At 46.1% G+C, this 57,671-nt stretch carries 53 protein-coding genes (1 of these 53 cut by a window edge); 45 read left to right on the plus strand and 8 right to left on the minus strand.

Going from position 1 to position 57,671, the window contains the following annotated elements; translation table 11 throughout:
- The 20 genes from ABZR88_RS03625 to ABZR88_RS03720 all read left to right on the plus strand — a co-directional run.
- Positions 1-309, plus strand: partial view of a c-type cytochrome gene (locus ABZR88_RS03625; RefSeq protein ID WP_107829773.1) — the end only. 963 nt of this gene lie to the left of the window's left edge; the window shows 309 of its 1,272 coding nt (coding positions 964-1,272); its start codon lies off the left edge, out of view; its stop codon occupies positions 307-309.
- Positions 310-347: 38 nt separating this feature from the next.
- Positions 348-3,398, plus strand: coding sequence for a TAT-variant-translocated molybdopterin oxidoreductase (locus ABZR88_RS03630; RefSeq protein WP_107829775.1), 3,051 nt, complete (start codon positions 348-350; stop codon positions 3,396-3,398).
- A gap of 27 nt (positions 3,399-3,425) precedes the next feature.
- On the plus strand, positions 3,426-4,898 hold the full coding sequence (gene nrfD, locus ABZR88_RS03635) for an NrfD/PsrC family molybdoenzyme membrane anchor subunit (protein ID WP_107829777.1): 1,473 nt from the start codon (positions 3,426-3,428) through the stop codon (positions 4,896-4,898).
- Between the two features lie 6 nt (positions 4,899-4,904).
- A complete protein-coding gene (locus tag ABZR88_RS03640) occupies positions 4,905-5,441 on the plus strand; it encodes a DUF3341 domain-containing protein (protein ID WP_107829779.1) in 537 nt (178 codons plus the stop codon).
- Positions 5,425-6,012: a cytochrome c gene (locus tag ABZR88_RS03645; protein ID WP_107829780.1), complete on the plus strand. Its 588-nt coding sequence runs from the start codon at positions 5,425-5,427 to the stop codon at positions 6,010-6,012. The genes ABZR88_RS03640 and ABZR88_RS03645 overlap by 17 nt, the downstream gene beginning before the upstream one ends.
- A 12-nt stretch (positions 6,013-6,024) precedes the next feature.
- On the plus strand, positions 6,025-7,308 hold the full coding sequence (locus ABZR88_RS03650) for a quinol:cytochrome C oxidoreductase (protein WP_107829782.1): 1,284 nt from the start codon (positions 6,025-6,027) through the stop codon (positions 7,306-7,308).
- A 46-nt stretch (positions 7,309-7,354) separates the two neighbouring features.
- Complete coding sequence (locus ABZR88_RS03655; protein WP_107829784.1) at positions 7,355-8,539, plus strand: cytochrome c oxidase subunit II; 1,185 nt, start codon at positions 7,355-7,357, stop codon at positions 8,537-8,539.
- Positions 8,540-8,556: 17 nt separating this feature from the next.
- Positions 8,557-10,449: a cbb3-type cytochrome c oxidase subunit I gene (locus tag ABZR88_RS03660; RefSeq protein ID WP_211309843.1), complete on the plus strand. Its 1,893-nt coding sequence runs from the start codon at positions 8,557-8,559 to the stop codon at positions 10,447-10,449.
- Positions 10,450-10,540: 91 nt separating this feature from the next.
- Positions 10,541-11,599 (plus strand): heme A synthase, encoded by a 1,059-nt coding sequence (locus ABZR88_RS03665; protein WP_107829788.1) that lies wholly within the window; start codon positions 10,541-10,543, stop codon positions 11,597-11,599.
- A complete protein-coding gene (gene cyoE / locus ABZR88_RS03670) occupies positions 11,596-12,465 on the plus strand; it encodes a heme o synthase (RefSeq protein ID WP_107829790.1) in 870 nt (289 codons plus the stop codon). Before ABZR88_RS03665 ends, cyoE begins: the two co-directional genes overlap by 4 nt.
- Entirely contained in the window at positions 12,462-13,046 is a 585-nt protein-coding gene (locus ABZR88_RS03675; protein ID WP_245917082.1) for a cytochrome c oxidase subunit 3, read from the plus strand. Before cyoE ends, ABZR88_RS03675 begins: the two co-directional genes overlap by 4 nt.
- A 24-nt stretch (positions 13,047-13,070) precedes the next feature.
- On the plus strand, positions 13,071-13,781 hold the full coding sequence (locus ABZR88_RS03680) for a cytochrome c oxidase subunit 3 (RefSeq protein WP_107829792.1): 711 nt from the start codon (positions 13,071-13,073) through the stop codon (positions 13,779-13,781).
- Between the two features lie 22 nt (positions 13,782-13,803).
- A complete protein-coding gene (locus ABZR88_RS03685) occupies positions 13,804-14,172 on the plus strand; it encodes a cytochrome C oxidase subunit IV family protein (RefSeq protein ID WP_107829794.1) in 369 nt (122 codons plus the stop codon).
- An 11-nt stretch (positions 14,173-14,183) separates the two neighbouring features.
- Positions 14,184-14,867, plus strand: a complete 684-nt coding sequence (locus tag ABZR88_RS03690; protein WP_245917083.1) for an SCO family protein — start codon at positions 14,184-14,186, stop codon at positions 14,865-14,867.
- 59 nt (positions 14,868-14,926) lie between these two features.
- Entirely contained in the window at positions 14,927-15,499 is a 573-nt protein-coding gene (locus ABZR88_RS03695) for a DUF420 domain-containing protein (protein ID WP_107829798.1), read from the plus strand.
- 73 nt (positions 15,500-15,572) lie between these two features.
- Positions 15,573-15,848: a hypothetical protein gene (locus tag ABZR88_RS03700; protein ID WP_107829800.1), complete on the plus strand. Its 276-nt coding sequence runs from the start codon at positions 15,573-15,575 to the stop codon at positions 15,846-15,848.
- A gap of 49 nt (positions 15,849-15,897) precedes the next feature.
- On the plus strand, positions 15,898-16,296 hold the full coding sequence (locus ABZR88_RS03705) for a DUF983 domain-containing protein (protein WP_107829802.1): 399 nt from the start codon (positions 15,898-15,900) through the stop codon (positions 16,294-16,296).
- Complete coding sequence (locus tag ABZR88_RS03710) at positions 16,283-16,951, plus strand: DUF2461 domain-containing protein (protein ID WP_107829804.1); 669 nt, start codon at positions 16,283-16,285, stop codon at positions 16,949-16,951. The genes ABZR88_RS03705 and ABZR88_RS03710 overlap by 14 nt, the downstream gene beginning before the upstream one ends.
- Positions 16,952-16,965: 14 nt before the next feature.
- Positions 16,966-17,805 (plus strand): OmpA family protein, encoded by an 840-nt coding sequence (locus ABZR88_RS03715; RefSeq protein ID WP_107829807.1) that lies wholly within the window; start codon positions 16,966-16,968, stop codon positions 17,803-17,805.
- Between the two features lie 267 nt (positions 17,806-18,072).
- Positions 18,073-18,885, plus strand: coding sequence for a metallophosphoesterase (locus ABZR88_RS03720; RefSeq protein ID WP_107829809.1), 813 nt, complete (start codon positions 18,073-18,075; stop codon positions 18,883-18,885).
- 88 nt (positions 18,886-18,973) lie between these two features.
- On the opposite strand, the gene ABZR88_RS03725 is transcribed toward ABZR88_RS03720, so the two are convergent.
- Together ABZR88_RS03725 and ABZR88_RS03730 are read right to left on the minus strand one after the other, a co-directional pair.
- Positions 18,974-19,288 (minus strand): DUF4286 family protein, encoded by a 315-nt coding sequence (locus ABZR88_RS03725; protein WP_107829811.1) that lies wholly within the window; start codon positions 19,286-19,288, stop codon positions 18,974-18,976.
- A gap of 60 nt (positions 19,289-19,348) precedes the next feature.
- The gene (locus ABZR88_RS03730; RefSeq protein WP_107829813.1) at positions 19,349-21,148 is read right to left on the minus strand and encodes a tetratricopeptide repeat protein; all 1,800 of its coding nucleotides are present in this window, start codon (positions 21,146-21,148) and stop codon (positions 19,349-19,351) included.
- 344 nt (positions 21,149-21,492) lie between these two features.
- Here ABZR88_RS03730 and ABZR88_RS03735 point away from each other — a divergent pair, with 344 nt between their 5' ends.
- The 3 genes from ABZR88_RS03735 to ABZR88_RS03745 all read left to right on the plus strand — a co-directional run bounded on the left by ABZR88_RS03735 (position 21,493) and on the right by ABZR88_RS03745 (position 25,813).
- Positions 21,493-23,367 carry a prolyl oligopeptidase family serine peptidase gene (locus ABZR88_RS03735; protein ID WP_107829815.1) on the plus strand — a complete coding sequence of 625 codons (1,875 nt, stop codon included), beginning with the start codon at positions 21,493-21,495 and terminating at the stop codon, positions 23,365-23,367.
- Between the two features lie 11 nt (positions 23,368-23,378).
- The gene (locus ABZR88_RS03740) at positions 23,379-25,019 is read left to right on the plus strand and encodes a sensor histidine kinase KdpD (RefSeq protein WP_107829817.1); all 1,641 of its coding nucleotides are present in this window, start codon (positions 23,379-23,381) and stop codon (positions 25,017-25,019) included.
- A gap of 107 nt (positions 25,020-25,126) precedes the next feature.
- Positions 25,127-25,813 carry a response regulator transcription factor gene (locus ABZR88_RS03745; RefSeq protein WP_107829820.1) on the plus strand — a complete coding sequence of 229 codons (687 nt, stop codon included), beginning with the start codon at positions 25,127-25,129 and terminating at the stop codon, positions 25,811-25,813.
- A gap of 179 nt (positions 25,814-25,992) precedes the next feature.
- Here ABZR88_RS03745 and ABZR88_RS03750 read toward each other — a convergent pair whose 3' ends face one another.
- On the minus strand, positions 25,993-28,398 hold the full coding sequence (locus ABZR88_RS03750; RefSeq protein ID WP_146166574.1) for a hypothetical protein: 2,406 nt from the start codon (positions 28,396-28,398) through the stop codon (positions 25,993-25,995).
- Between the two features lie 236 nt (positions 28,399-28,634).
- Here ABZR88_RS03750 and ABZR88_RS03755 point away from each other — a divergent pair, with 236 nt between their 5' ends.
- From ABZR88_RS03755 to ABZR88_RS03775, 5 genes are all read left to right on the plus strand, one after another.
- The gene (locus ABZR88_RS03755; RefSeq protein WP_107829823.1) at positions 28,635-29,498 is read left to right on the plus strand and encodes a carbohydrate kinase; all 864 of its coding nucleotides are present in this window, start codon (positions 28,635-28,637) and stop codon (positions 29,496-29,498) included.
- 479 nt (positions 29,499-29,977) lie between these two features.
- On the plus strand, positions 29,978-32,602 hold the full coding sequence (locus tag ABZR88_RS03760) for a DNA translocase FtsK (protein WP_107829825.1): 2,625 nt from the start codon (positions 29,978-29,980) through the stop codon (positions 32,600-32,602).
- Between the two features lie 196 nt (positions 32,603-32,798).
- Positions 32,799-33,473: an outer membrane lipoprotein carrier protein LolA gene (locus ABZR88_RS03765; RefSeq protein WP_107829827.1), complete on the plus strand. Its 675-nt coding sequence runs from the start codon at positions 32,799-32,801 to the stop codon at positions 33,471-33,473.
- A 143-nt stretch (positions 33,474-33,616) separates the two neighbouring features.
- Positions 33,617-33,889: a hypothetical protein gene (locus ABZR88_RS03770; RefSeq protein WP_107829829.1), complete on the plus strand. Its 273-nt coding sequence runs from the start codon at positions 33,617-33,619 to the stop codon at positions 33,887-33,889.
- On the plus strand, positions 33,886-34,647 hold the full coding sequence (locus ABZR88_RS03775; protein ID WP_107829831.1) for an MBL fold metallo-hydrolase: 762 nt from the start codon (positions 33,886-33,888) through the stop codon (positions 34,645-34,647). Before ABZR88_RS03770 ends, ABZR88_RS03775 begins: the two co-directional genes overlap by 4 nt.
- Before the next feature lies 1 nt (position 34,648).
- On the opposite strand, the gene ABZR88_RS03780 is transcribed toward ABZR88_RS03775, so the two are convergent.
- On the minus strand, positions 34,649-35,800 hold the full coding sequence (locus ABZR88_RS03780; RefSeq protein WP_170113643.1) for an aminotransferase class V-fold PLP-dependent enzyme: 1,152 nt from the start codon (positions 35,798-35,800) through the stop codon (positions 34,649-34,651).
- Between the two features lie 69 nt (positions 35,801-35,869).
- Here ABZR88_RS03780 and ABZR88_RS03785 point away from each other — a divergent pair, with 69 nt between their 5' ends.
- The 3 genes from ABZR88_RS03785 (at position 35,870) to ABZR88_RS03795 (ending at position 37,716) form a co-directional block, all read left to right on the plus strand.
- Entirely contained in the window at positions 35,870-37,156 is a 1,287-nt protein-coding gene (locus ABZR88_RS03785; RefSeq protein WP_107829835.1) for a DUF2851 family protein, read from the plus strand.
- Between the two features lies 1 nt (position 37,157).
- On the plus strand, positions 37,158-37,379 hold the full coding sequence (locus ABZR88_RS03790) for a PspC domain-containing protein (protein ID WP_107829836.1): 222 nt from the start codon (positions 37,158-37,160) through the stop codon (positions 37,377-37,379).
- Between the two features lie 127 nt (positions 37,380-37,506).
- Positions 37,507-37,716 (plus strand): hypothetical protein, encoded by a 210-nt coding sequence (locus ABZR88_RS03795; protein ID WP_107829839.1) that lies wholly within the window; start codon positions 37,507-37,509, stop codon positions 37,714-37,716.
- Positions 37,717-37,719: 3 nt separating this feature from the next.
- On the opposite strand, the gene ABZR88_RS03800 is transcribed toward ABZR88_RS03795, so the two are convergent.
- A complete protein-coding gene (locus tag ABZR88_RS03800) occupies positions 37,720-38,178 on the minus strand; it encodes an RES family NAD+ phosphorylase (protein WP_107829841.1) in 459 nt (152 codons plus the stop codon).
- 4 nt (positions 38,179-38,182) lie between these two features.
- The gene (locus ABZR88_RS03805) at positions 38,183-38,677 is read right to left on the minus strand and encodes an antitoxin Xre/MbcA/ParS toxin-binding domain-containing protein (protein ID WP_245917084.1); all 495 of its coding nucleotides are present in this window, start codon (positions 38,675-38,677) and stop codon (positions 38,183-38,185) included.
- Between the two features lie 75 nt (positions 38,678-38,752).
- Between ABZR88_RS03805 and ABZR88_RS03810 the strand changes: the two genes are divergently transcribed.
- Together ABZR88_RS03810 and ABZR88_RS03815 are read left to right on the plus strand one after the other, a co-directional pair.
- The gene (locus tag ABZR88_RS03810) at positions 38,753-41,401 is read left to right on the plus strand and encodes a valine--tRNA ligase (protein ID WP_107829843.1); all 2,649 of its coding nucleotides are present in this window, start codon (positions 38,753-38,755) and stop codon (positions 41,399-41,401) included.
- Between the two features lie 68 nt (positions 41,402-41,469).
- Entirely contained in the window at positions 41,470-43,275 is a 1,806-nt protein-coding gene (locus tag ABZR88_RS03815) for an ATP-binding protein (RefSeq protein WP_170113644.1), read from the plus strand.
- Positions 43,276-43,537: 262 nt separating this feature from the next.
- On the opposite strand, the gene ABZR88_RS03820 is transcribed toward ABZR88_RS03815, so the two are convergent.
- Complete coding sequence (locus ABZR88_RS03820; RefSeq protein ID WP_107829847.1) at positions 43,538-44,155, minus strand: DUF4142 domain-containing protein; 618 nt, start codon at positions 44,153-44,155, stop codon at positions 43,538-43,540.
- 196 nt (positions 44,156-44,351) lie between these two features.
- The gene (locus ABZR88_RS03825) at positions 44,352-45,350 is read right to left on the minus strand and encodes a chitinase (protein ID WP_107829849.1); all 999 of its coding nucleotides are present in this window, start codon (positions 45,348-45,350) and stop codon (positions 44,352-44,354) included.
- A 96-nt stretch (positions 45,351-45,446) separates the two neighbouring features.
- On the opposite strand from ABZR88_RS03825, the gene ABZR88_RS03830 reads away from it, so the two are divergent.
- The 12 genes from ABZR88_RS03830 to mraY all read left to right on the plus strand — a co-directional run bounded on the left by ABZR88_RS03830 (position 45,447) and on the right by mraY (position 57,663).
- On the plus strand, positions 45,447-45,995 hold the full coding sequence (locus tag ABZR88_RS03830) for a cob(I)yrinic acid a,c-diamide adenosyltransferase (protein ID WP_107829851.1): 549 nt from the start codon (positions 45,447-45,449) through the stop codon (positions 45,993-45,995).
- Between the two features lie 81 nt (positions 45,996-46,076).
- Positions 46,077-46,298: a DUF2795 domain-containing protein gene (locus ABZR88_RS03835; RefSeq protein ID WP_002996718.1), complete on the plus strand. Its 222-nt coding sequence runs from the start codon at positions 46,077-46,079 to the stop codon at positions 46,296-46,298.
- Positions 46,299-46,428: 130 nt separating this feature from the next.
- On the plus strand, positions 46,429-46,575 hold the full coding sequence (locus ABZR88_RS03840) for a lmo0937 family membrane protein (protein WP_107829853.1): 147 nt from the start codon (positions 46,429-46,431) through the stop codon (positions 46,573-46,575).
- Positions 46,576-46,661: 86 nt separating this feature from the next.
- Positions 46,662-47,654, plus strand: coding sequence for a hypothetical protein (locus ABZR88_RS03845; protein WP_107829855.1), 993 nt, complete (start codon positions 46,662-46,664; stop codon positions 47,652-47,654).
- A 115-nt stretch (positions 47,655-47,769) separates the two neighbouring features.
- The gene (locus ABZR88_RS03850) at positions 47,770-48,531 is read left to right on the plus strand and encodes a hypothetical protein (protein ID WP_107829857.1); all 762 of its coding nucleotides are present in this window, start codon (positions 47,770-47,772) and stop codon (positions 48,529-48,531) included.
- Positions 48,528-50,420: an ATP-dependent DNA helicase RecQ gene (locus tag ABZR88_RS03855; protein WP_107829859.1), complete on the plus strand. Its 1,893-nt coding sequence runs from the start codon at positions 48,528-48,530 to the stop codon at positions 50,418-50,420. The genes ABZR88_RS03850 and ABZR88_RS03855 overlap by 4 nt, the downstream gene beginning before the upstream one ends.
- A gap of 588 nt (positions 50,421-51,008) precedes the next feature.
- Positions 51,009-51,485, plus strand: coding sequence for a division/cell wall cluster transcriptional repressor MraZ (locus tag ABZR88_RS03860; protein ID WP_107829863.1), 477 nt, complete (start codon positions 51,009-51,011; stop codon positions 51,483-51,485).
- On the plus strand, positions 51,478-52,380 hold the full coding sequence (gene rsmH / locus ABZR88_RS03865; RefSeq protein WP_107829865.1) for a 16S rRNA (cytosine(1402)-N(4))-methyltransferase RsmH: 903 nt from the start codon (positions 51,478-51,480) through the stop codon (positions 52,378-52,380). Before ABZR88_RS03860 ends, rsmH begins: the two co-directional genes overlap by 8 nt.
- A complete protein-coding gene (locus ABZR88_RS03870) occupies positions 52,377-52,802 on the plus strand; it encodes an FtsL-like putative cell division protein (protein WP_107829867.1) in 426 nt (141 codons plus the stop codon). The genes rsmH and ABZR88_RS03870 overlap by 4 nt, the downstream gene beginning before the upstream one ends.
- Positions 52,799-54,955, plus strand: coding sequence for a penicillin-binding protein (locus tag ABZR88_RS03875; RefSeq protein WP_107829869.1), 2,157 nt, complete (start codon positions 52,799-52,801; stop codon positions 54,953-54,955). The genes ABZR88_RS03870 and ABZR88_RS03875 overlap by 4 nt, the downstream gene beginning before the upstream one ends.
- Positions 54,952-56,412, plus strand: a complete 1,461-nt coding sequence (locus tag ABZR88_RS03880) for a UDP-N-acetylmuramoyl-L-alanyl-D-glutamate--2,6-diaminopimelate ligase (RefSeq protein ID WP_107829871.1) — start codon at positions 54,952-54,954, stop codon at positions 56,410-56,412. Before ABZR88_RS03875 ends, ABZR88_RS03880 begins: the two co-directional genes overlap by 4 nt.
- Before the next feature lie 12 nt (positions 56,413-56,424).
- Positions 56,425-57,663: a phospho-N-acetylmuramoyl-pentapeptide-transferase gene (gene mraY, locus ABZR88_RS03885; protein WP_107829873.1), complete on the plus strand. Its 1,239-nt coding sequence runs from the start codon at positions 56,425-56,427 to the stop codon at positions 57,661-57,663.
- Positions 57,664-57,671: the final 8 nt, after the last annotated feature.

The following is a 57,671-nucleotide window of genomic DNA, read 5'->3' on the forward strand; positions in this document are numbered from 1 at the left end:
CATCCAATGCAGTGGGTAAGGGTACACAACCTGCCAGACCTGGCTTACTTCAATCACTCTCAGCACGTAAAAGTTGGCAAAATCAAATGTCAGCAGTGTCACGGTCCGATTGAAACCATGAAAGAGGTTTACCAATACTCACCATTGACCATGAAATGGTGTATCCAGTGCCACAAACGCACCGAGGTTGACTACAAAGGCAACGCTTACTACGCTCACCTGGAAGAAGTTCACGACAAAATTAAACGTGGCGAGAAAGTGACCGAGAAAGAAATGGGCGGTACCGAGTGCGGTAAATGTCACTATTAATTAAAAGAAACTTAGCAATTACAGTTTATATAGCTTAAATGGACAGCAATAAAAAATACTGGAAAGGTTTAGAAGAACTAAACAACACGCCAGAATTTGTTGAGAAAAATAAAAACGAATTCGCAGAGCCTATTCCTATCGAGGATTTGCTGAGCGGAGACGGCTTATCGGGCCGTACCCCTCGCCGCGATTTCTTAAAAGCACTGGGCTTTGGTGTAGGTGCGGTTGCCCTGGCTGCTTGTCAGCCGGTGCCTGTGCACAAATCAATCCCTTACTTGATCAAGCCAGAAGAGGTTACTCCTGGTATTCCTAACTACTATGTGTCAAGTTTTGAAGGTCAGCCTATCCTGGTTAAAACCCGTGAAGGTCGCCCTATCAAAATTGAAGGTAACCCTGAAGATATCCTGGCAAAAGGTGGCTTAAGCTCACAAGGTCAGGCATCAGTTTTAGACCTGTATAACGCAGGCCGCCTGCAGGCTCCGCAAAAAAACGGTGCTGATGCTGGTTGGGATGCCGTAGATGCATTTGTTAAAACCGAGCTGACTGCCATTAAAGCTGCCGGTAAAAAGATCCGTATCGTTTCTTCAACCGTTTACAGCCCTTCAACTCAGGCTGTAATTGCACAGTTCACTGCTCAGTACCCAACTACAAAACACATTAATTATGATGCGGTATCATACACCGGTATCATCAAAGCTAACGAGAACAGCTTTGGTAAAGCCGTTATCCCGCATTATAACTTTGATAAAGCCGATGTAATTGTAAGCTTCAGCGCCGATTTCTTAGGTAGCTGGATGGCTAACGAAGAGTATACCCGTCAGTACGTTTCTAACCGCGGTCAAAAAGCACTGGAAGCTAAAAAGATGTCACGCCACGTTCAGTTTGAAACTGGCATGAGCTTAACCGGTTCTAATGCTGATACCCGCGTGCCTTTAAAACCATCTGAAGAAGGTTTGGCTATCATCGCGCTGTACAATGCTATTGCTGGTACTACACTGCCAGGCACTAAAGCTTTAGACAACAAAGCATTAGACGCTGCTGTTAAAGTTGCTGCTAAAGAGCTGGTTGCTGCTAAAGGTAAAGCCTTAGTTGTTGCAGGTGCTAATGATGTAGCTACTCAGGTACTGGTAAACGCCATCAACTCACTGTTGGGCAGCTACGGTACTACTATCGACTTAGATAACACTGTAAATAAATTTGCTGGTAACGATCAGGATTTCATCGACCTGTTAAGCGAGATGAACCGCGGCGAAGTTGATGCCGTATTCTTCCTGAATACTAACCCTGCTTATAACTACTACAAACCTGCTGAGTTTGCATCGGCCCTGAAAAAAGTTCGCCTGAAAGTGAGCTTGACCGAGCAACTGGACGAAACCGCAAAACTGTGTGACGTTGTTGCTGCCAACAACCACTTCCTTGAATCATGGGGTGATGCACAGGTATTGACTGGTTACCATTCAGTAATTCAGCCAACTATTAACCCGGTATACAACACCCGTCAGGCTGAGCAAAGCTTGATGAACTGGAGCGATAGCCCTGTTAAAGATTACTACACTTTTGTACGTAACAACTGGGATGCCACTGTGTTCCCTAAAACAGGTGCAACCGGCCAGCCAGCATGGGAAAAATTACTGCAAACCGGCTTTGTTAAATTTGCCGATGTTACTGCAGGTTCTTATACCTTCTCTAAAGATCTTAACGCGGTAGCTACTACCATTGCACAACAAAGTGCAAAACAAGCTACCAGCGGTGCTGATAAAGTAGAGCTGAGCCTTTACGAAAACGTATCTGTAGGTAGCGGTGCCCGCGCCAATAACCCTTGGTTGCAGGAGTTGCCTGATCCGGTTTCAAAAGTAACCTGGGACAACTTTGCTGCTGTTTCTCCACTGTACGGCAGAGACGTACTGAAAGCAGAGCAGGGCGATGTTGTTGAGATTACTGTTGACGGTTACAGCGTTAAATTACCATTGTTGTTCCAACCAGGCCAGGCATCTGGTACCGTATCTATAGCTTTAGGTTACGGTCGTACGGCTGCCGGCAAAGTAGGTGATGGCGTAGGTCAGAATGCTTATCCGTTCTACAGCCTGTTGAATGGTACTTTCCAAACTTCATCTGTTGCTTCTATCAAAGTAACCGGTGTTAAATCTCCACTTGCACAAACACAAACTCACCACTCATACGAAGGTCGTAACGTTATCCGCGAAACTACCCTGTCTAAATACCTGAAAGATCCGGGTGCTGCCAGCGGTAAATCAGAGAAACGTAAAGAGTACGCTTCTATGTGGGATGAGTATGAACGCCCTACCTATGATTGGGTTATGGCGATCGACCTGAATGCTTGTACTGGTTGTGGCGCCTGTGTGGTTGCTTGTAACGCAGAAAACAACGTTCCGGTAGTTGGTAAAGACGAGGTAATGCGTCGTCGCGAGATGCACTGGATCCGTATTGACCGTTACTATAGCTTTAACGAAGGTGCAGGCGAGCCTGTAACAGAGGAAGCTGAAATTGCTAAACTGAAAAACCTGGATAACGTATCTGTAGTGCACCAGCCAATGCTGTGCCAGCACTGTGATCACGCTCCGTGCGAGACTGTATGTCCGGTACTGGCTACCGTACACTCAAGCGAAGGTTTGAACCACATGGCTTACAACCGTTGCGTTGGTACCCGTTACTGCGCTAACAACTGTCCATACAAAGTACGTCGCTTCAACTGGTTTAACTACTGGAACGATGCCCGCTTTGAAAACTACATGCAAGAGCAATATACTCAGCTGGTGTTAAACCCAGACGTTGTTACCCGTTTCCGCGGTGTAATGGAGAAATGTTCTATGTGTATCCAGCGTATCCAGGCTGGTAAACTGAAAGCCAAAATGGAGAACCGTCCGTACAAAGATGGCGACGTTAAAATGGCTTGTCAGCAAACCTGTTCTGCAAACGCTATCATCTTCGGTAACAGAAACGATCCTAACTCTGAAGTTGCTAAAGCACTGGCCAGCGAACGTACTTACTACGTACTGGAAGAGCTTAACGTGAAACCAGGCATTGGTTACCAGGTGAAAGTTAGAAATGTAAACGAGTTAGAAGCTTAATTTATCATCAAAGAGATATAAACATATATGGCATCTCATAATGAATCAATACTCAGGGAACCGTTAGTTACCGGCAAGGATATTACCTATGCCAAGGTTACCAATGATATTCTGATCCCTGTAGAAAATAAACCTAACAAAGCCTGGTGGATAGGCTTTGTGGTTGCCTCTCTAGGCGCGTGCCTTTGGGTATTCGCTGTAAGCTGGACCTTCTGGTTCGGTATCGGCTCTTGGGGCTTGAACAAAACAGTAGGTTGGGCATGGGACATCACCGGCTTCGTATGGTGGGTAGGTATCGGTCACGCCGGTACGCTTATCTCGGCGGTATTGTTATTGTTCCGTCAAAACTGGCGTAACTCTATCAACCGTTCTGCAGAAGCGATGACGATCTTTGCGGTTATCTGTGCCGCTACTTACGTAGTATCACACATGGGCCGTCCTTGGTTAGCTTTCTATCCACTGCCTTTGCCAAACCAGTACGGTACGTTACCGGTTAACTTTAACTCACCACTGGTATGGGACGTATTTGCGATCTCTACTTACTTCTCAGTATCATTGGTATTCTGGTACACTGGTTTATTACCAGATATCGCTGCCATCCGTGACCGCGCTACTGGCATCAAACAAAAAATCTATTCAGTTTGCTCTTTCGGCTGGACAGGTTCAGTTAAAACCTGGCAACGTTTTGAGACCGTGTCATTAATTCTGGCAGGTATCTCAACTCCACTGGTACTTTCGGTACACACCATCGTATCTATGGACTTTGCAACTTCACTGGAACCAGGCTGGCACACTACCATCTTCCCTCCGTACTTCGTTGCGGGCGCGATCTTCTCAGGTTTCGCGATGGTACAAACCCTGTTGCTGGTTGCACGTAAAGTATTAGGCCTAGAAAACTATATCACGATGTTCCACATCGAGTCGATGAACAAGATCATCTTAACTACCGGCTCTATCGTAGGTATCGCTTATATCACTGAGTTCTTCATCGCTTACTACTCTGGTAGCGAGTACGAGCAGTACACCTTCTTAAACCGCTTTATCGGTCCGTACTGGTGGGCAGGTTGTATGATGTATGGCTGTAACGTACTGATGACGCAGCTGATGTGGTTCAAGAGTATCCGTACCAACATTCCACTGTCATGGTGTTTATCTATCATCGTAAACATTGGTATGTGGTTCGAACGTTTTGTGATCATCGTTGTATCACTGCACCGTGACTTTATCCCTTCAAGCTGGGCAATGTTCTATCCAACCTGGGTTGACGTGAGCATATTCGTAGGTTCAATCGGCTTGTTCTTCACCATGTTCCTGTTGTTCATCCGCGTGCTGCCAGCTGTGGCTATCGCCGAGGTGAAACTGCTGCTGAAATCATCAAGCGAGCAGGCTAAGAAGAAATTGATTGCGGACGGTCACCTGGATCACTCGCATGTTGAATTCTACAAAGATTCATTAACCAAATTTGACAGTGTTGAACTGGCTGAATACGAAAAAGCATAAACGAAGATGAGCAGTACTAAATTTATATTGGGCCTTTTTGACGATCCTGATGAACTGATGCACGGGATTGACAAGCTGCAGAAAAACAGCGTGCCTATCTATGATGTATATTCACCAATGCCTATTCACGGTATTGAGGCTAAACTGGGCATTAAAGATTCTCGCCTGGGCTATGCAGCCTTTATGTTTGGTTGTATAGGTGGTACCGTGGTATTTACCATTATGTACTACATGCTGGTGCATGACTGGCCAATGAACATTGGTGGTAAGCCGCACTTTGCTGTTCCGGATTTTATTCCAATCACTTTTGAGTGGACCGTACTGTTTACTGCTTTCGGTATGGCATTCACTTTCTTCTATGCAACGCACCTTTTCCCGGGCCGTACACCACGCGTGATGGACCTGCGCGCAACCGATGACCGATTTGTAATCGCCATCGATGCTAAAGGAAATGTACCGCACGCAGATATCGACAATATATTAAAAGAAGCAGGAGCCGTAGAAATTAAGCATAACGACAGAAAATATGTTAGCTATGAATAAAAACAGAATATTGGGCGCAACGGCCATCGTTATCGCTGCCACGGTAGTACTGTCATCGTGCAAAGATAAAAGGAGCACCGGTTGGGAATACGCTCCCAATATGTACGAACACATTGCCTATGACCCGGATCAGGCAAACCCTAACTTTAAAGACGGCAAAACCGCACAGGTGCCGCCTGCAGGTACTATTCCGGTTGGCTTTGTAAAATTTGATTACCCGAACACTAAAGAAGGATACGAACTGGCAGGTGCGCAAGTAAAGAGCCCGTTATTCCTTACCAGCAAAAATATTGAGGAAGGCAAAGTATTGTTTACCAGCTTCTGCTCACCATGCCACGGCCAACACGGTCAGGGTGACGGCGAGGTAGTAGCACACGGTTTCCCTGCGCCGCCTTCATACTCAAAAGGCCAGTCGTCTCGCGGCGGTAACATGAGCGACCTGACCGATGGCAAAATTTACCACACCATTACTTATGGTGTAAACGCCATGGGTTCATACGCTTCGCAGCTGTCGCCAGAGGAGCGCTGGAAAGTAGTAATGTATGTTCACCAGTTACAAAAAACCTTATAAGATTTAAATTTAATGAGTACTCACGATCACAATCATCATATAGAGGAGCGTTTTGAGTTTGGTGGCAAGCTCAAAACCTATAGCCTTGCTGCTATCGGAGTTGGTGCGTTACTGGTAATACTTGGCTTTGCTTTTGGTCAAGGTTCATATGCCATGTCAAACCTGTTGCTGATGGCTTATTATTTCGCCTGTGTTTGTATCTGCGGCGCTTTCTTCTGCGGCGTGCAATACGTAGCTCAAGCAGGTTGGTCGGCATCTATTCTGCGTATCCCGCAGGCTTTCGCTCAAACATTACTGTGGGCCGGCGTTATCCTGATACTGGTAGTTATAGCTGGTTTATATGTTCAGTTCCCTTTCAAAAATATTGAAGGCGAAACACACGTATTACCGGCATTATACCACTGGGCCGCTAAAGATGCTACTGTTAAAGGCAGTGAAATTTACGATCCTGTTTTAATTAAAAAAGCAGGTTACCTGAATATTCCTTTCTTCATCATCCGTATTGCAGCGATGGTATTTGCTTACGCCCTGTTTGGCCGTATGCTGGTAAGATACTCACTGAACGAAGATGAAGTAGGAGGTATGCTGAACTACAAGAAATCATTCAAAATTTCTGCTACGTTCCTGGCTATCCTGGGCTTTACCTTCCCGCTGTTTGCATTTGACAACATCATGTCTGTAGAATCACACTGGTTCTCTACCATGTTCGGCTGGTATAACTTTGCCGCCATGTGGGTGAGCGGTCTGTCAGTAATGACATTAGTAATCATCTACCTGCGCAAACAAGGTTACATGCAATGGGTAACAGAAAGTCATTTGCATAACATGGGTCTGTTCATGTTTGCGTTCTCGATCTTCTGGACTTACACCTGGTTTGCTCAGTTCCTGTTACAGTATTATGCCAACATCCCTGAGGAGGTTGAATATTTCTACCGTCGTTGGGAGCCTGATTATATGTTCCTGTTCTGGACTAACCTGGTAATCAACTTCTGTGCACCATTATTGGTTATCATGATGCGCGATTCAAAACGTAACTACAATGTGTTACAGTGGATTGCTTCTATCCTGGTGATTGGTCACTGGTTAGATTATTACGTAATGATTATGCCTGGTACCCAGGGAACAACTGAGCACTGGTGGCAACATTTCTCTATGTTTGGTTTCATTGAGATAGGCGCGTTTTTAACATTTGCAGGTTTATTCTGTTTCATGATGTTCTCTGCGCTGGCCAAGTTCTCATCACTGATTCCAAAGAAACATCCGTTCCTGGAAGAGAGCCTGCACCACCATATTTAATTGTTAACTTTGTCAAATAACTGAGAATACCAAACGAACAACAATAATGGGATTCAAAAATTTCATAAATTCTAAAAAGCTTGCTGCACTTACAGCGGTAATGATGCTTGGCGGTACCAACCTGCTGATGGCACAAACCGCTGCATCGTCTGAGATTACCGATGAACAAAAGTCGCAGGCATTAACTAACGCCGGTTATTACGTATTGCTTTTTCTGCTGATATGTCTGGTGGTAGCTATTGTTGGCCGTATATTAAAAGTATATGAGCTGACTAATAATCTGCAAGGTAAAAAGGCAGGTACGAACTATAACAAAGTTATGGGTACGCTGTTCCTTATCTTCCTGGCTTTTGGTCTGGTTGGTGCTTACTGGTCATTTACCGTACAAGGTAGCATGACACTGCCAGAAGCAGCTTCTAAACACGGCGTACAAATTGACCACATGTTCACCACAACAACGGTGTTCACCATGTTTGTGTTTTTTGTTACCCAGATATTACTGTTCGGTTTTGCATTCCTTTACAAAAGCACTGCTAAACGTAAAGCACACTTCTTACCGCACAACAACACCATTGAGAAAGTTTGGACTATCGTTCCGGCTGTAGTATTGACAGTGTTAGTGGTGTTCGGTTTCACTACCTGGCGTTCAGTAATGAACTCTGCAGAGGTAAAAGGCGATATCAACATCGATATCACCGGTCACCAGTTTGCATGGGAGTTACGTTACCCTGGTAAAGACGGCAAACTGGGTACTAAAAACTATACCCTGGTAACCGGCCTGAATAATTTAGGTATCGATTACAAAGACAAAAATAGCTTTGATGACCTGAAAGCCGATACGCTGGTAATTCCGGTTAACAAATCTATCCGTCTGAATATCCTGGCTCAGGACGTAATCCATAGTGTTTACATGCCTTACTTCCGTGTACAGTTGAACGCGGTACCGGGCTTGCCAACCTTCTTTAAATTTGTACCGACTGTAACTACTGCACAAATGCGCGAAAAACTGAATGATCAGACTTTCGAGTACAAAGTGTATTGTGCTAAGATTTGTGGTGGTGGTCACTATAACATGCAAAAAATTATCCGTGTTGTGAGCGATGCTGAATATCAGCAATGGTTGACTACACTGAAACCATACCTGAGCGACCCGCTGAAAAAAGAGCTGAAATTAGCCGATGCCGGTCAGCAGAATAGTGAAGTTAAAAACAGGTTAGCATTAAATAATTAATATTTCATATAGCAATTATGTCAACATTAGCAGTTCAAGGTCACGGAACACATCATGATGAGCACGGCCACGGCCACGAGCATCACCATGAGACATTCGTGTCCAAATATATCTTCAGCATGGATCACAAGATGATCGGCAAGCAATTCCTGATCACAGGGATTACTATGGCGGTTATCGCGATGATTTTATCGATCCTGTTCCGTATTCAGCTGGCCTATCCTGACCAATCTTTCCCTCTGCTGGAAACCCTGCTGGGCCGTTTTGCCCCAGGTGGTCGTCTGGATCCTGAGTTTTACCTGTCGCTGGTTACCATCCACGGTACCATCATGGTCTTCTTTGTATTGACAGCTGGTTTGAGCGGTACTTTCAGTAACCTGTTGATTCCTCTTCAGGTAGGTGCTCGTGATATGGCTTCTCCATTCATGAACATGCTGTCATACTGGTTCTTCTTTATCGCCAGCGTGATTATGCTGAGCTCTTTCTTTATTGAGAAAGGTCCTGCTGGTCCGGGTTGGACTATCTATCCGCCGCTTTCTGCATTGCCAAAAGCAATGAAAGGTTCTGGCGAAGGTATGACCCTGTGGCTGATTAGTATGGTGTTCTTCATCGCATCTTCACTGTTAGGTGGTATCAATTACGTATCAACCGTATTGAACATGCGTACCAAAGGTATGGACCTTTGGAAAATGCCGTTGACCGTTTGGGCTTTCTTCCTGACTGCTATCCTGGGCGTTCTGGCGTTCCCTGTACTGGTTGCAGGTGTGGTTCTGTTGATTTTTGACCGCAGCTTTGGTACCAGCTTCTATTTATCTGATATTGTTATCGGCGGCGCTCCGCAGCCGTTCTCTGGTGGTAGCCCAATCCTGTTCCAGCACTTGTTCTGGTTCCTGGGTCACCCTGAGGTATACATCGTAATTATGCCGGCCATGGGTATCTCTTCAGAGATCATGTCGGTAAATGCACGTAAACCAATCTTCGGTTACCATGCGATGGTTTACTCACTGATTGGTATTACTGTACTGTCATTCATCGTATGGGGTCACCACATGTTCGTTACGGGTATGAATCCGTTCCTGGGCGGTGTGTTCATGATCACCACGCTGATCATTGCGGTACCTTCAGCAGTAAAAACCTTTAACTGGTTAGCTACCCTGTGGCGCGGTAACCTGCGTTTCACTCCGGCTATGATGTTTGCTATTGGTCTGGTATCATTCTTCATCTCTGGTGGTTTGACCGGTATCTTCCTTGGTAACGCTGCTTTGGATATCAACCTGCACGATACTTATTTCGTAGTAGCTCACTTCCACCTGGTAATGGGTTCAGCCGCGATCTTTGGTATGTTGGCCGGTGTTTACCACTGGTTCCCTAAAATGTTCGGTCGTATGATGGACGAGCGTTTGGGTTACCTGCACTTCTGGTTAACTTTCATTGGTGCTTACCTGGTATTCTTCCCAATGCACTTTATGGGTCTGGATGGTGTGCCACGTCGTTACTACGCTTTCACCGAGTTCCCAAGCATGGCTCGTTGGCTGTCTGTAAACGTGTTCATTACCTGGTCTGCTATTATGGCTGCTTTGGCTCAGGTTGCGTTCCTGGTTAACTTTATCTACTCTATTTTCTGGGGTAAGAAAGCTACTCAGAACCCATGGGAGTCTAACACCCTGGAGTGGACTACACCTGTTGAGCACCTGCACGGTAACTGGCCTGGCGAAATTCCAACTGTTTACCGTTGGCCGTATGACTACAGCAAACCTGGTGCTGAAACGGATTTCATTCCGCAAACTGTGCCACTGTCTGAGACCATGTCATCTAACCTGCCGCACGATTTTGAAGACAATCCGGCTGGCTTAGAATTGCACAACACCTGGACAAATACTCAAAAAGCTAATAATCAAGAAGTAAAATAACAGTTCAGCTTTAACACTGATCTGCATTTTTAGGGTATCTGTTTCAGGGATGTTTTCCCCTAACAGGTACCCTAAATTTTTAAGAGTTTAAATGAGCGTTACCAATTCCCGGAAAAGATTTTTATCCTTCAATCTTGGAGGTGTAATCACGTTGTTTCTAGTGATTTTGGCGGGCGGAGTGGTACGCAGTTCTGGTTCTGGTATGGGCTGCCCTGATTGGCCCAAATGTTTTGGCTGCGTGGTGCCGCCAACAAACATCTCTCAATTACCGGCCGATTACAAACAGAAATATGTAGCCGGTCGCGTTAAAAAGAACCAACGCTTTGCTAAAACTCTGGATGCACTGGGCTATCATGATTTGGCTAACCGCATCCGCGAAGACAAATCCATTTTAATTCCCGAAGATTTTAATCCGGCTAAAACCTGGATAGAGTACGCTAACAGACTGGTGGGCGTGGTGTCAGGCATATTTTTATTGTTGACCGCCATTTACTCATTCAATTACTGGAGCTTAAACAAAGGTATTGTGCTAGCTTCTGTTGGTAACCTGATTTTGGTAGGTTTTCAGGGTTGGTTGGGTTCTGTAGTGGTATCTTTAAATTTGGTGCCCTGGGTAGTTACTGTACATATGCTGTTGGCCCTGGGACTAGTGGCTTTAAGTATTTATACCTACCATGCCGCTAAGGTTAACGGAAAACCCAAATTGCAATTCAAGGGTATTGTTTGGACGATGACTATTTTGGCGCTGATCTTGACCGTGACGCAGATTTGCTTTGGTACCGATGTGCGAGAGCGTATTGACGAAGTAGCGGCTCATTTGCAAGGTTACCGTCAGGACTGGGTGAGCAGGGCAGGGGGGATCTTTACCCGTCACCGTGATTCGGCTATACTGGTGCTGATCATTAACGTAGCACTTTACGCCCTGATCAGAAAAGGATATAGCCGTCATTCCGTTCATCAGCAACTGATGAGTTTTACATTTTTAATGATCATGCTGCAAATTTTAAGCGGTATTGCATTATCATATTTTGCGTTGCCGCCATATGCGCAGGCTACACATATTTTAATATCAACGCTGATTTTCGGTGCACAGTTCTATCTGCTGCTTAACCTGTATCGTACAGCAAACATGAAGGAGGTGAAAGCATGAAAGGCAGCGATTTTTCAAAACTGATTAAAACCAGGCTCACGTTCCTGGTTACATTCTCGGCCTCTATAGCCTTCTTGATCGGTTCTAAGATGACCGGAAACGGCGACATTAACTGGTATAACTGGGGAAAGCTGATCGTCGGTGGTTTCCTGGTAACATCAGCAGCAAATTGCTTTAATGAAGTAATTGAGAAAGATCTGGACAAGCTGATGAAGCGCACCATGGACAGACCAATGCCAGCCGGACGTATGACCACCGGTCAGGGTTTGGTGCTAGGCTTGTTTATGGGTATTATGGGTACCTATCTGTTAGGTAGCTTAAATATCTTAACAGGTCTGTTATCGGTGTTTTCTGTATTACTTTATGCATTTGCTTATACGCCATTAAAACAGAAATCGCCTATCGCAGTATTTGTAGGTGCATTTCCTGGCGCATTGCCACCGCTGATTGGCTATGTAGCAGCGCACGGAAAAATTGATGAGGTAGCTGTCATTCTGTTCCTGATTCAATTTGTATGGCAATTCCCACACTTCTGGGCCATTGCCTGGGTGCTGGATGATGATTATAAATTGGCCGGCTTCCGTTTACTGCCTACAGGCAAGCGCGATGTGGGTAGTGCAGTTATTACCTTTGTGTTGTTAATTGTTTTACTACCAGTTAGTTTGCTGCCAACTATTTACAATTTTGGTGGTTACTGGGTGGGTGGCGTATCATTATTGTGCAGCCTGATATTTTTATACCAAGGTTTTGTACTTTTGCGCACCCGTGAGATTAAGGCGGCCCGTCAACTGATGTTCGGCTCGTTCTTTTATCTGCCAGTGGTACAATTAATGTTTTTGTTTGATTTTATCGGAAAAGTGAAATGATGGCTCAGTTACAGCAAGAAAATGATAGAATAAACTACGGCGCCAAGAAATTCAACATGTGGATCTTCGTGTTCTGCTCTTTTATGCTATTTATGGCATTTAGCAGCGGTATGATTGTTTACATGGGAGGGAGTGGACACGGCCTGAACGTGACGCTGCCGGCGGCCTTTAGATACAGCACTTTAATATTGATTTTGAGCAGCGTTTCGCTGTTTATATCGTCAAAAGCGGCCAAGGCATCAGACCTGGGCAAGCAACAACGATTTTTATGGATAACCATTGTTTTAGGACTCGGATTTCTGGTGATGCAGGTTTACGGCTGGTATGTACTGGCTTACAACATGCGCATCTTTTTGACAGACCCTAACGCCTCGCGCTCTTTTGTGTATGTAATTACTTTAATGCACTTACTGCACATTATTGGCGGCCTGATCTTCCTGTTTTATGCCGTGAGCGGCAGCATCAGAAAGATACCGCAAGTGAGGAACCTGTATCGCATGGAAATGTCATCGATTTTTTGGCATTTTCTCGATATTGTATGGATTTATCTCTATGTTTTTTTACTTTTGAACCAACATTAAAACAACCCTTTTAATTAAGTACAGATGAGTACAAGTACAACAGTATCACCAATTGATGAAGTAAAGACCACACCGTGGGCCGGTGGCAGAGCGCCATTTTCGGTAGAGTACGGGAAAATGATGATGTGGTTCTTCCTGCTTTCAGATGCTTTTACCTTTTCTTCTTTATTGATCGCTTACGGCGCCCTGCGCTTCAGCTCTAATGTATGGCCTGCACCAGATCTGGTTTTCCAGTCGGTACCGGGCATGTATGAAAACGGCGCTCCGCTGGTTTTCGTAGGTATCATGACGTTCATACTCATCGTAAGCTCTGTTACCATGGTATTGGCGGTTGAGGCCGGTCATCGCAATTCACGTAAAGAAGCTGCGGGCTGGATGGTAGCCACTATTATATTTGGTTTAATGTTCCTGGGTTGTCAGGCTTTAGAGTGGAGCCACTTACATCACGATGGTTTCTGGTGGGGCAGCACTCCAAAAGATCTGCAGGAGTATTTCCACGGTGCAACATCAAGAACCTACGCACAACAGTTTGCCAACCTGTTCTTTACCATTACCGGTTTCCACGGTTTCCACGTATTTAGCGGTGTAGTGATTAACTTCATCATCCTGATTAACGTACTGAAAGGTACTTACGAGAAACGAGGCAGCTACCTGATGGTTGAAAAAGTTGGTCTGTACTGGCACTTTGTAGACTTAGTTTGGGTATTCGTATTTACCTTCTTCTATTTAGTTTAATTACTTTAAAATACACGACACAATGTCTGAACATACACACGACGCTCACCTTGAGCACGGACACGATGACCACGAAGGAATGACCAAAGGCCGCATCTTGAAAGTGGCTGGTATACTAACTGCTATCACTGCAGTTGAGTTTGTCATCGCCCTTGTGCTGGTACCTAGAGGTGTTATTGCTTTGCACCTGGCTAACCCAATTTATATTACTTTAACGCTGTTGAAAGCTTTCTACATCATCGCTTTCTTTATGCACTTGAAGTTTGAGAAAAAAGGTCTGATTTACTCAATCGGTATTCCTATTATTTTCATTATTGGCCTGATCCTGGTATTAACAAACGAAAGCCACCACTGGATTGACCTTCGCGAAGTTTTGCACCTGGCCAAATAAATAGCATTCTATTGAAAAAGATATTAATCCTGGTAGCCATTTTAGCGGTGCCAGGATTTTTGTATTATTTACTGACCGTTGGCGGTAAAAATCGCTATAAGCCACTGCCTTTTTACGGTCCCAAACAGCTCTCGGGTACGTTCCATAAATTTCATGGCAAGGAGATTCCGGATACGCTGTATCATACCATTCCCGATTTTAATCTGACCGATCAGGACGGTAAACCTGCATCCTTCAAAACCATCGGGAACAAGATCACTGTTTTCAGTTTCTTTTATACCCATTGTACCGATGGCTGCGATGTGAGCAATGGATACCTGGATAGCCTGGCTAAGTTTTATGCTAAAAACAAGCTGATCACTTTTGCCAGTATAACGGTAGACCCGCAGCGCGATAAGCCTGAGGCTTTGAAGCAGTATGCGGCTAAGTTTAATCTGCCGTCATCAAAATGGTTGTTCCTGACGGGGGATACTTCGGCCATCAGCGCACTGGCTTCAAAGGGACTATTGGTTGATGCCTTGCAGAATGGTAGCAATGATTTCATCTACAGCAAAAAACTGATCCTGGTTGATCCCGAGCATCGCATCCGCGGTTATTACAATGGTACCGATGTGAAAGAGGTGGAACGCCTGAACGACGAAATGAAGGTGCAGATTGCCGAAGAACTGCGCAAGATCAAAGCCCCAGATCTATAATAGGGGATGTAATAAAAAAGCTTTATGCTTTCGACATTTAGCTTTCAGCTTAAAAAAAAATGACAGACAAAGTTTTATACAGAACAGTTGCGGCAATATCCATTGTAGTTTTTGCCTTGGTTGTTCTATTGAATCGCAAAGTTATACCCGGCCCCGCCGTGGTTCCTTCATTTGCTTATTTTTTACCAAAACTGAATGCTATTTTAAATGGTACCTGTAGTGTACTGTTAGTAGTATCCTTGTTTTTTATTAAATACAAACAGATCCAGATACATAAAACCTTAAATTTTATAGCCGGATGCCTGTCAACCGTGTTCCTACTTTCATATGTGTTGTTCCATTACCTGGCTCCCGAAACATTATATGGTGATCTGAACGGTGACGGCGTGGTAGATGCCATGGAGAAAGGCGCTGCCGGTGGTATCCGTTTTGTATATTTCGCCATTTTGGGCACGCATATTTTGCTGGCGGCCGTAGTGCTTCCGTTGGTATTGTTAAGCTTTTACCGCGGGTTTGCGATGCAGGTACAGCGCCATAAAAAATTAGTGCGCTGGACATTCCCTATCTGGCTCTATGTTACCGTTACCGGGGTGATTGTGTATCTGATGATATCGCCTTATTATCATTTTTAAAGAAATTGCAGAGACACATATTTGTGTCTCTCTGATGATAAAGCAAAAAATAAAATCGATAAATTTGCACACTATGAAGCGATTGAAAATGCTACTTTGTTGTCTGATGCTGGTCTTTGTGGCCGGAGGCGTTCAGACTGCCGCTGCGCAGTGCGCACAATGTGCTGCCCAGGTAGAAACAAACAAGCAGAATGGCGATAGCATTGCCAACGGATTAAACCATGGTATTATGTACCTGTTGGCTGCACCTTACCTTGCGGTTGCCGTGGTTGGCTTTATCTGGTACAAAAAATATCGCCGTAAAAATGTTGATCTGAACATGCGGAACGAAAAGCTGCATTTAAACTAATATTTGATCAAGCGCCGTTCCATACGGCGCTTTCATTTTTTATATACCTATGGCTCAAACTTCGCAATGGAAAGCAATGTCGCAGGGGCGGTGCCCGCGATGCCGTCGCGGACGCATGTTTATGGGGCCTGCCTATACCATTGGCGGCAATAAGATGCACGAGCACTGCCCGCATTGCGGCTTGACTTTTGAGATTGAGCCAGGCTACTTTTATGCTGCCATGTATGTGAGCTATGCATTCAACGTGGCCGAGGCGGTAGCAATGGCCATTGCTACCTCGGTATTGAGCGGAGGGTCAGATTCCCCGTGGTTGTATCTGGGTGTAATTTTAGTGGGATGTCTTTTGTTAGCGCCATTTAATTACAGATATTCGCGTATAGTGTTATTGTATTGGCTGTCGCCCAAGATACATTACCAACCCTACCTGGATACCGATGATAAAAAGTGAAACGCTTAAATTCTTCACGGCCTTAGCCGAGAATAACCACCGCGACTGGTTCATGGCGCACAAAGACGAGTTTGAAGTTGTCAAAGAAAACATCACCGATTTTGCCGGCGAGGTGATCAAGTCCCTGAGCAAGATAGACCCGCTGGTAGACCCTGCTACCGATCCTAAAAAATGCGTGATGCGCATTTACCGCGATATCCGTTTCAGCAAAGATAAAACCCCATATAAAACCTGGCTGGGCATTCATAAGTTTACCGCTGGTAAGTATACCGGAGGTATTGGCTATTATATCCACATCCAACCCGGGCAATCATTTGCTGGTGGCGGTTACTGGTTGCCCGAGGGCGATCATCTGAAAGCTATCCGTCAGGAAGTAGATTATAATGCCGATGAGCTGAAAGCGATAGTAGACGCGCCCGATTTTAAAAGCATGTTCGGCGAGTTTCGAGATCAGGAGCAACTCAAAGGCGCACCGGCAGGATACCAGACCGATGATGAAAATATAAGCCTGATAAAATTAAAAAGCTTTACCGCCGTTAAGTCAATTACAGATAAAGAGCTTCAGCAGAAGGATTTGATAGATACGATTGCCGCTATCTTTGAAAAAATCTATCCGCTGAACACCTTTTTACAACAAGCAGTTTCAACCACCTGAAAATTCTACAATACATGAAAATTAAGTCCTTATTATTTGTTGTTATTGCGGCCGCCGCCCTGCAATCGTGCGTGGTAATGTCGCCAAAGAAATACAAAGCCCTGGTTGCCCAGCGCGATTCACTGTCAACCCGCACTAACGATCTGGAGGCCGAACGCTCGCGCCTGCAAAGCGATACCGCTCGCCTGCACCGCGAAATGGCCGATCTGCAGAAAAGCTACAACGAGCTTAACGGCAACCTGACCGCCGCCAACAAAAACATAGACGCGCTGAACAATAAATACGATAGCAAAGTAAGTCAGCTATCTGGCGACCTGCAAAAACGTGAGGCCCGCCTGAAAGAGGTAGAAGACGCGCTGCGTAAACGCGATGAAGCTACGAACGCGTTAAGAGATAAACTGCAAAAAGCACTTCTGGGCTTCCAGCAAAGTGGTTTATCGGTTGATATCCGTAACGGTAAAGTGTACGTATCGCTTGCTGATAAGCTGTTATTCCCGTCAGGCAGTATTGTGATTGACGAGAAGGGCAAGCAGGCGTTGAAGCAGTTGGCTATTGTGCTGAACAAAGAAACCGAAATTAACATAGCTGTTGAAGGCCATACCGATAACAAAAAGGTAATTAACCTGGGCCAGATCAAAGATAACTGGGACCTGAGCGTACTGCGCGCTACATCAGTAACCCGTTATTTGACCGAGACTGAGAAAGTATCGCCAGAGCGCCTGACTGCTACCGGTAAAAGCCAGTACCAGCCGATTGACCCGGGTACCGCCCCAGAAGCGCTGGCCAAAAACCGCCGCATTGAAATTGTGCTGAGTCCGAAACTGGATGAGCTGTACAATTTGATAACAAAGTAATACCCCTCCCGGCCTCCCTCCCAAGGAGTCCTTCGGACCGAAGGGGAGGAGTTAATGAGCAATCAAAAGCGTAAGGTGTCATCCTGAGCTTGTCGAAGGGTGCTGGCGGGCCTATCCGGCGGACATAAATGTTTGAAAGGCCGTCGCGCGTGTTTCGACACGCTCAACATGACAACCCTTCCCACATCAATCAGGGCTCGGGGGACAACGGATAATTTTTAGAAAGGCACAACAATTTGTGCCTTTTTTGTTTAACGATATAGTATAATGAATAACAGTTCCTCCCCTTCGGGGAGGTTAGGAGGGGTAATGAAACCATACGCCATCATATCAGACATTCACGGAAACTCACGCGCATTGGAAGCAGTACTGGAAGACATTCAGCAACGCGGCATCAACGCCATTATTAACCTGGGCGATTTCTTTTTTGGTGCTTTAGAGCCAGAGAAGGTTGCGGCCCAATTGCGCGAGCACCCGATGCTGTGCATTACCGGCAATACCGATAGGGAAATATTGGAAGCAGTTGCAGATCCATCGGCCAAGCGCAAGCCGGGGATGGATAGGGTGGTGGCCGACCTATCTGAAGGTAGTTTAGAGTGGATGCGTTCGCTCCCTCAAACCACAACCGCCGACGGCGTTTTCTTTGTGTGTCATGGTACACCCGAAAGCGATAACGAATACTTGCTGGAGAAGGTGACACCCAACGGTGTTTTTGTTTATAATGATGAAGATCTGATAGCTAAAACGGCCAACATTAAAGAGCAGGTAATTTTATGCGGACACTCGCATGTAAACCGGGTGATTTGGTTGAGCAATGGTAAGATTATTTTAAATCCTGGCAGCGTTGGTTTGCCTGCTTACCTGGGCACAGGCAAGCATCGCTTTGCGATGGAGTCAAACTCGCCACACGCTAAATATGCTATTGTAACGGTGGGCGATGAAGGCGAGATCAATATAGAGCAGGTACTATGTACTTACGATTGGGATGCCGCATCAGAAGCCGCCAAAGCTAATGGTAATACAGATGCGGCCCGTTTCTTATTATACGGCCGGATGCCGAAAGATTTGAGGGTGGATTAAGTGAGTTGTCAGTAGTCAGTGGTGAGTAGTGAGTTGTGAGTTGTGAGTGTGGAGGGGAATCGTTACTCTCAATTCACTACTCACCAAATTATTTTCCGCTGCTGGCTATCAGGTTCATTACCGAGTTAAACATCACAAACTGATTTTCAAATTTTTGCGCTTGCAATTGCTGAAACCAGTTGAAATGTTTCTTCATGAAATAATCAAGACTATGGCGCGAGTCGGCTACGTATTGTACGCAATAGGTAACGCCTTCGTTGGGCGAGTCGAGCACGCTCAGGATAGTGTATGAGTTAAACCAGCCGGTTTTCATAATGGCCGGAATTTGTTCTTCTTGCATCCACTGCACCCACTGGTGGTGAACGGCCTCATCCATCACATAGGTTTCATTGTAAACTATCATCGGGCAAAGATATTTATTTGCATAGAAAGTCCTCTCCTTTGGAGAGGATTTAGGAGAGGTTTACGTCCCATTCATCTTATCGCCCCTCAACGTTCTGAAACGCTTGCGGGCCTCGTTGATATACAGGCTGCCAGGATAATCGGTAATGATTTTCTGATAATAGCTTTTAGCCTGTTCCTTATCATTGAGCTGGTTCTCGTAAATATCGCCCAGCATAAAAACGGCATCATCGGCCCAAAGGCCGTATTGGTGTTGCTCGGCAATGGTCTTCAAATTGGGCACGGCAGCTTTATAATCTTTTTGTTGCAGGTAGATGCGCGCTTTGGCCATCAGGATATCGTCTACCAGTGAGTTGCCGGGATATTTCTTGTCGATGCTATCCAGTGTCATCATGGCTTTGTCTGGCTGTTGCATAAAGATCAGCAGATCTGCACGGGCATACATTTTCAGGGCCAGGCCGGCGCTGTCGGCCCCGGCGGTGTTATCGCTAATGAGCAGGGAGAGGTTTAGCGCATCATTGGCAATCAGCTGACTGGTAGCAGCCTTCAATACATCCAGCTGGCCTTTGGCCCATTTAAAATCGCCGGTATAGTAAGCCAGCTTGGCGTTACGCAGCTTGGCGTCCTGTCCAAGGTTATCGTTATTGCTTTTCTCTACCTGACTGTACAACAGGGTGGCTTCCCAGGGCTGGTTGGTCATCAGGTAAATATCACCCAGATCAAGCTTGCAGATGGCCAGCATATTGCCACTTACGTTGGTGATTTTTATGGCATCTTCCAGCAGTTTTTGGGCATCTTCCAGTTTGTGTAGCTTAAATGCTTCCAGTAGCGCCAGGCGTTCCATGGCAAACACGGTAGACGAAGACCGACCAAACTCAGTGAGCAGATCGTTATAATCTTTCTCCAAGCTCAGCAGATCAGCCTGGGTGTATTTATCGGCCGTTACCTTCAGGTTTTTGGCGTTGATCTGTTCTATTTTGGCTTGCAAATAAAGCGGGTTATTGCTGCCCTTGCCAATCAGGTATTCATATCCGCGTATGGCCTCGTCATAAGCCTGATTGGCCATCAGCGTCTGGCACAGGTCAAAAATACTCTCGCCACCATCATTACGGCGGCGGCTCAGCGCCAGGGCCTGGTTCAGCGCCTGCTCATAGTCTTTTTGCTGCAGGTATTGCCAGGTAAGCATTTCGGGAAAAACCAGCTGCTGCGGATCCTGCTGTATGTGTTTCAGCAGTTCAGTACGTAGCATGTCATAGTCGCCCGGCTCAAAAGTGGTGGCGATGGTATTTTCCGCCTGACTGATATAGCCCGGATTGGCCGGCAAAAAGTTCAGAAACTCGTTAACCATAGCCGCCTTATCTCGTTTAAAACGATACAGGCTGATGAGTTCCATAGTAAAAGCCTGATCGTTCTTGAGCACCTTGCGGCCTTGCAGAAATACCCTGACGGCCATATCCATGTTCTCGCCCTGGTAAAACTGGGTGGCCAGACCGGCAATGTTATTGTAATCGGCGGGCAGATCTTTTAAAATATCGGCATAAACGGCTTCGGCTTTGTCTTTGGCGCCGCTGACCTTATAGATGCGCGCCAGTGCTACATTGTACTGAATGGTGCCGGGGTGTTTGCGCAACAGTTTCTTGGTAGCGCTTTCGGCCTCGTCATATTTCTTTAGCTTGAGCAGGCCTTCCAGGTAATCGTTATAATAAATCTCGTTATTCTGGCGGTAGAGCTTCTGGTAAATTTCCTGCGCTTTTTCATCCTCGCCGTTTGAACTGTACTGGCGGGCCAGGTCAATCTCTCCGCTTTGGGCAAAGGCTTTGACAGCGAAGAAAAGTAAGAAGATGAGTAGCGCCCGTTTCATTTGTTTTTGGTAGCTGGTATTATACAGGTTTGCAATGTTGTCATTGCGAGGAACGGCAGGGGATGAGCATCTGGGTGACGAAGCAATCTCGTCACATTGCAGATGACGAGATTGCTTCGTCGTTCCTCCTCGCAATGACAAGGTGTTTATTTTCCGTATTTGGGTTACTTAAAAGTATCATTTTAAATGAAAATACAGATATATATCTTAACGCTAAAAGCGGGTAAAATTGTAGTGACATTAGGCCCGGTCGAACTAAAATAGCTATTTTGACCTGATTAATTAGTTAGTGACAAGTGCGTAGAACATCAAAGCAAATATATTTTCTGAGTGTTTTTTTGCTGATGATTGTCTTGCAGGCTTGTAAAGACAAGCAGGTGAGCGAGATACCTGTGCGTAATTTCTTCAAGATCCCCGATAAAAGCAGTTTCAAGATCTCGCCCGACGGTAAGTACATCTCCTACCTGAAACCCTACAAAGATCAGCAGAACATCTTCATCCAATCGCTGACAGACGGTACCGAGAAAAGAATAACATCTTACACCGATTTTGCGGTGCGCGATTACGTGTGGACCTTTGATAACCAGATAGTTTATTACCAGAACGCTGATAAAAAAGCTACTAACCCAGGCGACAGGCCGATAGACCAGTTCAGGATGTATGCGTTTGATCTGGGGACGATGAAGAACCGTGTGTTGCTTACCCAGGAGAAGATCCGCATTAAAATACTGGGCCGTGCCAAGCAGCAACCTGATATATTGAGCGTGGTGATGAACAAACGCGACTCCACCAATTTTGATGTTTATAAACTGAATATCCAGACAGGTGAGCTGAAGCCCTACGTCATTAACCCCGGTAATATTACCGAGTGGTACTCTGATCCTGACGGGCGCATCCACCTGGCCAAATCGTCAGACGGGGTAAACGAGTCGATCTTGTATCGGCATACCGAGTCGGCACCGTTTAAAACCATCATCAAAAACAACTTTAAAAACTCGGTAGTGCCTATTGCTTTTACCGGCGAGGGGAACCTGTTTTATGCGCTATCAAACGTTGATCGTGATAAAACCGCCCTCGTAGAAATCAATGCTGAAACCGGGAAAGAAGAAAAGGTAGACTACGCCAGTGATAAAGCCGATATCAGCGATTATAGCTATTCGCGCAACAAACGCCGCATGGAGTCTATATCATGGGTGGATGCCAAGCAGCAAACCTACTTTCTGAATGCGGCTACCAAAGCCATTTATGATGACGTTAGCGCCAAACTGCATGGCATCAAAATAAAAATTACCGATCGCGATAGTGCCGAGCGTAAGTTTATCATTTATACCTATGCCGATCGTGATCCGGGTTCATACTACCTGTACGAGAAAGACGGCAAGAAACTGACCAAGATTGGTGATCTGAACAGCAGCCTGAAACATGATCTGCTGTGTGAGATCAAACCCATCTCATTCAAAGCTTCTGACGGGATGCAGATCAACGGGTACCTTACCCTGCCGCAAACCCAAAAGCAAACCAACCTGCCGGTGGTAGTGCTGGTGCATAACGGTCCGTGGAGGCGCGATGGCTGGGGGTATAACAGCGAGCTGCAGTTTTTGGCTAATCGTGGCTATGCCGTGTTCCAGGTAAATTACCGTGGTTCTACCGGTTACGGCAAGGCTTATTACAGCGCAGGCTTTAAACAGGTAGGCGGCAAAATGCAGCAAGACATTGCTGATGGCGTGAAATGGCTCATCGCTCAAAAAATTGCCAATCCTAAAAAGGTGGCCATTATGGGTAGTGGCTTTGGTGGTTTTAGCGCGCTGTATGGCGTATCAACCCATCCGGAGCTGTATAGCTGCGCGGTGGTGCAGTCGGGTTTAATCAACTTCTTTACTTATATTAAAGATGTGCCGCCATACTTTAAATCATCTGTAAGGATGATGTATGAGATGGTAGGCAATCCCGAAACCGATGCAGATCAACTGCGTAATATCTCGCCGGTGTTTCATACCGATAAGTTTAAGGCGCCGCTGCTGATATTCCAGGGAGGGCGAGACCCGCGTGCCAACGTGAGCGAGCTTACCCAGTTTGTAAGCGAACTGAAACGCCGCAAGGTGCCAGTAACATACATTTATAAAAAAGACGAACGCCAAAGCTGGGGAGGCCATAACCGCATGGAAATGTATGCTGAAATAGAGCGCTTTCTGGATACTAATATGCGCGTTAAACCGTAGGTTTGTACTTTATGCGGGTTCCAGATAACGCTTACCGGAAAAATTTTCTGCTCATTATCACCTTCCTGATCATGATATCGGTAAGCTTGGTTATTGCCCTTATCATTACCTATAACTTTACCCAGAAATACGTACAAAACGAGTTCGACTCGCGCAAGAGCGATATCCTGGAACAGACCACCAAACCCTACTTTGATTTTTTCAGGAACAAGATTCCAGAGATCACTTCCTACAATGGTTTCCTGGATTCGGCTTCGGCGGCTAAATATGCATCATCGGTATTTATCAGCTATCCGTTTGTAAACCGCATGGTGTTTTATAACATCGTTATCGGCAATCAATCTGCCGAGCACATGAAGGGTAAGCTGGGTATTGCCGTAAAGGCCAGTTACGTTTACACGGAACATAACGGCAGACTGGCCGAAGTGCGTCGTGCCAGACCATCAGAAGAAACAGATTTTAAACCGATGGCCGACAGGCTGAGTAACTATATTGCCACTGCCGATACCACCCGCGGCCCCAACCAGGACGAGCAGTTTAAAACGTTTTATGATGTGCAGTCGGGCAAGATCAGTTATCTCAATATCCCACGCCCGCAAGAGATAAAAACCTATCGCGAGTTGCAGCGTAGCGGCAGGCCGTCCGCCTTCTATCCGCAGAACATGATGACCTTCTTTCTGGATGCTGCAGATCTGGAAGTGAAAAATTCGCACAAAGAACTCTACCAGGAAGTAAGCGTGCAGCCGGTGGTTTATGACCCGCTGGATACCGGCGCCGACAAGCTCTCTACTGAAGCCGCCTTCCCCGGTGCGTTTGCTAACTATAAACTCTACTTCCGGTCAGACAGGGATTACCTGGGCAGCGAGGTGGCCCGTCGCTTTACGCCAACGGCTGCTATCATCCTGCTCATCTACCTGTTTCTGGTGGTAATTGGCTGGCTCATTTACCGTAATCTCAACATCAACATCAGGCTTTTTAAGCTGCAATACGATTTCATCAATAATTTTACACACGAGTTTAAAACGCCCGTAAGTGTGATAAAAATAGCCGGCTCAAACCTGCGCAGCGAGGCCGAACTGACCGAACGCCAGCGTAAACATTATGGCAAGATACTGGACGAGGAAGCCGACAAGCTGAACAATCTGATGAACAAGTTGTTATCGTTTACACAGATTGAAAATCGGTCAATACAGATTAAAAAAGAGGAAATTGACGTAGAACAGTTCATTACCACTTACCTTGATATGTTCAGGCTGAAGTATCATGATCTGAAGCTGAGCTATAAGATAACCGGGGTGAAAACGTTTGTAACAGACCCGGTGCTGTTGGGGAGCCTTTTCCAGAACCTGATAGAGAATGCCTACAAATATTCGGCACCGGATAAGCGTGAGGTGAAGATCAGGATTTTGACAGAGCGAAGGAATATTGTATTTTCATTCGCTGATAAAGGGATTGGGATACCCAAGAGTGAGTTGGAGAATGTGTTTAAGAAATTTTATCGCATAGAGAATAAATACAACCAGAATGGCAGCGTGGGGCTGGGCCTGGCGTTTTGTAAAGAACTGGTTAATTTTATGGATGGCGATATCACCGTAAAAAGTAAAGAGAACGAAGGCTCGGAGTTTATAGTAACCCTGCCTATTGACAGTTAGATTTGAGATGTGAGATATGAGATATGAGATTTTGTTTGGTCATAAATGATCTGTTTGCAAGTCTTCTGTCTCAAATCTCATATCTCAGATCTCATATCTAACCAATAATGAACAAAGAAATAAAAATTGCACTGGTTGAAGACGACGAGAACCTGCGTTTTCTGGTAGCAGAGCGCCTGCACACTGAAGGTTACAAAGTTTATGAGGCCGCCAATGGCGACGAGGCCGAAAAAATGATTGTGGAAGAGCAGCCCGATATTGTTCTGCTCGACTGGATGTTGCCCGGTAAGCAGGGTTCTGAGGTTTGTGCCAACATCAGGCAGAAAGGTTTTGATAAGCTGATTATCATGATGACGGCCAAAGCGCAGGATATTGATAAAATTGAGGCCTACAACTTCGGCGTGTCTGATTATATTACCAAGCCGTTTAACATGGATGTGCTGGTGGCTTTGATTGATAACAAGATCAAGTTTTCGATGAGCATTGAGAAAACCGAATCGTACAAGTTTGCCAATATGGAGCATCAGCCTAATACCCACACGCTGATCAAAGACGGCCGCAAGGTGGAGCTGACCATACTGGAAAACCGCATTCTGCTATACTTCCTCAAAAACAAAAACAAGGTAATTAACCGCGAAGAACTGATGATGGAAGTATGGGGCTATAACGCCGATGTAAATACCCGTACACTGGATATGCACATTGTGCGCCTGCGTAAAAAGATAGAAGACAACCCAGATTCACCTAAATACCTGCAAACGGTAAGGGGCATTGGCTACAAATTTGTTTTGTAGTGAGTGGTGAATAGTGAGTCATAAATATTGATAAAAACGAGAAAAGCGGCTTATGCCGCTTTTCTCGTTTTTATACTTTATGTCATCCTGAGCGGTAGCGAAGGATCTCTGAGGACAGTCCGTAATGATTTGCGGCAGAGATGCTTCGTTCCTCAGCATGACATGAGGTAGCCCAATGACTAATGCCCGATCACCAATGACCCACTAACCGGAACACCCGCAGGGGTAATGCCCTGTACAATAACTTTTCCGGCTTCGCCATTGTTTAAAAAGTTGATGCTGGCATGGCCGCTGGCATCGGCATGTACGTCTGGTTCCCAGTGGATGGTAGGGCGGTAGCCGGCCTTGGTTACCTCTTTCTCATTAGCTGGTTTATAAAATACCCTAGCCTGGTAATAGCCGTCTCTAAATGTTTGTAATGAGCCTGGGTTGTCTATCGTGGCATCATCAACCAGATAAAGGTAGAGCAGGAAATAATCCTGTAACTGGCCCTCTGTTATTTTAGTGGCATTGAGCGAGTGATCTGTACCAATCATCGGCTTAAACACAATCTTTTTAAACTTGGTAATAGGCATGTTGTAATATTGAATGCGGTAGGCGTTGGCCTGGGCGGTATCGTCCATATTCAGCTCCACATCATTTATAAACAGCAGTGGTTGTTTACGCATATAATAAATGCCGTTATCATCTGCGCCGGCCTGCGTTGCGCCTTTCATTTTTTGCAGCAGGTACCATTCTAAGGTTTTGTATTGTTTGTCATCCGGAGTGATGTTGAACATTTGCTGGTCGCCCCATGTAGTAAGCACTTTGCCGCCGCGCAGCACCACACTGCTTCTGTTGGCCCGCACTTTTACTTCTTTTAGTTGGGTTACGTCGGGGCGTTTAGCATCGAGAGCCAGTTGCACCTGGCCGGCTTTAGCTATGCCAATGCTGTCTTGCTTTGCAAGCTTGTTAAATGCCATGGGCGCAACTGCCGCAACCGTCAAGTTTTTATCTAACTGGATGCTGCCTTGTTTTACGCCTTTATCGTTTAACGCGGCCATCTTAATATTTTCTTTGCCGTACCAGATCAATCCAGGGAAGTGGAAGCGACCGTCGGCATCGCTGCGGGCAGATTGCAGGGTACCGCCCTTAGCTTCGGGCGCAAATAAAGATAGATTAAGGTTAGGTATAGGGCTCTCGGTATTGTCGTCTGTTACTTTGCCGTCAATAGGTATGCCTTCTTCCATCATATAGCTAATATGGATGCCCGAGTCAATGAGCCTGCGCCACACAAAATCGCGCCAGCCCTGGGTAAGCAGCAGCATATCTACCTGCTTAAAGCGGTTAACGTTGGTGGTATCAAAATAGCGGGCTGCATGGTGGATCTGTCCGCGCAGTTCAGACCCCAGCAGCAGGTAAGCGGCAATGTCATCTTGTTGCAGGGCAACGCTTTGGTCAACCACCGCTACAGAAAGGTTGGCGTTGGGTTTTGTACCGATGTTAAGCGTAACCGGCTCGCTGGTTTTGTAAACTTTTTTGTTGGTATTAAGGCTGATGTTGCTTTGTCCCGGATGATGGATGTACACCAGGCGCTCGCAATGCGGTTTGTTTTGGTCGTCATAAATAGTTACTGCCGATACACCTTCTGGCAGGGTGGCAGTAGGTATCCGCGCAGCCAGCTGGTTACCAGTTAACTGAATATCCTGACTAATGAGCGATACTCCACCATGTTTCACCGTTAACCTATACGCCGTTGGCATCGATGTGCTATTACGCGAGATAACCGTTGTCAACAAGCTATCTGATTGCCTGATCTGCAAGGCCAAACCTTCTTTTAATGCCGACGGCAGCTGGAAGGTTGCCGGTTTTTTATTTAACAGTACTACCGCTTTGTATGACTGGCCCGCAACAGGCAGCAAGGCAAATAGTGCCATGCCTTCGGCATCGCAGTTAAAATGAGCCACGGTATCGCCGGCGGCAGAGAGTATTGCGCCTGTGGCAGGCAAACCTAGTCCGTCGCCATCTTCGGCTTTTACGGCTACAATGCTGCCCAGTCCCTCAACTAACGAGCCGCCCTCCGGGAAGAAACGAACGGTTGGGGCAGAAGGAGTAGCAGGGGCTGTAACAGGTGCAGGTGTAACGCTGGCTGTTCCAGCTTTTGCGGCATTGTTAGCCGTTGCCTTTCCGCTGGCTGATGGTAGCAGGGTGATACGTTTTTCAAAGAAAAAGTTATCGCCAAAATTGCGCATCCAGTTAGTGTAGGCACGCAGTCGATAGGTGCCGGCGGGTACGGTATCCAGTATGAAATCACCATGGCCCGAGCTGTTATCTAACTTGATTACTTCGCTGCCGCGGATGGTAGCGCCTGCATCAATCAGTTCAACATGCAGGTTATTGCTGGTAGCAATAGGGATGTTATCCTGCGCGTTTACCAGGTAGGCTTTAAACCAGAGGGTATCGCCCTGCAGGTAAACATCGCGGTCTGTGTGCAGATAGGTTTTCTCAAAAAATAATTTGAAGTTGGGATTTACCGGCGCAGCGGTTTGCGCTTTTGCCCTGCAAACGGTAAGCAGCAGCAAAAGCCATAACAAATGTTTTGGCATAGGTTTCTATTTGGTTTATAAGGGGTTATTGCCTGTGCCAAATGTAACGAAAACAGCATCATGATTTTTTGGGATTGGAAAGATTTTCAGGATTCTAATTATATTCTAATGCCGCCGTCTGTTGCGGCGTGGCTTTATCCGTCGGTGTCAAACATTTTTTCATATCATTAATTTAATGGATATTGAAACCATATTTAACCTGATGCCTGCATGTGCAGGTTTTGAAAAGCAATAAAATGGCTAATAAAGTATTATGTTTCGGTGAGGTGTTATGGGATGCCTTCGGCGATGAAAAGAAGCCAGGCGGTGCGCCCATGAACGTGGCACGGCATCTGCGGCAGCAAGGCATTGATGCGCAAATGACCAGCAGGATAGGGGCCGATGCCTCTGGCGATGAACTGGTTGCTTTTTTAACGTGTACCGGCTTACACTCCAACCTGATTCAGCGTGATGAAGAGCTGCCTACCTGCGAGGTAACGGTTCAACTGGATGAGCAGAACCAGGCTGCCTACATTATTCCGCAGCCGGTATCGTGGGATAATGTGCAGGCTGATGCAGCAATGATTGCCGCTGCTAAACAAGCCGATGCTATTGTGTTTGGCAGCCTTGCCTGTCGCGAATATAATACCCGTGCTGCCCTGCATACATTACTCGATGAAAGCCATAACCTGCGCGTTTTTGATGTGAACCTGCGCCCGCCGCATTATGAGTTGACGACCATCGAGGCGCTGGCCGCCCGATCACAAGTGATTAAGATGAACGAGGAGGAAGCTGTTATGCTTATTGGTGGCAGCCATGATGACTTGCGGGGAAAACTAATAGAGTTTCAAAAGACTTATCATAACCAAACCATTATTGTTACCCGCGGTGCAGAAGGCGCCCTGGTATGGCACGACGGACGATTTTACGAACATGCCGGCCAGCAGGTACAGGTGGTAGATACGGTTGGCGCCGGCGATTCTTTCCTGGCTACGTTTGTGGCAGGCTTGCTGGCGGGGCAAACGGATATTCAAAAGTTATTGAACAAAGCTTGTGCAGTGGGTGCTTATGTGACTACGCAACGGGGGGCTAACCCGGCTTATCCGGAAGGGCTGATTTAACCCCTCCCGGCCTCTCCTCCGAAGGAGAGGAAACTTGTGAACCAGTATTAAATCTCTACGAATGTATGTCCCAATATGTCATGTTGAGGAACGAAGCATCTCTGAGGACCGTTCTATTTGCTAGTCCTCAGAGATGCTTCACTATCGTTCAGCATGACATAAGGGAATTACTGTATAGCCCCTCACCCATAAACCCGGTTGCAGTGGAAAGCCCGGAATGCAGCGTAGCGGAATGAGGACTTGTAACGGAAAACGGGGCTATCGGTGCCGAAGGATTACTGTCAGTGCTTTTCAAAAGCCTAATCCAAACCCTCTCCTCCAAAGGAGTTCTACGGACAGAGGAGAGAGTATTTCTAAGAAATCCAGTAAATCTCCCTCTCCTTTGGAGAGGGCTGGGGTGAGGTTTCTTCTTACCATAAATTTTAGCGCGGGATGACGTATTGATAAAAAAATTATATTTGTGTACTAAGTGAAATAGGATGCCGGTAAGAGGAAACCAGTTTAAAGGAAATAGTTTTAGGGACGATAGAGGCACCGAAAGTGTCAAAGGCAAAGCCAAGCGCTCGCGCCCGTTTAAACAGCGTGTGGAGAGTTTGCCTACTTTTAATTTGAAGGAAGGCAGGCTGATAAAAATTGCAGGATTGGTGTTTTTGGCCCTTTCTGTACTGTTTTGTATTGCCTTTACATCATACCTGTTCACCGGCGAACAAGATCAGAGCTATGTGGCCGCAGCTAATGGCGGCTGGGGTAATTTTGTAAAAACCGAGCATAGCGCGCAGCTAGCCGGTCCGCAGGATGCCGTGGTAGATAACTGGCTGGGCAAATTTGGCGCCTTGCTGGCCAACCAGTTTATTTATGAGTGGTTCGGTGTGGCATCGTTCATCTTTATTGTGGTGTTCTTTATCATTGGCTATCGTTTACTGTTCAAGGTAAAGCTGGCCTCTATTACCAAAACGCTGGGTTATGCCTGCTTTGGCATTGTGTTTATATCAATGACCATTGGTTTTATACACAGCTTTGTGAGCGATTATCCGCACTTTGCAGAGGGCGGCTTCGGCTTTGTAACTAACCGCTACCTGGATACCCAGATAGGCCAGGCGGGCACTGGCTGTTTGCTCATTTTTGCACTACTGGTTGCCCTGGTAATTGCTTATAATATTGACTTTAAATTGCCAGAGCGCCGTAAACGTGAAAGCGCGGTTGCCCTTGGCAATGACATAGTTTTGCCAGATGTTGAACTGGAAAACGAAGAGATATCAGAACCGGTAGAATGGCGCAAAAACGGCCGCCAACATGTGCCGATTGACACAGAAGTGGATCGTGGTGAGCGTATGCAACAGGAGCCGGTAATCAATCCGCGCCGGGTAGCAGCCGAGGAGGAATCGGCGGTGCCTCAATTTACCAGTCCGGTAGAGAATACGGTTAGACACGAACCTGTGACGCTGACTCCGCAGGTAACTGCCGAAGAAGAACCTGAAGAAACCGAGATACCGATGACGGTAGAAACCGAGCGCCCAACGCCGGTAACCGCCATTGAAATGAGCGATACGGATAAGAAGGCAAACGAACTGGTAGACCAGTTCGGCACGTTTGATCCTAAACTGGATCTGTCGAGCTATAAACATCCGCCGCTTGATTTGCTGGAAAACTACGGCTCAAACAAGATCGCAGTAAACTCTGATGAACTGGAAGCCAACAAGAACAAGATTGTTGAAACGCTGAATCACTACAACATAGAGATTGAGAAGATCAAGGCGACCATCGGGCCGACGGTTACCCTGTACGAGATCATCCCGGCGCCGGGTGTGCGTATCAGTAAGATCAAAAACCTGGAAGATGATATTGCGCTGAGCCTGGCCGCGCTGGGTATCCGCATTATTGCGCCGATGCCGGGCAAGGGAACCATTGGTATTGAGGTGCCAAACCAGAATCCGGAGATGGTATCTATGCGCTCTGTATTGGCTACCGAGAAATGGTTGAATAATACCATGGATTTGCCAATAGCATTGGGTAAAACCATCAGCAATGAAGTGTTTATTGCCGATCTGGCCAAGATGCCGCACTTACTGGTGGCTGGTGCTACCGGTCAGGGCAAATCGGTTGGTATTAACGCCATCCTGGTATCGTTGCTGTATAAACGTCATCCGGCCGAACTGAAGTTTGTATTGGTTGACCCTAAGAAGGTAGAGTTAACCCTGTTCCGCAAGATAGAGCGCCACTTCCTGGCCAAACTGCCTGATGAAGCCGATGCGATTATTACCGATACCAAGAAGGTAATTAACACGCTCAACTCGCTTTGTATTGAGATGGATCAGCGTTATGACCTGCTGAAAGATGCGCAGGTGCGAAACCTGAAAGAGTATAACGCCAAATTTATTAACCGCAAGCTGAACCCGAACGACGGGCACCGTTTTCTGCCGTTCATTGTGCTGGTGGTAGACGAGTTTGCCGACCTGATGATGACCGCCGGTAAAGAGGTGGAGCAGCCTATTGCCCGTTTGGCGCAGTTGGCCCGTGCCATTGGTATACACCTGGTTATTGCCACGCAGCGCCCGTCGGTTAATATTATTACGGGTACTATTAAGGCCAACTTCCCGGCCCGTTTGGCATTCCGCGTATTGTCTAAAATAGATTCGCGCACCATCCTGGACGCAGGCGGTGCAGACCAGCTGATCGGTCGTGGTGATATGCTGCTGGCCAGTGGCAGCGACTTGATCCGTTTGCAGTGTGCCTTTGTGGATACGCCGGAGGTAGAGAAGATCTCAGACTTTATCGGTAATCAGCGCGGCTATCCAACCGCCCTGTTGCTGCCGGAATATGTGGGCGATGGTGATGGTAATGACAGTCCGAAAGAGTTTGACGCATCAGACCGCGACCCAATGTTTGAGGACGCTGCCCGGTTGATCGTATTGCATCAGCAAGGCTCAACCTCGCTCATCCAACGCAAGCTAAAACTGGGCTACAACCGCGCTGGCCGTATTATTGACCAACTGGAAGCCGCCGGCATTGTTGGTCCGTTTGAAGGCAGCAAAGCCCGCGATGTGCTGTACCCGGATGAGTATAGCCTGGAAAGACATTTGGAAAGTTTGGCGAAGGGGGAGTAGACCTCTCCCCGGCCCTCTCCGAAGGAGAGGGAGTTGAAACCGCTGTTATTTAGAGACGGTGTTTAAACCCGCCAATATGAATAAAGTCAATATTAGGGCGATTCCTCTAATCAAAAAGATTTTTAAAGCCCTCTCCTTTGGAGAGGGTTGGGAGAGGTGCCAAACAAAATCCATCCAACAAGTATTTAACAGAAACATGAAAAAGACCATCCTATATATTGCCCTGCTGCTAACCGCTGGTTTCAAAGCCTCGGCCCAGCAAGATGCGCAAGCCAAGACCATACTCAGCCAGGTGAGTCAGAAGTATAAAACCTATACTTCCATTAAAACCGATTTTACTTTTACGCTGGATAACCCGCAGGCCGGCGATAAATCGACCACCAACGGAACGCTCATCACCAGGCCTAAGCAGAACAAGTTTAAGGCGACCATGTACGCCCCCGGATCAAAAACGGCAGTAGAGCAGGAGATCATCAGCGATGGCAAAACCCAGTGGACCTATCTCAAAGCAGATAAAGAAGTGCAGGTAAACAACGCAGGCAAAACCGACGATGCACTGAATCCTGCTACCATTTTTACCATCTATGAGCACGGCTACAAATACCTGTACACCGGCGATCAGAAAGTTGGCGGCCGTGTTTGCCAGGTGATAGACCTGAGCCCGATTGACGCCTCAAAAAACTTTTTTAAAGTAAGGCTGATGATTGATAAGGCAAAAAAACAGATTTACAGCGCCATTATTTTTGATAAAGGCGGCATGCATTACACCTATACGCTCAACACGTTTACCCCCAATGCGCCGGCCACAGATGCACTTTTCACGTGGAACAAAGCAGCACATCCGGGTGTAGAGCTGGTGGATTTGAGGTAGTCTTTGGTCCATAGTTCACGGATCATAGTTGATAGATGGTAAGATGGCTTTTAAATAATCGATGTATTCCTTTTATCGTCATTATCTAAAAACCATGAACCATTATCTATGAACCATGAACCAAAAAAACTATTTTTGAAACCATGCTAACCATGACCACCCATACGCTCGAAAAATTAGAGCAGCTGTTAAAAACAGCTGGCTACCGCGTGCGTTATGAGAAAGGAAACTTTAAAACAGGAGCCTGCATGTTACTGAGCAGTAAAATGGTAATGGTAAACAAGTATGCCAATCTGGAAAGCCGCATTAATGCCGTGGCGCAGCTGATCCGCGAAGTAGAGATTGATATTAATCTGCTGGACGATAGGCAATTTGCCTTTCTGCAAACACTAAAACAAACAACCCTGGAGCTGTGACAGTAACATTTTTAGGTACCGGAACATCTCAGGGCGTGCCCGTTATTGCTTGTCCGTGCGAAGTTTGCGCCAGCACCGATGCGCGCGATAATCGTTTGCGTACGGCTATTTTGCTGGAGGCTGACGGTAAGAATATCGTTATAGATTCTGGTCCCGATTTTCGTTACCAGATGCTGCGCGAGCATGTAAAGCACCTCAACGCCATTGTTTTTACCCACGAGCATAAAGACCACATTGCCGGACTGGATGACATCCGCGCCTTTAACTATTTCCAGAAAGCACCGGTTGATGTTTATGCCACACTACGCGTGCAGGAAGCCCTGAAGCGCGAGTTCTCTTACGTTTTTCACGAGTTTAAATATCCCGGTATCCCCGAGTTGGTGCTGCATACCATCGGCTCTGAGCCTTTTGATGTGAGCGGCATTCAATTCACCCCAATAGAGGTAATGCACTATAAGCTGCCTATCCTGGGTTTCCGCATTGGCGATTTTACCTATATCACCGATGCTAAAACAGTGTCAGACATCGAAAAAGAAAAAATAAAAGGTACCAAAACTTTAGTGATCAATGCCCTGCAATTTGAGCAGCATATTTCTCACTTGACCTTTGATGAGGCTGTAGCTTTTGCAGAAGAAATAGGTGCCGAAACCACCTGGTTCACCCATATCAGTCACCGCCTGGGTAAACATGTCGATGTGTCTGAGCAGCTACCTCCCAATATCAAACTGGCCTATGACGGGCTGAAGATTGAGATTTGAGTTAATGCGCTATACTGAGCAGCCTGCTTAGTTTGCTCCGCTGTTTTGTGGTCATGTTAATGTACATTGGTAAGTAAACCAAATCCTCCAATACTAAATCGTTATTTGCTATTGGCCGGTCTGGTTCTATTTTTATCAGGCTCGATGCTTTCTGAGTAGCGTCAAATCCTTGCGCTCGCAGATGTTCAATTAACCGGTGAGGATGGTTAGATACTACCGGCCATACCCAATATGTATGTCTCTTGTTGCCATTGCCTATCCTCATGTTTTCAGGAAGGCATTGAGTTACATCGAATGCAAGATTTCGTCTTTTATCCAACGTGGCCTCATCAAAGCCAATTATCTTTCTTACTAACAGTTTCAAATTGGCAGGACAGGGGCGATAGTTGATTTTCTGTAGCAGATCAGCACCCGGGAAACCTCTTGTAAAACCTGATAATACGGCGTCAAAATCTTTGCCTGCTAGTTTGATGAGGTGATAGAAGGCAGTGTAGACAGATCTTTCAGTTAGCAGTTTTATCAGCAAGGCTTTCACCAGTTTCTTCCTGAAAATGCGTGTAGGTTGGACGGGTAGGCCATTAATTAGTTCGATGACCTTTCGGCTGAGTTCGGGGTTGTTAATGATCAATTGTGCGCCGCTTATAGCCGTGTTTGTTTTGATAAGACCGAAGCTAAACATTACCACATCTGTGCGCGGATGGCCTTGGTAGCTGTTTCCGGCGTAAGCTTGTGCGCAGTCTTCAAAAACTATTAATCCGTGTTGCTGGGCTAAATTTATCAGCTCATCCATCGGCGTAATGGCGCCAAAAAGATGCGTTACCAACAACGCCCGGGTACGCGGCGTTATGGCGCGCTCAACATCGTGTATAGAAATACTTAAACTGTGTTTATCAACGGGCACCGGCACAGCTTTAAGGCCATGCGCGGCTATGATGGTAAACATATCGGGGATATTGATATTAGTAACGATAATCTCGCTTCCAACAGGTAGGTTGAGGGCTTTTAACGTTAAATGAAAACCGGTGCGGACAGAGAGATAAAGTGATTCATCAAGGCTTGAGGATGTCACCGACTCGGGAGAATTAAGCAGGCAGTATTTCAGGCCTGCTAAAAGGTCGCGGTAATTGATATCTAACTGTCCTCTGGGTATCATAGAAACCCACAAGATACAAGAAATTATAAAGCGCTTGCATATCCACCCATTTGCGCATATTTTAGAAACATGCTTATCACAGAAGACCTGCTGCATTACCTATGGAAATTTCGCCTGTTTGAGCGGACGGAGTTACGCACTACCGATGGTGAGGAGATCGAAATCTTTTCTGCCGGACTGGCGCACACCGACGGTGGTCCCGATTTTCAAAATGCCCGTATCCGTATTGGCGATACCACCTGGGCCGGTAATGTAGAATTGCATGTGGCTTCGTCTGACTGGCAACGGCACGGGCACCAAACCGATGGCGCATATGAAAACGTGATCCTGCATGTTGTTTATCGCGACGACGCACCTTTGACATTGAACGACGGCCGCAAAGTGCCAACGCTGAAATTGCAAGACCGTATCCCCGAATCGCTTTATAATCGTTACCACCAGCTCATTTTCAGCAATCAGCAATTTATCCCTTGCGAGGGGACGATAGTAAATGTAGATAGCCTGACTTTGCGCAACTGGCTAACCCGTGTTTTGGTGGAGCGGTTGGAGAAAAAATCAAAGACCGTATTGGACGCCCTTGAACAAAATCGAGGCGATTGGGAAGAAACGTTTTATCATTTTTTGGCGGCCAATTTTGGTTTCAAAATAAATGCGTTGCCCTTTGAATTGCTGGCGCGATCATTACCGCAACACATCCTTGGTAAGCATAAAAACAGTGCTTTGCAAACGGAAGCATTGATCTTTGGTCAGGCTGGTTTTTTGGAGGATGATGTGCAGGACGATTATCCGCGCAAGCTAAAAGAAGAATATACATTTCTTCGGAAGAAGTACCAGCTAACGCCAGTAGAGAAGCATCTGTGGAAGTTTCTGCGCCTGCGACCGCAAAATTTCCCTACAGTTCGTTTAGCGCAGTTTGCGGCGCTGATATCGGGTAGCAGTCATTTGTTCAGCAAGATTTTGGATTATAAAGAAGTTGCTACCCTGCGCAATCTGTTTACCGGCCTGCAGGTAAACGAGTATTGGCAGGCCCACTACCGTTTTGATGCAGAATCAAAGCCTTCGGCAAAGAATCTGGGTGCCGGGGCGATAGATAATTTGTTGCTTAATACGGTAGTTTTGTTTCTGTTTAGTTACGGAAAACAACAACAGCAGCAGTATTTTGTAAGCAGGAGTTTACAGCTATTAGAGAATTTACCTGCCGAGCAAAACACAATCATAGAAGAATTTGTTAACTTAGGAGTGAAATTGAATACTGCCTTCGAGTCGCAAGGATTGCTGGAATTAAAAAATAATTACTGTAATCATAAGAAATGCCTGCAATGCGGCGTTGGTAATAAGATACTAAAGTTAGCCTGAAATGATACAGCGCATCCTCACTTTCTTTGAACGTTACTCTTTTGGTGTATGTACCTACCTGGGCGAGCGCTTCAATATCTCTATTGCCAAAATCAGGCTGTTTTTTATTTATACCTCGTTTCTGTCGGTAGGCTTCCCATTAATTTTCTATTTCTTCGCCGGCATCGTGCTTGATTTTCGCAACTACATCAAACGTCTGCGCAGCCGCGTAACGGATTTGTAATAGATTTTACTTTCCTGAAACTGTTTGCTGCCTCGCAATGACGTATAGGAATGATTGTATCGTTTCTTAAACCAAAACTCCATTTTGTGGTTATTTTAATTAATCTATGATTAAATAAATCAAAATAATGGGAGAGCACAACAAACAACTCAACAACGGCAAAAACCATTCAGCAGACGCGCATCATTCCAACCTCGATGTAATGAAACCGTTTCTAAAATTCGGGGTAGGGGCCATGAGCGCCATCGGCCACACGCTGGTGAGTATTGTAAAAAGTGTGCCCCGGCCACATGGCCATCAGGATGAGGATAATCAGGGACGAGTGATTAAGCTGTAGCTCCTACTGATCCTTCAATAATCGCTCATCAAAAGTAAATGGCTCATTAGCTATTACTTTGATCTTGCCCGCTTTGGCGTGTACAGGATTGATCAGGTAGTTATATTCCTGCTTCACAATAGCGCTTGGCACTTTCATCAGCAAGTGCTGGTTTTGTATCAGAAAGAAATCTCCCGTGCGTTTCAGGATGTCTGGCTCGGGGTAGGTATCCCAGTTGGGCGGGAAGGTGTTTACATCCGGCTCAAAAACATCATCGGGGGCATCAAAAGTAATCAGCCTGAAATCATCGGGGATGATAGTGGGTGGCAAGTGAACCAAAACTTCTAATACAGCTAATGATCTGGATGAAGCCGTGTAAACCATGCTGCGGCCAATGTTGTTCCACCGGCCGCCGTAAAGGCGCGCGCCGGTGCCGCTCATATCGGTAGCATAAAGGCTGCGGGCAATGCGGTAAAGCTGCATAGGCTTAGGCAAAGATGCCGTGCTCAATACGGCCCAACTCGCGGAGTACCATATCAAAACCAACGGAAGTGTCTAATAAAGAGAAAGGCGTTTCGTTACGAAACACATGGCTAGGGGTTTTCATCCAGCGGATAAATTTATCCATAGTGCCAAATACTTCTTCGCCGCGGCTATACAGGCGGGCTAGTTCAATTGCTTTTTCGGCGTACTCTGTTTTTACCAGGGCCTCATCATCATAGCGTTGCAAAGTGCGCTCATTGATGTGCATAATATTGGCTAACTCCTGCAGCGTTACAGAAACTTTTTTGGCCAGGCCGGTTAAAACCTTTTTTGGCAATCCCTGGCGGGTAAGGCTCAATAAATCAAAATCTGAGGTGAAGCGAGCCGTATTAATGCCGCTTAGCAGGCTGTAAAATGAGTTATCTATGCCTTGTGCCATATAAGCTACCATGGGCTCATTAACCTGATTGTGTTCTGTATGCTTTACTTTGTATGACATTTATCCAAATTTACTACACTTTTGTCTGAAAATCAAATTTTTTCTTCTTTTTCTTAAACCGTATTTTTGCAGCCTATGAGCATTTCAACAAAATATCAGCCTAAAGACGCAGAGAACAAGTGGTATAGTTACTGGATGGAGCAGGGTTTCTTCCGCTCGGTGCCCGATGAGCGCGAGCCTTACACCATTGTCATCCCGCCGCCAAACGTTACCGGTGTGCTGCACATGGGCCACATGCTCAATAATACCATACAAGACGTACTCATTCGTCGGGCCCGTATGCAAGGCAAAAATGCCTGCTGGGTACCGGGTACAGACCACGCCAGCATCGCTACCGAAAACAAGGTAGTGAACATGCTGAAAGAGCGCGGTATCAGCAAGAAAGACCTTACCCGCCAGGAGTTTTTAAAATACGCCTGGGAGTGGAAAGATAAATACGGTGGCATTATTTTAAATCAGCTTAAAAAATTAGGTGCCAGCTGCGATTGGGATCGTACCCGTTTTACAATGGAAGATTCTCTGAGCGAAGCTGTTATCGATACTTTTATTCACCTCTATAACCGCGGCCTGATCTATCGTGGCGTGCGCATGGTAAACTGGGATCCGCAGGGTAAAACTGCGGTGTCTGACGAAGAGGTGATTCGTAAAGAAGTAAATCAGAAGCTTTATTATATACGCTATGCTATTAGTCCGGACTTCCGGACTTCCGGACTTTCGGACTTCCTCATCATCGCCACCACCCGCCCGGAAACTATTATGGCCGATAGCGCCATCTGTATCAACCCGAATGATGAGCGCTACAAGCACCTGCATGGCAAAAAAGTATTCATCCCGTTGATTAACCGCGAGATCCCGATCATTCTGGATGATTACGTAGAGATGGATTTTGGTACCGGCTGTTTAAAGGTTACCCCGGCGCACGATTTGAATGACTATGAACTGGGCCAGAAACACCACCTGCCGGTAATTGATATTTTGAACGATGACGGGACGCTGAATGATAATGCGCAGATTCTGGTAGGCGTAGATCGTTTTGCTGCCCGTAAGAAAATAGCCGTAATGCTGGAAGAAGCCGGTTCACTGGAAAAGGTAGAAGATTATAAATCACAAATTGGTTTCAGCGAGCGTACTGATGCTGTTATCGAGCCAAAACTTTCTATGCAGTGGTTCTGCAAGATGGAAGAGATGGCCAAGCCTGCGCTGGATTACGTGTTGGCAGGAGATATCAAGCTGATTCCTGATAAATTTATTAATACCTACCGCCACTGGATGGAGAACGTGAAGGATTGGTGTATCAGTCGACAGTTGTGGTGGGGACAGCAAATACCGGCCTGGTATAATAAGAAAGGCCAGTATGTAATTGCTAAAACCAAGGCTGAGGCCGAGGCGCAGTTCAGCAACGAAGGTAAGGAGCACGCGAACATTGCCCAGGACGAAGACGTGCTGGATACCTGGTTCTCGTCATGGTTATGGCCAATCTCGGTATTTGATGGTTTGAAAGATCCGAACAATGCTGATATCAACTATTATTACCCAACAAACGACCTGGTAACTGGTCCGGATATCCTGTTCTTCTGGGTAGCCAGAATGATTATGGCCGGGCACGAGTTCCGCAAGGAGGTTCCGTTTAAGAACGTATACCTCACCGGTATTGTGCGCGATAAGATCGGTCGTAAAATGTCTAAAACACTCGGCAACTCGCCAGATCCGTTAGATCTGATTGAGAAATACGGAGCCGACGGTGTGCGTGTAGGTATGCTGCTATCATCAGCTGCAGGTAACGACTTGCTGTTTGATGAAACCCACTGTGAGCAGGGCCGTAATTTTGCCAATAAGCTTTGGAACGCCTTCAGGCTGGTAAAAGGCTGGGAGGTTGATAATAGCTTGCCTGCTAATAACGAAGCTGCTGTAGAGTGGTTTGGCAGCAGGTTTAATCAGTCGCTTGCAGAGATTGAAGAAAGCTTTGGCCAATACCGTATTTCTGACGCATTGATGGCGGCTTATAAACTGGTATGGGATGATTTCTGTGCCCTGTATCTGGAAATGATCAAGCCGGAGTATCGCGATGGCAAGTCATTGCCGATAGATGAGTTTACTTATAAGCAAACTATTGCCATCTTCCAAAACATTCTGAAGCTGTTGCATCCGTTTATGCCGTTCCTGACCGAAGAATTATGGCACGACGAAATTTTTGGGGAAAGAAGCGTTATGGATTGTTGTATTGTGGCGCAAATGCCTCAAGTTGAGGAATATAATCAACAGTTGGTGGCCGATTTTGAATTGGTAAAACAATTGATCACCGAAATCAGGAATACACGCAGCAGTAAGCAACTTTCTCCCAAAGAGGCTTTGCCACTGATGATTAAGATAAACTCAAAGGTAAATTATGGGCAATTCCTTCCCATTATTGAGAAGCTGGGTAACATCAGCGAAGTAAAATTTGTAGACGAGAAAGTATCTGGCGCAACTTCGTTCCTGGTGATGACCGACGAGTTCTTTATCCCGCTGAGCGAAAATATTGACATTGAGGCCGAAACTGAAAAGTTGCAAAAAGAGCTGGAATACCTTAATGGGTTCCTCAAATCGGTAAATGCCAAATTATCTAACGAGCGGTTTGTGCAGAATGCCAAACCTGAAATTGTAGAGAACGAGCAAAGAAAGAAAGCAGACGCCGAGGCAAAAATTAAAATTATAACAGAAAATCTGGCATCGCTGGCAAGCTAATTGCCATAATGGGGGTATTAACAACTGATAACATATTTGTTTATATTTAAAAACTGTTGATGCCCCCAATGACTAACACTAACGCCGGATTTTTCAATTTTAGTTTGAAGCGCCTGCTGACTGATGAGCAATCTATGCTCGATCAGGCCCGCATCAGGTTGCTTTACTACGGTTTGATGCTGGCTTTTGTGGCGTTAAGTGCTATTGCTGTAAATATTTATTTTCAGCATCAGCCGGTGCTAACGTTTACGGCGCTGGCGTTGCTTACGGCTATCGCGTTGTTATTCAAATACCTCACCTGGCAATCGCGCTGGGATATTACTTCGCATGCGCTGCTAATTCTGGCTACCATTGTTAATCTGATAGATGTATTTGTTACCATCCAATCGGTAGATATTATTGCGGTACAGGTAATTATCCTTTGCGTACTGTTTAGTTTTTATATGCTGGGGCAGGGTTGGGGTTTGTTCTATTCGCTGGCTAACCTCATACCGGTGGTAGCTTTCATGGTGTTTGAGTTTAACAACAGTTATCTGTTGTCTTTCAAGCCGGAGAAAGTGGATCAGGGTACTATTATCATTACCATCCTGGCCAACTTCATCATGATCATCTTTATCCACAGTCACTTTTATAAAGCGTTTGTAGATAACATCCGTAAGCTGAAAGAAACCGGCGAGCAGCAAAGCAGATTAAATGCTGCTTATGAGATTTCGATCCAAAAGGCAGAGAAATCATCGCAGGCCAAATCGGAGTTCTTGTCTACCATGTCGCATGAGATCCGCACGCCGCTTAATGCTGTTATTGGCATGAGTAACCTGCTGATGATGAGTAACCCGCGTGCAGATCAGCTGGATAACCTGGAGATCCTGAAATTCTCGGCCAATAACTTGCTCTCTATAGTTAACGATGTGCTCGACTTTAACAAGATTGAATCTGGTAAGGTTGAATTTGAGAAAATACGCTTTAGCTTACTGGAACTGCTAAATAACATTTGCGGCGGTCAGATTATTAAAGCAGAAGAGAAAGGCCTGAAGTTTTACCTTGATGTAGATCCAAGCCTGCGCGATAAAGTAATTTTTGGCGACCCGACCCGCATCACCCAGATCATTTTTAACCTGGTGAGCAATGCCATTAAGTTTACACAAGATGGCAGTGTTTGGGTACGTGTTACCTCAATGGGCGACAGGCACAACATGCTTACCGTTAACTTCTGCGTAAAAGATACCGGCATTGGTATAGCCGAGGAAAACCTGGGTTCGATATTTGAACCGTTTACCCAGGAGTCTATCACCACCACCCGTCAGTATGGCGGTACCGGTTTGGGTTTGGCCATTGTTAAGCGTTTGCTGGAGCTGCAGAACATACAAATGCGCGTGGCTAGTAAACTGGGCGTTGGTTCTGAGTTCTCGTTCAATATGGAGTTTCCGGTATCGACCGAGAAGAGTGCCACCGAAATTAGAGCCGAGCTGCCTCAGCAACATGGGGGTGACCCACTTGGCGGCCTGCAGGTATTGATTGCGGAGGATAACCCGGTTAACGTGATGCTGATGAAAAAGCTGTTCAGCAAATGGGATGTGGTGCCAACATTTGCCGATAACGGCGAGCATGCTGTTCAATTGGTGCAATACGGCAACTTCAATATTATACTGATGGACCTGCAAATGCCAATCATGAACGGGTTTGACGCCGCCGCAGAGATCCGTAAAATGGCCGATCCTAAGAAGGCCAATATTCCAATCATTGCCCTTACGGCCTCGGCATTGTTTGATATCAAAGACCAGGTTTACAGCAGTGGCATGAATGATTACGTTTCAAAGCCATTTAAGCCCGATGAGCTACGCGAAAAGATCTTTGCGCTGGTTGAGCACGTATAAAGCTTACTATTATTAAACCGTTGTCATCTCGACCAACGGGAGAGATCTTTTCGGAGCGATCTGTTGGGTGTTGTCGAAAAGATCCCTCACTATCGTTCGGGATGACATTTAGGAATAGAACAAAACAAAAATAGCCGGACATTAAATCCGGCTATCTCGTTAAGAGAAGTGTCTTTCTTAATATGGAAGTGTCGGCTATGTATCGAAAGCGGTAACAATGTTTTGGATGAATTGTTGGCGCTTTTTTACATTTTAAGAAAAGCTATTTTATAGAGCCCTGCAACGTTGCTGCATTGTTAAGCTCGGTTACTAGTTTACCCATGGCCGCGTTAGCCAAATCTTTGGTGCTGCTTGGGGGTAAGTTCAGATGTGCGTCGCCATAGTCATCGGCTGTTTTCTTAATCGCGTCTGTGGCGGTGCTAAGAAATGCTTTGTCAAAGTCTGCTCCCTTTTTTTTATCCAGGTCTTTTAGTTTTTTAGCGTGGTCTGTATCTATACCGCCGGGGAGTTTAAAGCTGGCGTTAAACGCTTGTTTCAAGATGTCGGTATTAAGGGCTTTGTGGGTAGTGGCTATCTGGACGCCAAATGCTTTAACATCGGCGTTGGTGGCGTGTGTGCCGGCCATTTCGCCCAGCTCAATTACGTACATGTTAGCCTCACAGCCTTTTACCAGAAATTTTGACGCTTTATCGTCCAGTTTTTTTTTGGCGGTATCTGCTTTTAGACCATCGGCAGTGGTGTCTTTGTGGGCAATGGCCGCTTTGTTGGCGGTATCGGCCTCATAGCTGGCGTTATTGGTTTTAGAATTACTGCAGCCCATAAAAGCTGAAGCAGTGATGAATGCAGCTGCTGTGAGATAGATCTTAATTGGTGTTTTCATGTTCTTGACGTGGGAGTATGCAGATTTATTTATTGGTTGACTAATAGAAAATCTAGATCGAAAAGAGGCAAATTTATAGTCAAAATATCCACTACGTCATTGCGAGGAACGAAGCAATCTCTGCGTAGGATGTTCGGATATGCATATCTGATTAGCATTTACAGAGATTGCTTCGTTCCTCGCAATGACGTGATAATTACTGGTATGCCTGCATTTTGCCGCAAGAGCATGCGCAATTATCGTCCTTCACATTCAGCATTTTTAAAAAGTGCTGATAGTAGGCAATGCGGTCGGTCATGCTGGGCATGTTATCGCCCTGGTTGCATTCAACAGCACCGTTAATAATGTTGATGGTCATACCAAAGCCTGGTTGACGGCCTGCTACGTGGTCGGCAGCGTTGGGTTGCCATTTGCCAATCATCACATCATGGGCCGATGGTTTGCGGGTTTGCGGCGTCATCCAGAAATAAATGGCAGCTTTAAAAGCCACCACCGGGTCGTTCTGTACCAGGTCGGGGTTGTTGAGCAGTATTTTATGATCGCCAAAAATACAATCGCTGGCATAGCCGTAGTTGCCATTGTAGCTGAGCTGTAACGGTCCGCGACCGTAATATTTCTTTCCCGCAACCGGTGGGTACTCGTCGCTTTCAGCAATGTAGGGCAGGCTGGTATTCACCTCGTGGGTATACATCAGGCCGTCGTTATAAACGCCGTTTTGTCCGTGGCGGGTTTCATGCGCCATGTGGGCAAAAAAGGCGGCCAGTTCTTTCTTGTTGGTCAACACATCTTTTTCAGAACAGAAGGCCCCGTAATCAATGGTGTAGGCGCTGTCGGGTTTCTGTTTGGCCCAGTTCTCGTTCCAGTCAACGTCCTGGCGCACAATGGCGGCTTTGCCGGTGCGCTTATCGGTACGGATCAATTGGTAAACCGATGTAGCCCGTTTAGTTACTTTAACCTTGATGTTGCCCAGGTCGTCTACCGCTTTGATAAAGGCGGCGTAAGTGTAAAATTTATCGCGCAGCGGAAAAAGATCATTAAACTGTTTTTCGCTGATGAATTTGCTGAAGCTAGGCTTAGCCGGAGCAGTAGCCGCTGATGGGTTTGACGCATTGTTGCTGGTGTTACCACAGCTAATGCTGATCATTAAAATGGCCGACAGGATGATGATTGCCGGAGTTGATAATCTGTTTTTCATAAGAGGGGTGCTATCAATGTTCAAATTAAATGATATTTGAATTAATCAACGTATGGTAAAACAAAATGTGACAGGAATTGATTTAATTGCATTGCTATGAAAATTTATACCAAAACCGGCGACAAAGGCTTTACCTCGCTAATAGGCGGTACGCGTGTGCCTAAGCACCACATTCGTATTGAGAGTTATGGTACGGTAGATGAATTGAACTCGTGGGTAGGGTTGATCCGAGATCAGGAGATTGGTGAGCATCATCGCGATGTTTTGAAGCAGGTGCAGGATAGGTTGTTTACCATTGGCGCTACACTGGCAGCAGATCCGGAGCGCTCAAAAATGCAGATCCCGGATTTGCACGAAGGTGACATTTTCCTGCTGGAAAACGAGATGGACGAGATGAACAAACAATTGCCGGCATTGAAACATTTTATTTTGCCGGGTGGTAGCAATGCGGTATCTTACTGCCACGTTGCACGCTGCGTTTGCAGGCGCGCAGAGCGTATTACGGTACATTTGGCCGAAGAAAGCCCGGTAGAAGAGCAAGTGATTATTTACCTGAACCGCCTGAGCGATTACCTGTTTACGCTGGCTCGCGCTGTTGGGCATGCACAGCAGGTAAATGAAAATATTTGGCTGCCAAGGATGTAACTAAAAAATGGAAAAAATAATTTGATAATCAGATAAAAAATCTTATACTTTTGCAAACTTTTAAAATAAGGAACCTGAAATATGTATTGGACTCTAGAACTGGCTTCGCATCTTGAAGATGCACCATGGCCTGCAACAAAAGACGAATTAATAGATTACGCTATCCGTTCTGGCGCACCTGTAGAGGTTATTGAGAATTTGCAAGCTCTTGAAGACGATGGCGAGCCGTATGAAAATATTGAAGAAATATGGCCTGATTACCCTACAAAAGACGATTTCTTTTTTAACGAAGACGAATACTAAAAAGGGCACTCTGGTACGTTAAAGCCTTGTTTTGCGCGGCAGAACAAGGCTTTTGTGCTTTAAAAAAAGCTTTGGAATGAGTTTTGGTATATGGTGTACATCTATTATATCAAACTAAAACTTAAGCAAAATGAGAGGTTTATTGTACATTATAGCAGTTATCCTGGTTATTGGCTGGCTGTTTGGGTTTTTCTTTTACAACGCAGGTGGCATTATCCACATCCTGCTGGTTATAGCTATTATAGCACTGTTGCTGGGGGTTATTCGCAGAGCCTGAGTATAGTGCCATAACGCATAACAAAAGAGCCGCGGTATAGTGGCTCTTTTGTTTTTATTGCGGGCTTTAGAGTATATTGCAGCGGCATGTATCAACCGGTTTATAAAATACCAGTCTTTGTTTGGATAGCGGTGGGTTTTGCTTTTATGCTGATGTTGGCGTGTCGTCAGTCTACTAAACATCAGGCTCAGTCTGCCGTTAAAAAAGCGCCGTCGTTTAAGGTTTTTCCGTTAGATGCTGGAGATGGCAGCCCGGTTGCCGATAAGATGCTAAACCCTGTGGTAATGTATCCCTGTCCGGTTTATACACAGCCAGATTCGGCATCAAATAAGTTTACCACCCTGCCTATACTGACGTCCCTCCAAATAAAAGGGCGTGTGGAGCGGTCTTATAAAGATACCGTGAAAACGGGCAATAAGCCGGCTTACCTAAGCAATGCCAGCAGTATCTGGTATCAGGTGCTGATAAAAGGGAAACAGGGCTACATCTCAGAGAAAAACATCGCCAAGTTTACTTTTACTGATAGTGTGCGGAAGGTAACCTATCTCATCGGTATATCAACCCGGACAGATACCGGCGGTGCTGTACGTGCGGTGCTGAAGTATGATCTGCAACGCCAACAATTACTGAGCAAGGTAGACATCCCGGCAAATAACAGCGGTAATTTTAGCGTGGTCACGATTAAAAACACGACCCTGAAAAACGTAAGCTACTTACTAAGGGTGGATGAAAACATGGAGTACGGCGGCGGCGGTCAAACCAGCCAGTTAATTGCCGATGGAGGAGCGGGATTGGTTGCCTTTCCTCAAACCAATATTGGTTACGACGATGGCGATGGTCTGCGACAGAACGTACTCTACGTGCCCGCCAAAGGCGACGACGGCGTACTGCGTTTTTATATTGATGGCGATATTTATAACCATTGGCAGTGGAGCGCCTATTACGTTAAAGCGTGGAATGCGTATGGCAAGCCAGCCGATGAAATACTGATGTATACCACACAAAAGGGCCAAAGCGTATTAGATAAAAATAATCAACCTGTTATTTTAAAGAACCACCAGCCAAGTTTAAAAGTATGATCAAGACTACCACTTTTTACCACTGGGATGGAAAGGGGATAAAGGAATTGGGGGTAGAGAATTGGTGAAATGAATTAAAAAGGTGCGAATAGACTAGCTTAAAGGGTGCTTAATAATGAGGAAAACAAGTGTAAGTGTAATATTGCTGCTGATATGGATAATCATCTCTCAGTCTGTTAAAGCGCAGGTAAAAGATACCATATATGTTTATAAATATGGAGATCTGCTATTTTCATCAATGCAGAAACTTAAGTTAGGTTTCATATCCAAAAATGAAGCTCCTTCTAAATGGAGTAAAGAAAAGATCACTTATCGAACAGATGGGTATCAGGTTTATGTTACCATAACAGGGAAGCCTTCCGGTGGGAAGATTGGTGATGACACAATTTACGCCGATAATCAGCGCATTTTTACGGACGGCGATCGCGACGCAGCGATAGCTGTTTATAAAAGATATAAGTCACTGTTTGTCTTTGATGCATTCAAAGCAAAGATTTATAGAGGAAAGCTTGCCGCTCCAGATTTCGGCACCGATCTCGCTGCAAAGAATTATATTACCCGGATAAGGTACACTTGTAAGCATACGGGTGTTAATTTTGCAGGTCATTACACTATTGTGGAATGGGGTTGTGGTACAGAATGTGAAAATATTGCAATAGTAAATCGCATTAATGGAAAGATATTCTTCTCAGAAATTAATTATGGAGCCGATGAGGGGTTTTTCGGCGTTAGCTATAAGCCGGATAGTAGGATGTTGATCGGTAATTCGGCAAATCTTGAAGATTATAAAGGTTATACGCTTTGTCGTCAATACAACCGCCTTAAAATATTAGAGTGGACAGGTAAGGAATTTAAAATACGCTACTTCGATAAATGACCATCCACGAGATACTCAAACACTATTGGGGGCACGATCACTTCCGGCCGGTACAGGAAGAGGTGATTCAGAGTGTGCTGCTGGTTAATGATACCTTGGCGCTGCTGCCTACGGGTGGGGGTAAGTCGGTGTGTTTTCAGGTGCCGGCACTGGCAAAGGATGGGATTTGTATTGTGATCTCGCCGCTGATTGCGCTGATGAAAGACCAGGTAGAAAACCTGAAGGCGAAGGGCATTCAGGCCATTGCCATTGTATCGGGCATGAACAAGCGCGAGGTGGATATTGCGTTGGATAATTGTATTTATGGTCCAATTAAATTTCTCTACCTCTCGCCTGAGCGTTTACTGAGCGATCTGGTGCGCGAACGGATCAAGTATATGAACGTCAATTTGTTTGCCATTGACGAGGCGCACTGTATCTCGCAATGGGGGTATGATTTTCGTCCACCTTATCTGCATGTGGCAGATCTGCGGGTACTGCATCCAAAAGTACCGGTGTTGGCGTTAACGGCTACGGCTACCGCTGAGGTGCGCGAGGATATCCAGGAGAAGCTGCAGTTTAAGCAACCCAATGTTTTCCAGAAAAGCTTTGAACGTAAAAACCTGGCCTACGTGGTGCAACCTGAAGAGGATAAACTGCGCAAGATGCTGGATGTGGTGCGCGGTGTAAACGGCAGCGGACTGGTCTATGTACGCAGTCGCAAGGAAACCTTTGAGCTGGCACAATACCTCAATGCGCATAAAATAAAAACTGATTATTACCACGCAGGTCTCAGCGCCGATGAGCGTGCCGCCAAGCAGGAAGCCTGGAAGAGCAATCGCACACGGGTGATGGTAGCCACCAACGCCTTTGGGATGGGGATTGATAAGCCAGATGTGCGTTTCGTCATCCATAAAGATGCCCCCGAAAGTTTAGAGGCTTATTACCAGGAAGCCGGCCGTGCCGGCCGGGATGAGCAAAAGGCTTATGCGGTGTTGTTATATAATCAAGCAGATCGTCATCGGCAGGAGAAGAAATTTCTGACAGCCTTCCCGTCGATAGACGAGATCAAGCAGACCTATCATTACCTGGCCAACTATTATCAACTGGCTTACGGGGCAGGGGAGGGGTTGAGTCTTGACCTGGATATAGGCGAGTTTTGCAGTCGCTTTAAGCTGGATGCCGTGAAAACGCTGAATGCCCTGAAGTTTCTGGAACGCGATGAATATCTGGCTTTTAACGAGAGTGTTTTCCTGCCGTCGCGCTTTAGGTTTGAGGTGGCGCATGAGGAATTGTATAATTTTCAGTTGCAGAACCGCGGCTGGGATACTTTTATAAAAGCCATGCTGCGCACCTACGGTGGCGCGTTTGAGAACTATGTGCGCCTGCGCGAGTTTGACCTGGCCCGTAAAACCGGCCTGAGTGTACAACAAGTGCTGGATGGCCTGCGTCAACTCCATGATTTTGGGGTGTTGAGCTATCTGCCCCAAACAGATATGCCGCAGGTAACCTGGACGCGTCCAAGGCAGTTGCCTACGCACCTGATGATTGATCGTCAGTACATCGACAACCGCAAAATGGTGTACCGCCAAAAAATGGAAGCCGTTTTTGCGTATGCTGAAACCCGTCGATGCCGTAGCCAGATGCTGTTAGCTTATTTTGATGAGCAAGACGCGCCAAAATGCGGTGTTTGCGATGTGTGTCTGGATGAAAAGCGCGCTCAAAATGCCTCATCCATCAATGATGATATTACCGATGAACTGCTGCGTCTGCTCGGCACATCGGCCTTAAAGTTAGACGACTTGATTGGAACTACTCACACCGGTACCGATAAAGAAAAAATTGCCGTGCTACGTCAGCTGTTGGATGCCGGTAAAATTAAGACGGATGGGGAGCGGTATTATGTTTAAGGTGATGGTTTGTAGTTCATTTCTTTAATCATCTTGTCATTTCGACCAACGGGAGAACTACTCTCTTGAACGAAGTGAAAAAATCTTAGCCCCCATGCTTGTTGATCCTGCGACTAATCACGCGTCTAAGATTCTTCCTCACGCCACCCGCAACGTCCCACGTTTGTTCGTTCGGAATGACAAGCGGTGAGAGGCGTAAAAGACTCCCAAAAATCACCAGAAAAATCATCGATCCAAAGAAAATACGCAGAATTTTACCCTCCACTTTCCTCCACCGGTGGCAAATTTCTTCAAAAATTGGCCCTTTTGCCACCTTCGCCACTTTCCTCCACTTAGCCTGAAATTGCCAGTTTTAACGCCTGATTTTCACTGAATCACGGCCTGAAATCGGGGCAAAACAATGCATCGTTTTAAAATCTATACCACTTTGAAAATTAGTTCATAACTGCCTTAGTATGAGTTAAAAAAGGATGCTATTTGCACTGCCCAAAAGAGATTGAAATTGTTGAAAACTTTTTAGTGGGAGAAAGTGTAGTAAAGTAGAAAAATGTGTTTAGTTTTACCATACCAAACTGGTGTAGTGTACACATGGAGTATTTTATAGGTAATTATTTCTGTAAGATAGACACCAAGAATCGCTTGGCTATCCCTTCAGGTCTGAAGCAACAGCTTCCGGGCGATGGGAAAGATCCGCTTGTGATAAACAAGGGGCGCGGTGGCTATCTGGATATTTTTACCAAGGCTGAGTGGAAACGCCAGCTGGATACTCTGATGGAACTGAATCAGTACTCTCGAGAAAATCGTGAGTTCATTAGGAGGTACACCAACAGTGCGATAGTGGTAGAGCCGGATGGTGCAGGTAGATTGTTGATCCCTAAATTTTTGTGTGATCACGCTGGTTTGAATGCGGCAAGCGCTGCTGATGTGGTGTTGAGTTGTCAGCCAGATCGTATTGAGTTGTGGGAAGAAAAAGCACACGCTGCAAGCCTTGAAGAAGATTATGATATGGACGCGAAGATTGAGGAGTTGTTGGGTGGCCTGAAGAAAGGGGGCGCAAATGAGTAATTATCATGTACCTGTAATGCTTCAGGAGTGTATCGAAGGGTTGAATATTAAACCTAACGGTACCTATGTAGATGTCACCTTTGGTGGTGGCGGTCACTCGCGCGAGATCATGAAGCATCTGGGTGAAGATGGTAGGTTGCTGGCCTTTGATCAGGATGCGGACGCGCAGCGTAATATCATAGCAGATGAACGCTTTGAGTTTGTAGATCAGAATTTTCGCTACTTAAAAAACTTTTGCCGTTTGCATAATGCGGTACCGGTGGATGGTATACTGGCAGATCTGGGTGTATCGTCGCACCAGTTTGATGAAGCCGATCGTGGTTTCTCTATCCGTTTTGACGCGGAGCTGGATATGCGCATGAATCAGGCGTCGGAGTTGAGTGCTAAACAGGTAGTAAATACTTATGCCGAGGCAGATTTGCATCGCATTTTTGGCATATACGGCGAGATACAGAATGCCAAAACACTGGCTAAAACCATTGTAACTGCTCGCTTAAATGCGCAGCTCAATACTGTGGCCGATCTGAAGAATGCTATCCAATCGCTCATACCGCGTGGTAAAGAGAATAAATACCTGGCGCAGGTTTTCCAGGCGCTGCGGATAGAGGTAAACCAGGAACTGGAGGCGCTGAAAGATTTTTTGACCCAGGCGGCAGAAGTGCTGGCGCCGGGCGGCAGACTGGTGGTGATGTCATATCATTCGCTTGAAGACAGGCTGGTAAAAAACTTCATCGCCAAAGGCAAATTTAGCGGTGAGGTAGAAAAAGACCTTTTTGGTAACGATCAGAAACCATTGGATGCGGTTAGTCGCGGTGCGATTACGGCATCAGAAGAAGAAATAAAAGTTAATAACCGGGCGCGCAGTGCCAAACTAAGAATAGCTGTAAAGAAATGACCAATCGTTTACGTACAGAAATTCAGGAAGAAGAAGCTGAGCTGGCGGCAGAAAAAGCGGCAGAGGAGTCTGTTAAAGTTAAAGCAAAAAAAGACGTCCCTGAAAACTTTTTAACGCAGCTGTTCAGCAAAGAACTGGTAAGTACCGAAAAGGCTACCAGTGCGCTGCCGTTTGTGCTGTTTTTGGCGGCGCTGGGTATGGTGTATATCTGGAATATGCACCAGGCCGAGAATAACATCCGCGATATTGATAAACTGGGTAAAGAAGTTAAAGAGCTGAGCGCTTTATATAAATCGGCCAAGGCTGAGCTGGCTTACAAAAGTACCTTAAGCCAGGTGTCTGCCCAGGCTGATTCATTGATTGGGCTGAAAGAGCCTGTAGAACCGCCTCATAAAATTACAGTAAAGGAGGGTGAGCAATGAATATCAGGGCTAACATCTTATTGCGTGCATATCTGGCCTTTGGCCTGATTTTGCTGTTTGCTTTGGCTGTAGTGGTGCAGCTTTGCCGCGTGCAGATGGTGCAGGGCAAAAAATGGCGTGCCATGGCCGATAGCTTGTCTACCAAATATGTAAACGTAGAGGCGGCGCGCGGCAACATCCTTGCGGTTGACGGCAGCCTGCTGGCAACATCGGTGCCTGAATATGAGCTGCACATGGATATGCTGGCTGCGGCTATTGATGATAGCAAAAAAGGCGATGCTTTCTTTAATGAAAAAGTAGACTCGCTGGCGCTGTGTCTGTCAAAATTTTTCCAGGATCGGTCAGCTCGCGATTATGAGCGTATGCTGCGTTCGGCCCGTTCAGATAGCGCACGTTATGTGTTGTTGAATAAAGCCAAGGTATCGTATCGCCAACTGAAACAGATCAGGCAGTTTCCTATTATCCGTATGGGTAAATACAAAGGCGGACTGATCGTTGTAGAAAAGAACAAACGTATGCATCCGTTCCAGTCGATGGCGCTGCGTACCATCGGTTACAAAATGACCGATACCAAGGATAAAAAGCCGATCAACGTAGGGTTGGAAGGTGCTTATGCTGATTACATAGAGGGTGAGAACGGCAAGCGCCTGATGCATCGCATAGCCGGTGGCATCTGGATGCCGGTGAATGATGAAGACGAGGTTGCAGCTAAAGATGGTGCAGATATTATGTCTACCATCGATGTAAACCTGCAGGATGTGGCCCAGAAAGTTTTGAAAAAACAACTGGACAGTACCCAGGCCGATTTTGGTACCGTAGTGCTGATGGAAGTGGCTACCGGTGAGGTTCGGGCTATTGCTAATTATACCCGCACCACAAAAGGAACTTATGAGGAGCGGATGAACTATGCTATTGCGCAATCGGCAGAGCCGGGTTCTACCTTTAAATTGGCCTCATACATGTCGCTGATTGACGATCATAAAATTGATACCAGCAGCATGGTTGATGCGCAGCACGGAAGGTTCGAGGTAACCAATCCGCGTAATGGCAAAGTGGTGCTGCATATCAGGGATGCGGAAGATCCGGGATCAATGCTGAGTGCTAAGCGAGCTTTTGAAGAGTCGTCTAACGTGGCGGCTGCAAGGTTTGTTTATAACGCGTATCACGATAATCCGCAGAAGTTCATTGACAAGCTGTACAGCTATCGCTTGAACGAGAAAGATAGCTTGCAGATACCGGGCGAAGGTAAACCAAGAATAAAAACTACCCGTTCGGTTGATTGGAACAAGCTGCAATCGCTCTGGCAAATTGCTTATGGCTATGAGTCAAAGCTAACGCCGTTGCAGATGCTGACTTTCTATAACTCGGTAGCTAACAATGGTAAAATGATTGCACCGGTATTTGTGCGGGAGATTAGAAGGATGGGTAACACTGTAGAGCGTTTTCATGCGCGGGTCATCAATCCAAAAGTTTGCTCTGATGCAACGCTGGCTAAAGTGCGTGGTATGTTGGAAGGTGTGGTGTTAGAAGGTACCGGTAAACTGGTTATCAAAAATAAGCTGTACAGCGTTGCCGGTAAAACGGGTACGGCACAGATAGCAAACGGCGCCGCCGGTTATGGCGCAAAAAATGAGCACCAGGCATCGTTCTGTGGTTATTTCCCGGCAGATCATCCAAAATATTCGATGATCGTGGTAATTCATAACCCGCGCGTGGGCTCGCATTTGGCGGCTTGGGTAGCTGGTCCGGTGTTCCGTAAAATAGCAGACCGCGTGTATGCTAATGATATGGACATTAACCATAAACAACCGGAGCGTCTGGTGGGTAACACCGAAATGCCGAAGGTTAAGAACGGTAATTACGGCGCTGTTAAACAGGTGTACAACAAATTGGGCATCAAGCCACTGTATGCATCAACCAATGCGCAGGCTACTGGGGTAGATACCAGCGGCGGCCTGGTATTTGATGAGTCGAAATATAAAGCAGGCACCGTGCCGTCTGTTAGCGGTATGAGCCTGAGCGATGCGCTTTATGTGCTGGGTAACGCGGGCTACAAAGTAAGCTCGCAAGGTAGTGGGGTAGTTGTTGGCCAGTCGGTTGCGGCGGGTACAGCAGCAAAAAAAGGAACAAGGATTTCAATACAACTGCAATGAAGTATTTAAGCGATTTACTGACAGGACTGGCCTTTACCGAATTGCAGGGAAGTGCCGATGTAGAGATCAGCTGCATTGTGTTCGACTCGCGCAAGGTGGTCCCCGGCTGTTTGTTTGTTGCCGTAAAGGGCACCGCGGTAGACGGACACGATTATATAGAGCAAGCCGTAAAGCAGGGCGCTGCAGCAGTGATCTGCGAAGAGCTGCCAGGCCATACTGCCAGCGAGGCTGATTATTTGATGGTGGCCAACTCGGCCATTGCATTGGGTATTGTGGCGGCCAACTTTTACGATCGCCCCTCAGACGAACTGAAGCTAGTGGGTGTAACCGGTACCAACGGAAAAACTACGGTAGCAACGTTGCTTTATAAACTATTCCGCGAGCTGGGTTATAAAGTTGGTTTACTATCAACAGTTGAAAATCAGATCAACGGCAAAGTGATCCCGGCAACGCATACCACGCCCGATCCGGTAGCGCTCAACAGCCTGCTGAGGGATATGGTAGATCAGGGCTGCGATTATTGTTTTATGGAAGTAAGCTCGCACGCAGTTGCGCAGCACAGGATAGAAGGGTTGAAATTCTCAGGCGGTATTTTCACCAACCTGACGCATGATCACCTGGATTATCATAAAACTTTTGACGCTTATCGCGATGCCAAGAAAGCGTTCTTTGACAGTTTGCCTAAAAATGCTTTTGCGCTGACCAACGTGGATGACCGCAACGGTAACGTGATGCTGCAAAACACACGTGCACATAAAAAGACTTACGGTCTGAAAAATATGGCCGATTTCAAGGTGAAAATGCTTGAAAACGAGTTTAATGGTTTGTTGCTGAATGTTGATGGCGATGAGGTGTGGTTTAAACTGGTTGGCAGCTTCAATGCTTACAACCTGGCTGCGGTGTACGGGGCGGCATTATTGCTGGATCAGGATCGCTCAAAAGTGTTAGTAAGTTTAAGTGGCCTGACAGGTGCTGAAGGTCGGTTTGATTACGTTATTTCGCCCTCCAAAATTGTGGGCATCATAGATTACGCACATACGCCAGACGCCGTGCAAAATGTGCTGACCACCATTCATGACCTGCGTAAGGGCAATGAACAGGTAATCACCATTATAGGTTGCGGTGGCGATCGTGATAAAACCAAACGCCCCGTAATGGCATCAATGGCCTGTGAGTGGAGCGATAAAGTGATCCTGACATCAGACAACCCGCGCTCGGAAGATCCTGAACAGATCATCCGCGAGATGGAAGCCGGTGTAACCGCTGCCAACAAACGCAAAACCATCAGTATAGTGGATAGACGAGAGGCCATTAAAACTGCCTGTCACCTGGCAAAACCGGGCGATATTATTCTGCTGGCTGGCAAAGGTCACGAGAAATACCAGGAGATAAAGGGAGTGAGAAATCACTTTGATGATAAAGAAGAGTTAACTGAACAGTTTAATCTGTTAAACTAAAAAGAGGAAAACATGCTATACTACTTGTTTAACTTCTTGGACAAAAACTACAACATACCGGGGGCGGGTGTATTTCAATACATTACGTTCCGTATGGCTATGGCGGTTATTGTGTCGCTGGTTATTACTACGGTATATGGCCGCCGATTGATTGATTACCTGCGCTTTAAACAAGTAGGTGAAACCGTGCGTAACCTGGGTTTGGAAGGTCAGATGCAAAAAGCCGGTACCCCAACTATGGGCGGTCTCATCATTCTGGCGGGTATCCTGATCCCAACGCTATTGTTTGCCAAGCTGGATAACGTGTACGTGCTGCTGATGATTGTAACCACAGTTTGGTTGGGCGCCATCGGTTTCCTGGACGATTACATCAAGGTATTTAAAAAGAATAAAGAAGGACTGGCGGGTAAGTTCAAAATTATCGGTCAGGTAGGTTTGGCCATCATCGTTGGGTGGACCATGTATTTCAACAGCAACATCATCATCCGTCAGGAAGTAAAACTGCCGGTTAAATATGATCTGCCGGTGCAGTACCACATGAAGGGTAACACCCAGGTGTATACGCAGGATATCAAATCTACCAAAACCACCATGCCGTTCTACAAGAACAATGAGTTTGATTACGGCAAAGTGATCAAGTTTATCCCCGGTTACGAGCATTATACGCTGCTGGTATTTATGGTTGTGGTGATCTTCATCATCACGTTCATCTCCAACGGTGCTAATATAACCGACGGGATTGACGGCCTGGCGACGGGTACTTCGGCCATTATTGGTTTGGTGCTGGCCATCCTGGCCTACGTATCGGGTAACACGGTAATTGCCGACTACCTGAACATTATGTACATCCCCAACTCGGGCGAGCTGGTAATTTTTGCCGGCGCATTTGTGGGGGCTTGCGTTGGTTTCTTGTGGTACAACCAGTACCCGGCGCAGGTATTTATGGGCGATACCGGCAGTCTGGCTATCGGCGGTATCATTGCGGTGTTTGCCATTATGATTCGTAAAGAGTTGATGTTGCCGTTGCTGTGTGGCGTGTTTGTGGTAGAAAACCTGTCGGTAATTATGCAGGTATCATGGTTTAAATACACCAAAAAGAAATTTGGCGAAGGCCGACGCATCTTCCTGATGGCGCCGCTGCATCACCATTATCAAAAGAAAGGCTTCCATGAAGCCAAAATTGTAACCAGGTTCTGGATCATCTGCATTATGCTGGCCATTATAACGATGATCACTTTGAAATTGAGATAATAAGCCCA

Origin of the sequence: Mucilaginibacter yixingensis (genome assembly GCF_041080815.1) — a bacterium.
Lineage (GTDB): Bacteria > Bacteroidota > Bacteroidia > Sphingobacteriales > Sphingobacteriaceae > Mucilaginibacter > Mucilaginibacter yixingensis.

Coding starts and splice junctions, on each gene's coding strand:
- ABZR88_RS03630 (WP_107829775.1), top strand. CDS start 348: ATGGACAGCAATAAAAAATACTGGAAAGGTTTAGAAGAACTAAACAAC.
- nrfD (WP_107829777.1), top strand. CDS start 3,426: ATGGCATCTCATAATGAATCAATACTCAGGGAACCGTTAGTTACCGGC.
- ABZR88_RS03640 (WP_107829779.1), top strand. CDS start 4,905: ATGAGCAGTACTAAATTTATATTGGGCCTTTTTGACGATCCTGATGAA.
- ABZR88_RS03645 (WP_107829780.1), top strand. CDS start 5,425: ATGTTAGCTATGAATAAAAACAGAATATTGGGCGCAACGGCCATCGTT.
- ABZR88_RS03650 (WP_107829782.1), top strand. CDS start 6,025: ATGAGTACTCACGATCACAATCATCATATAGAGGAGCGTTTTGAGTTT.
- ABZR88_RS03655 (WP_107829784.1), top strand. CDS start 7,355: ATGGGATTCAAAAATTTCATAAATTCTAAAAAGCTTGCTGCACTTACA.
- ABZR88_RS03660 (WP_211309843.1), top strand. CDS start 8,557: ATGTCAACATTAGCAGTTCAAGGTCACGGAACACATCATGATGAGCAC.
- ABZR88_RS03665 (WP_107829788.1), top strand. CDS start 10,541: ATGAGCGTTACCAATTCCCGGAAAAGATTTTTATCCTTCAATCTTGGA.
- cyoE (WP_107829790.1), top strand. CDS start 11,596: ATGAAAGGCAGCGATTTTTCAAAACTGATTAAAACCAGGCTCACGTTC.
- ABZR88_RS03675 (WP_245917082.1), top strand. CDS start 12,462: ATGATGGCTCAGTTACAGCAAGAAAATGATAGAATAAACTACGGCGCC.
- ABZR88_RS03680 (WP_107829792.1), top strand. CDS start 13,071: ATGAGTACAAGTACAACAGTATCACCAATTGATGAAGTAAAGACCACA.
- ABZR88_RS03685 (WP_107829794.1), top strand. CDS start 13,804: ATGTCTGAACATACACACGACGCTCACCTTGAGCACGGACACGATGAC.
- ABZR88_RS03695 (WP_107829798.1), top strand. CDS start 14,927: ATGACAGACAAAGTTTTATACAGAACAGTTGCGGCAATATCCATTGTA.
- ABZR88_RS03700 (WP_107829800.1), top strand. CDS start 15,573: ATGAAGCGATTGAAAATGCTACTTTGTTGTCTGATGCTGGTCTTTGTG.
- ABZR88_RS03705 (WP_107829802.1), top strand. CDS start 15,898: ATGGCTCAAACTTCGCAATGGAAAGCAATGTCGCAGGGGCGGTGCCCG.
- ABZR88_RS03710 (WP_107829804.1), top strand. CDS start 16,283: ATGATAAAAAGTGAAACGCTTAAATTCTTCACGGCCTTAGCCGAGAAT.
- ABZR88_RS03715 (WP_107829807.1), top strand. CDS start 16,966: ATGAAAATTAAGTCCTTATTATTTGTTGTTATTGCGGCCGCCGCCCTG.
- ABZR88_RS03720 (WP_107829809.1), top strand. CDS start 18,073: ATGAATAACAGTTCCTCCCCTTCGGGGAGGTTAGGAGGGGTAATGAAA.
- ABZR88_RS03725 (WP_107829811.1), bottom strand. CDS start 19,288: ATGATAGTTTACAATGAAACCTATGTGATGGATGAGGCCGTTCACCAC.
- ABZR88_RS03730 (WP_107829813.1), bottom strand. CDS start 21,148: ATGAAACGGGCGCTACTCATCTTCTTACTTTTCTTCGCTGTCAAAGCC.
- ABZR88_RS03735 (WP_107829815.1), top strand. CDS start 21,493: ATGATTGTCTTGCAGGCTTGTAAAGACAAGCAGGTGAGCGAGATACCT.
- ABZR88_RS03740 (WP_107829817.1), top strand. CDS start 23,379: ATGCGGGTTCCAGATAACGCTTACCGGAAAAATTTTCTGCTCATTATC.
- ABZR88_RS03745 (WP_107829820.1), top strand. CDS start 25,127: ATGAACAAAGAAATAAAAATTGCACTGGTTGAAGACGACGAGAACCTG.
- ABZR88_RS03750 (WP_146166574.1), bottom strand. CDS start 28,398: ATGCCAAAACATTTGTTATGGCTTTTGCTGCTGCTTACCGTTTGCAGG.
- ABZR88_RS03755 (WP_107829823.1), top strand. CDS start 28,635: ATGGCTAATAAAGTATTATGTTTCGGTGAGGTGTTATGGGATGCCTTC.
- ABZR88_RS03760 (WP_107829825.1), top strand. CDS start 29,978: ATGCCGGTAAGAGGAAACCAGTTTAAAGGAAATAGTTTTAGGGACGAT.
- ABZR88_RS03765 (WP_107829827.1), top strand. CDS start 32,799: ATGAAAAAGACCATCCTATATATTGCCCTGCTGCTAACCGCTGGTTTC.
- ABZR88_RS03770 (WP_107829829.1), top strand. CDS start 33,617: ATGCTAACCATGACCACCCATACGCTCGAAAAATTAGAGCAGCTGTTA.
- ABZR88_RS03780 (WP_170113643.1), bottom strand. CDS start 35,800: ATGATACCCAGAGGACAGTTAGATATCAATTACCGCGACCTTTTAGCA.
- ABZR88_RS03785 (WP_107829835.1), top strand. CDS start 35,870: ATGCTTATCACAGAAGACCTGCTGCATTACCTATGGAAATTTCGCCTG.
- ABZR88_RS03790 (WP_107829836.1), top strand. CDS start 37,158: ATGATACAGCGCATCCTCACTTTCTTTGAACGTTACTCTTTTGGTGTA.
- ABZR88_RS03795 (WP_107829839.1), top strand. CDS start 37,507: ATGGGAGAGCACAACAAACAACTCAACAACGGCAAAAACCATTCAGCA.
- ABZR88_RS03800 (WP_107829841.1), bottom strand. CDS start 38,178: ATGCAGCTTTACCGCATTGCCCGCAGCCTTTATGCTACCGATATGAGC.
- ABZR88_RS03805 (WP_245917084.1), bottom strand. CDS start 38,677: ATGTCATACAAAGTAAAGCATACAGAACACAATCAGGTTAATGAGCCC.
- ABZR88_RS03810 (WP_107829843.1), top strand. CDS start 38,753: ATGAGCATTTCAACAAAATATCAGCCTAAAGACGCAGAGAACAAGTGG.
- ABZR88_RS03815 (WP_170113644.1), top strand. CDS start 41,470: ATGACTAACACTAACGCCGGATTTTTCAATTTTAGTTTGAAGCGCCTG.
- ABZR88_RS03820 (WP_107829847.1), bottom strand. CDS start 44,155: ATGAAAACACCAATTAAGATCTATCTCACAGCAGCTGCATTCATCACT.
- ABZR88_RS03825 (WP_107829849.1), bottom strand. CDS start 45,350: ATGAAAAACAGATTATCAACTCCGGCAATCATCATCCTGTCGGCCATT.
- ABZR88_RS03830 (WP_107829851.1), top strand. CDS start 45,447: ATGAAAATTTATACCAAAACCGGCGACAAAGGCTTTACCTCGCTAATA.
- ABZR88_RS03835 (WP_002996718.1), top strand. CDS start 46,077: ATGTATTGGACTCTAGAACTGGCTTCGCATCTTGAAGATGCACCATGG.
- ABZR88_RS03840 (WP_107829853.1), top strand. CDS start 46,429: ATGAGAGGTTTATTGTACATTATAGCAGTTATCCTGGTTATTGGCTGG.
- ABZR88_RS03845 (WP_107829855.1), top strand. CDS start 46,662: ATGTATCAACCGGTTTATAAAATACCAGTCTTTGTTTGGATAGCGGTG.
- ABZR88_RS03850 (WP_107829857.1), top strand. CDS start 47,770: ATGAGGAAAACAAGTGTAAGTGTAATATTGCTGCTGATATGGATAATC.
- ABZR88_RS03855 (WP_107829859.1), top strand. CDS start 48,528: ATGACCATCCACGAGATACTCAAACACTATTGGGGGCACGATCACTTC.
- ABZR88_RS03860 (WP_107829863.1), top strand. CDS start 51,009: ATGGAGTATTTTATAGGTAATTATTTCTGTAAGATAGACACCAAGAAT.
- rsmH (WP_107829865.1), top strand. CDS start 51,478: ATGAGTAATTATCATGTACCTGTAATGCTTCAGGAGTGTATCGAAGGG.
- ABZR88_RS03870 (WP_107829867.1), top strand. CDS start 52,377: ATGACCAATCGTTTACGTACAGAAATTCAGGAAGAAGAAGCTGAGCTG.
- ABZR88_RS03875 (WP_107829869.1), top strand. CDS start 52,799: ATGAATATCAGGGCTAACATCTTATTGCGTGCATATCTGGCCTTTGGC.
- ABZR88_RS03880 (WP_107829871.1), top strand. CDS start 54,952: ATGAAGTATTTAAGCGATTTACTGACAGGACTGGCCTTTACCGAATTG.
- mraY (WP_107829873.1), top strand. CDS start 56,425: ATGCTATACTACTTGTTTAACTTCTTGGACAAAAACTACAACATACCG.